This window comes from Leisingera sp. ANG59 (assembly GCF_013317235.1).
Lineage (GTDB): Bacteria > Pseudomonadota > Alphaproteobacteria > Rhodobacterales > Rhodobacteraceae > Leisingera.
In genome coordinates, this window is sequence record NZ_WLCM01000027.1 from 1 (window position 1) to 55771 (window position 55771).

Annotated in this window: 54 protein-coding genes and 1 pseudogene (1 of these 55 cut by a window edge); 22 read left to right on the forward strand and 33 right to left on the reverse strand. The window is 62.1% G+C overall.

Features of this window, described 5'->3' with window-relative positions; genetic code table 11:
* A partial coding sequence (locus tag GKC28_RS18770) for an ATP-binding protein (protein WP_217433978.1) occupies nucleotides 1-121 on the forward strand: 121 nt, incomplete at its 5' end.
* 33 nt (nucleotides 122-154) lie between these two features.
* On the opposite strand, the gene GKC28_RS18775 is transcribed toward GKC28_RS18770, so the two are convergent.
* The 5 genes from GKC28_RS18775 to GKC28_RS18795 form a co-directional block, all read right to left on the reverse strand.
* Nucleotides 155-571 (reverse strand): DUF4011 domain-containing protein, encoded by a 417-nt coding sequence (locus GKC28_RS18775; protein WP_254604308.1) that lies wholly within the window; start codon nucleotides 569-571, stop codon nucleotides 155-157.
* Between the two features lie 551 nt (nucleotides 572-1122).
* Entirely contained in the window at nucleotides 1123-1638 is a 516-nt protein-coding gene (locus GKC28_RS18780; RefSeq protein WP_174148532.1) for a hypothetical protein, read from the reverse strand.
* A gap of 4 nt (nucleotides 1639-1642) precedes the next feature.
* Nucleotides 1643-2110 carry an AAA family ATPase gene (locus tag GKC28_RS18785; RefSeq protein WP_174148533.1) on the reverse strand — a complete coding sequence of 156 codons (468 nt, stop codon included), beginning with the start codon at nucleotides 2108-2110 and terminating at the stop codon, nucleotides 1643-1645.
* A gap of 164 nt (nucleotides 2111-2274) precedes the next feature.
* Nucleotides 2275-4692, reverse strand: coding sequence for a DNA topoisomerase (ATP-hydrolyzing) subunit B (gyrB, locus tag GKC28_RS18790; protein ID WP_174148534.1), 2418 nt, complete (start codon nucleotides 4690-4692; stop codon nucleotides 2275-2277).
* A gap of 84 nt (nucleotides 4693-4776) precedes the next feature.
* Nucleotides 4777-5370: an NAD(P)H-dependent oxidoreductase gene (locus GKC28_RS18795; RefSeq protein WP_174148535.1), complete on the reverse strand. Its 594-nt coding sequence runs from the start codon at nucleotides 5368-5370 to the stop codon at nucleotides 4777-4779.
* Between the two features lie 108 nt (nucleotides 5371-5478).
* On the opposite strand from GKC28_RS18795, the gene GKC28_RS18800 reads away from it, so the two are divergent.
* Nucleotides 5479-6072 carry a TetR/AcrR family transcriptional regulator gene (locus GKC28_RS18800; protein WP_174148536.1) on the forward strand — a complete coding sequence of 198 codons (594 nt, stop codon included), beginning with the start codon at nucleotides 5479-5481 and terminating at the stop codon, nucleotides 6070-6072.
* On the opposite strand, the gene GKC28_RS18805 is transcribed toward GKC28_RS18800, so the two are convergent.
* The 12 genes from GKC28_RS18805 to GKC28_RS18860 form a co-directional block, all read right to left on the reverse strand.
* On the reverse strand, nucleotides 6069-6689 hold the full coding sequence (locus GKC28_RS18805; protein ID WP_174148537.1) for a LysE family translocator: 621 nt from the start codon (nucleotides 6687-6689) through the stop codon (nucleotides 6069-6071). The two genes, GKC28_RS18800 and GKC28_RS18805, sit on opposite strands and share 4 nt — an antisense overlap.
* Complete coding sequence (gene recF / locus GKC28_RS18810) at nucleotides 6686-7783, reverse strand: DNA replication/repair protein RecF (RefSeq protein WP_174148538.1); 1098 nt, start codon at nucleotides 7781-7783, stop codon at nucleotides 6686-6688. The genes GKC28_RS18805 and recF overlap by 4 nt, the downstream gene beginning before the upstream one ends.
* A 63-nt stretch (nucleotides 7784-7846) precedes the next feature.
* Complete coding sequence (dnaN, locus tag GKC28_RS18815) at nucleotides 7847-8968, reverse strand: DNA polymerase III subunit beta (RefSeq protein ID WP_174148539.1); 1122 nt, start codon at nucleotides 8966-8968, stop codon at nucleotides 7847-7849.
* 260 nt (nucleotides 8969-9228) lie between these two features.
* On the reverse strand, nucleotides 9229-11679 hold the full coding sequence (locus GKC28_RS18820; protein WP_174148540.1) for an FAD-dependent oxidoreductase: 2451 nt from the start codon (nucleotides 11677-11679) through the stop codon (nucleotides 9229-9231).
* An 83-nt stretch (nucleotides 11680-11762) separates the two neighbouring features.
* Nucleotides 11763-12776, reverse strand: a complete 1014-nt coding sequence (locus GKC28_RS18825; RefSeq protein ID WP_174148541.1) for a GlxA family transcriptional regulator — start codon at nucleotides 12774-12776, stop codon at nucleotides 11763-11765.
* 18 nt (nucleotides 12777-12794) lie between these two features.
* Nucleotides 12795-13691 carry a homocysteine S-methyltransferase family protein gene (locus GKC28_RS18830; RefSeq protein WP_174148542.1) on the reverse strand — a complete coding sequence of 299 codons (897 nt, stop codon included), beginning with the start codon at nucleotides 13689-13691 and terminating at the stop codon, nucleotides 12795-12797.
* Nucleotides 13688-14758, reverse strand: a complete 1071-nt coding sequence (locus GKC28_RS18835; protein ID WP_174148543.1) for an alcohol dehydrogenase family protein — start codon at nucleotides 14756-14758, stop codon at nucleotides 13688-13690. The genes GKC28_RS18830 and GKC28_RS18835 overlap by 4 nt, the downstream gene beginning before the upstream one ends.
* 45 nt (nucleotides 14759-14803) lie before the next feature.
* Nucleotides 14804-17251, reverse strand: a complete 2448-nt coding sequence (locus GKC28_RS18840; RefSeq protein ID WP_174148544.1) for an FAD-dependent oxidoreductase — start codon at nucleotides 17249-17251, stop codon at nucleotides 14804-14806.
* Between the two features lie 15 nt (nucleotides 17252-17266).
* A complete protein-coding gene (locus GKC28_RS18845; protein ID WP_174148545.1) occupies nucleotides 17267-17638 on the reverse strand; it encodes a GFA family protein in 372 nt (123 codons plus the stop codon).
* A gap of 10 nt (nucleotides 17639-17648) precedes the next feature.
* Nucleotides 17649-18218: an XRE family transcriptional regulator gene (locus GKC28_RS18850; protein WP_174148546.1), complete on the reverse strand. Its 570-nt coding sequence runs from the start codon at nucleotides 18216-18218 to the stop codon at nucleotides 17649-17651.
* Between the two features lie 202 nt (nucleotides 18219-18420).
* On the reverse strand, nucleotides 18421-18876 hold the full coding sequence (locus GKC28_RS18855) for a GAF domain-containing protein (RefSeq protein WP_174148547.1): 456 nt from the start codon (nucleotides 18874-18876) through the stop codon (nucleotides 18421-18423).
* Between the two features lie 93 nt (nucleotides 18877-18969).
* A complete protein-coding gene (locus GKC28_RS18860) occupies nucleotides 18970-20142 on the reverse strand; it encodes an acetyl-CoA C-acyltransferase (protein WP_174148548.1) in 1173 nt (390 codons plus the stop codon).
* 95 nt (nucleotides 20143-20237) lie between these two features.
* Between GKC28_RS18860 and GKC28_RS18865 the strand changes: the two genes are divergently transcribed.
* The 3 genes from GKC28_RS18865 to GKC28_RS18875 all read left to right on the forward strand — a co-directional run bounded on the left by GKC28_RS18865 (nucleotide 20238) and on the right by GKC28_RS18875 (nucleotide 22942).
* Nucleotides 20238-20582: an STAS domain-containing protein gene (locus GKC28_RS18865; protein WP_174148549.1), complete on the forward strand. Its 345-nt coding sequence runs from the start codon at nucleotides 20238-20240 to the stop codon at nucleotides 20580-20582.
* 35 nt (nucleotides 20583-20617) lie between these two features.
* Nucleotides 20618-21067 (forward strand): ATP-binding protein, encoded by a 450-nt coding sequence (locus GKC28_RS18870; protein ID WP_174148582.1) that lies wholly within the window; start codon nucleotides 20618-20620, stop codon nucleotides 21065-21067.
* A 300-nt stretch (nucleotides 21068-21367) separates the two neighbouring features.
* Complete coding sequence (locus GKC28_RS18875; protein WP_174148583.1) at nucleotides 21368-22942, forward strand: gamma-glutamyltransferase family protein; 1575 nt, start codon at nucleotides 21368-21370, stop codon at nucleotides 22940-22942.
* Between the two features lie 37 nt (nucleotides 22943-22979).
* Here GKC28_RS18875 and hspQ read toward each other — a convergent pair whose 3' ends face one another.
* Nucleotides 22980-23306 (reverse strand): heat shock protein HspQ, encoded by a 327-nt coding sequence (gene hspQ / locus GKC28_RS18880; RefSeq protein WP_039147423.1) that lies wholly within the window; start codon nucleotides 23304-23306, stop codon nucleotides 22980-22982.
* A gap of 333 nt (nucleotides 23307-23639) precedes the next feature.
* Here hspQ and GKC28_RS18885 point away from each other — a divergent pair, with 333 nt between their 5' ends.
* Nucleotides 23640-24227, forward strand: coding sequence for a lytic transglycosylase (locus tag GKC28_RS18885; RefSeq protein ID WP_174148550.1), 588 nt, complete (start codon nucleotides 23640-23642; stop codon nucleotides 24225-24227).
* A 62-nt stretch (nucleotides 24228-24289) separates the two neighbouring features.
* On the forward strand, nucleotides 24290-25681 hold the full coding sequence (locus tag GKC28_RS18890) for an alpha/beta fold hydrolase (RefSeq protein ID WP_174148551.1): 1392 nt from the start codon (nucleotides 24290-24292) through the stop codon (nucleotides 25679-25681).
* A 15-nt stretch (nucleotides 25682-25696) separates the two neighbouring features.
* Here GKC28_RS18890 and GKC28_RS18895 read toward each other — a convergent pair whose 3' ends face one another.
* The 4 genes from GKC28_RS18895 to GKC28_RS18910 form a co-directional block, all read right to left on the reverse strand.
* Nucleotides 25697-26281 (reverse strand): outer membrane lipoprotein carrier protein LolA, encoded by a 585-nt coding sequence (locus GKC28_RS18895; protein ID WP_174148552.1) that lies wholly within the window; start codon nucleotides 26279-26281, stop codon nucleotides 25697-25699.
* 79 nt (nucleotides 26282-26360) lie between these two features.
* The gene (locus GKC28_RS18900) at nucleotides 26361-29405 is read right to left on the reverse strand and encodes a DNA translocase FtsK (RefSeq protein ID WP_174148553.1); all 3045 of its coding nucleotides are present in this window, start codon (nucleotides 29403-29405) and stop codon (nucleotides 26361-26363) included.
* A 115-nt stretch (nucleotides 29406-29520) separates the two neighbouring features.
* The gene (locus GKC28_RS18905; RefSeq protein ID WP_174148554.1) at nucleotides 29521-30699 is read right to left on the reverse strand and encodes an aminotransferase class I/II-fold pyridoxal phosphate-dependent enzyme; all 1179 of its coding nucleotides are present in this window, start codon (nucleotides 30697-30699) and stop codon (nucleotides 29521-29523) included.
* 109 nt (nucleotides 30700-30808) lie between these two features.
* Complete coding sequence (locus tag GKC28_RS18910) at nucleotides 30809-32140, reverse strand: amidase (RefSeq protein ID WP_174148555.1); 1332 nt, start codon at nucleotides 32138-32140, stop codon at nucleotides 30809-30811.
* Nucleotides 32141-32250: 110 nt separating this feature from the next.
* Here GKC28_RS18910 and GKC28_RS18915 point away from each other — a divergent pair, with 110 nt between their 5' ends.
* On the forward strand, nucleotides 32251-33477 hold the full coding sequence (locus tag GKC28_RS18915) for an FAD-dependent monooxygenase (RefSeq protein ID WP_174148556.1): 1227 nt from the start codon (nucleotides 32251-32253) through the stop codon (nucleotides 33475-33477).
* A 22-nt stretch (nucleotides 33478-33499) separates the two neighbouring features.
* Here the strand turns inward: GKC28_RS18915 and GKC28_RS18920 are convergent, their stop codons facing one another.
* The 3 genes from GKC28_RS18920 to GKC28_RS18930 are packed head-to-tail and all read right to left on the reverse strand — an operon-like array spanning nucleotide 33500 to nucleotide 35283.
* Nucleotides 33500-33688 (reverse strand): Trm112 family protein, encoded by a 189-nt coding sequence (locus GKC28_RS18920; protein WP_174148557.1) that lies wholly within the window; start codon nucleotides 33686-33688, stop codon nucleotides 33500-33502.
* Nucleotides 33685-34329, reverse strand: coding sequence for an LON peptidase substrate-binding domain-containing protein (locus GKC28_RS18925; protein WP_174148558.1), 645 nt, complete (start codon nucleotides 34327-34329; stop codon nucleotides 33685-33687). Before GKC28_RS18925 ends, GKC28_RS18920 begins: the two co-directional genes overlap by 4 nt.
* Before the next feature lie 27 nt (nucleotides 34330-34356).
* Nucleotides 34357-35283, reverse strand: coding sequence for a tetratricopeptide repeat protein (locus tag GKC28_RS18930; protein ID WP_174148559.1), 927 nt, complete (start codon nucleotides 35281-35283; stop codon nucleotides 34357-34359).
* A gap of 124 nt (nucleotides 35284-35407) precedes the next feature.
* Here GKC28_RS18930 and GKC28_RS18935 point away from each other — a divergent pair.
* A pseudogene (locus tag GKC28_RS18935) lies at nucleotides 35408-35878 on the forward strand (DUF6653 family protein).
* A 100-nt stretch (nucleotides 35879-35978) separates the two neighbouring features.
* On the opposite strand, the gene GKC28_RS18940 reads toward GKC28_RS18935, so the two are convergent.
* Nucleotides 35979-36767, reverse strand: a complete 789-nt coding sequence (locus GKC28_RS18940) for an exodeoxyribonuclease III (protein WP_174148560.1) — start codon at nucleotides 36765-36767, stop codon at nucleotides 35979-35981.
* A 234-nt stretch (nucleotides 36768-37001) separates the two neighbouring features.
* Nucleotides 37002-37688, reverse strand: coding sequence for a response regulator transcription factor (locus GKC28_RS18945; RefSeq protein WP_019297625.1), 687 nt, complete (start codon nucleotides 37686-37688; stop codon nucleotides 37002-37004).
* Nucleotides 37689-37860: 172 nt separating this feature from the next.
* On the opposite strand from GKC28_RS18945, the gene ribA reads away from it, so the two are divergent.
* A complete protein-coding gene (gene ribA, locus GKC28_RS18950) occupies nucleotides 37861-38949 on the forward strand; it encodes a GTP cyclohydrolase II (protein WP_174148561.1) in 1089 nt (362 codons plus the stop codon).
* Entirely contained in the window at nucleotides 38949-39458 is a 510-nt protein-coding gene (locus tag GKC28_RS18955; protein WP_174148562.1) for a L,D-transpeptidase, read from the forward strand. Before ribA ends, GKC28_RS18955 begins: the two co-directional genes overlap by 1 nt.
* A 56-nt stretch (nucleotides 39459-39514) precedes the next feature.
* Here the strand turns inward: GKC28_RS18955 and GKC28_RS18960 are convergent, their stop codons facing one another.
* Together GKC28_RS18960 and GKC28_RS18965 are read right to left on the reverse strand one after the other, a co-directional pair.
* Nucleotides 39515-40165, reverse strand: coding sequence for a YggS family pyridoxal phosphate-dependent enzyme (locus GKC28_RS18960; RefSeq protein ID WP_174148563.1), 651 nt, complete (start codon nucleotides 40163-40165; stop codon nucleotides 39515-39517).
* A gap of 123 nt (nucleotides 40166-40288) precedes the next feature.
* Nucleotides 40289-41296 (reverse strand): porin, encoded by a 1008-nt coding sequence (locus GKC28_RS18965; protein ID WP_174148564.1) that lies wholly within the window; start codon nucleotides 41294-41296, stop codon nucleotides 40289-40291.
* Nucleotides 41297-41606: 310 nt separating this feature from the next.
* On the opposite strand from GKC28_RS18965, the gene GKC28_RS18970 reads away from it, so the two are divergent.
* The 5 genes from GKC28_RS18970 (at nucleotide 41607) to GKC28_RS18990 (ending at nucleotide 46936) form a co-directional block, all read left to right on the forward strand.
* A complete protein-coding gene (locus GKC28_RS18970) occupies nucleotides 41607-42089 on the forward strand; it encodes a DUF3576 domain-containing protein (protein WP_174148565.1) in 483 nt (160 codons plus the stop codon).
* 88 nt (nucleotides 42090-42177) lie between these two features.
* Nucleotides 42178-44742 (forward strand): leucine--tRNA ligase, encoded by a 2565-nt coding sequence (gene leuS / locus GKC28_RS18975; RefSeq protein ID WP_174148566.1) that lies wholly within the window; start codon nucleotides 42178-42180, stop codon nucleotides 44740-44742.
* Nucleotides 44729-45244, forward strand: coding sequence for an LPS assembly lipoprotein LptE (gene lptE, locus GKC28_RS18980; RefSeq protein ID WP_174148567.1), 516 nt, complete (start codon nucleotides 44729-44731; stop codon nucleotides 45242-45244). The genes leuS and lptE overlap by 14 nt, the downstream gene beginning before the upstream one ends.
* The gene (holA, locus tag GKC28_RS18985) at nucleotides 45241-46269 is read left to right on the forward strand and encodes a DNA polymerase III subunit delta (protein WP_174148568.1); all 1029 of its coding nucleotides are present in this window, start codon (nucleotides 45241-45243) and stop codon (nucleotides 46267-46269) included. Before lptE ends, holA begins: the two co-directional genes overlap by 4 nt.
* Before the next feature lie 76 nt (nucleotides 46270-46345).
* Complete coding sequence (locus GKC28_RS18990) at nucleotides 46346-46936, forward strand: glutathione S-transferase family protein (RefSeq protein ID WP_174148569.1); 591 nt, start codon at nucleotides 46346-46348, stop codon at nucleotides 46934-46936.
* Here the strand turns inward: GKC28_RS18990 and GKC28_RS18995 are convergent.
* Entirely contained in the window at nucleotides 46909-48108 is a 1200-nt protein-coding gene (locus tag GKC28_RS18995; RefSeq protein ID WP_174148570.1) for a TIGR03862 family flavoprotein, read from the reverse strand. The two genes, GKC28_RS18990 and GKC28_RS18995, sit on opposite strands and share 28 nt — an antisense overlap.
* A gap of 68 nt (nucleotides 48109-48176) precedes the next feature.
* On the opposite strand from GKC28_RS18995, the gene GKC28_RS19000 reads away from it, so the two are divergent.
* Nucleotides 48177-48470, forward strand: coding sequence for an HNH endonuclease (locus tag GKC28_RS19000; RefSeq protein WP_174148571.1), 294 nt, complete (start codon nucleotides 48177-48179; stop codon nucleotides 48468-48470).
* Here GKC28_RS19000 and GKC28_RS19005 read toward each other — a convergent pair.
* From GKC28_RS19005 to GKC28_RS19015, 3 genes are read right to left on the reverse strand one after another with little or no spacing between them, the layout of a single operon-like run.
* A complete protein-coding gene (locus GKC28_RS19005; protein WP_368041148.1) occupies nucleotides 48467-49153 on the reverse strand; it encodes a VOC family protein in 687 nt (228 codons plus the stop codon). The two genes, GKC28_RS19000 and GKC28_RS19005, sit on opposite strands and share 4 nt — an antisense overlap.
* Nucleotides 49150-49761, reverse strand: coding sequence for an enoyl-CoA hydratase/isomerase family protein (locus GKC28_RS19010; protein ID WP_174148573.1), 612 nt, complete (start codon nucleotides 49759-49761; stop codon nucleotides 49150-49152). The genes GKC28_RS19005 and GKC28_RS19010 overlap by 4 nt, the downstream gene beginning before the upstream one ends.
* Entirely contained in the window at nucleotides 49758-50507 is a 750-nt protein-coding gene (locus GKC28_RS19015) for an SDR family oxidoreductase (RefSeq protein ID WP_174148574.1), read from the reverse strand. The genes GKC28_RS19010 and GKC28_RS19015 overlap by 4 nt, the downstream gene beginning before the upstream one ends.
* 135 nt (nucleotides 50508-50642) lie before the next feature.
* Between GKC28_RS19015 and GKC28_RS19020 the strand changes: the two genes are divergently transcribed.
* From GKC28_RS19020 to lpxK, 5 genes are all read left to right on the forward strand, one after another.
* On the forward strand, nucleotides 50643-52166 hold the full coding sequence (locus GKC28_RS19020) for a DUF2125 domain-containing protein (protein ID WP_174148575.1): 1524 nt from the start codon (nucleotides 50643-50645) through the stop codon (nucleotides 52164-52166).
* Nucleotides 52167-52288: 122 nt separating this feature from the next.
* Nucleotides 52289-53635 carry a TldD/PmbA family protein gene (locus GKC28_RS19025; RefSeq protein ID WP_174148576.1) on the forward strand — a complete coding sequence of 449 codons (1347 nt, stop codon included), beginning with the start codon at nucleotides 52289-52291 and terminating at the stop codon, nucleotides 53633-53635.
* On the forward strand, nucleotides 53622-54425 hold the full coding sequence (locus GKC28_RS19030) for a 3'(2'),5'-bisphosphate nucleotidase CysQ (RefSeq protein ID WP_174148577.1): 804 nt from the start codon (nucleotides 53622-53624) through the stop codon (nucleotides 54423-54425). The genes GKC28_RS19025 and GKC28_RS19030 overlap by 14 nt, the downstream gene beginning before the upstream one ends.
* A 112-nt stretch (nucleotides 54426-54537) precedes the next feature.
* The gene (locus tag GKC28_RS19035; protein ID WP_174148584.1) at nucleotides 54538-55731 is read left to right on the forward strand and encodes a 3-deoxy-D-manno-octulosonic acid transferase; all 1194 of its coding nucleotides are present in this window, start codon (nucleotides 54538-54540) and stop codon (nucleotides 55729-55731) included.
* Nucleotides 55718-55771 carry the 5' end (the start) of a tetraacyldisaccharide 4'-kinase gene (gene lpxK, locus GKC28_RS19040; protein ID WP_174148578.1) on the forward strand. 948 nt of this gene lie beyond the right edge of the window, so only the first 54 of its 1002 coding nucleotides appear in the window; it begins with the start codon at nucleotides 55718-55720; the stop codon falls past the right edge of the window. Before GKC28_RS19035 ends, lpxK begins: the two co-directional genes overlap by 14 nt.

Here is a 55771-nt window from a genome sequence, read left to right on the forward strand (position 1 = left end):
CTTCGGTGACGCCAAGATGACAACCGCGCTTCTGGATCGCGTAACTCATCACTGCGCAATCATCGAGACAGGCAACACGTCATACCGGTTCGCACAGAGCAAGCGACGCAGAAAAACATAAACGTCGCGCAAGCAAAGGCCCCAGACGGACTCGCTATAGGAGGGCGGCCCGCCTGGGGCCTTTGCGCCACAAGGGGTGGGTCAAATTCAAACGCTGAAACCGGGTCAGTTTTGAACGCTCATTGACAAACCCGGCCACGTCGCGCACTTTGCGTCGCATGATTTCGAAGATCAGCGGCAGGTCGTAGCCGCTGTCATCACGCGGCAACTCACCCTCAAGTTCTGGGATGTGCAGGTCGAAGTCGCGCTTAAGGAATTCGAGCAAGGTCGCGTTCAGGCGGACATCATCCTCGTGATGCTCGATAATGAAATCGGATTGGGCCGAGCGGCGCGAAATCTTGACGGGAATCAACAGCAAAGGTGCGCGGTAGCTGCGCGTATCGGTTTCGGTCTTTTTCCAGCGCAGAAAACCTGCCGCAAGGAACAACGTATTGGTGCCGCCTTCCTGCATGTCGCTCTTGGCCTTGCGAAACAATGCCAGGAGGCGGTTGTTCGTATCCTTTCGCCAGGGCCAAGCCGATCCAGCGTCCAGGTCTTCAGTTTGATGACAGATGGGCTGCTCGCGATGGAGATAGCGAGGTTTTCCAGAGGCGCATCTGTCCCATTGATCAAGGTAATCTTGCGCAGGATCGAAACGCCGTTCTGGGCAGAGGAGAAATTGACCTTATCCGCTGTAGAGAACGCTACTCTAAGGTTCTGACCTTCCTCAACTGTAGCTCCCTGATCAATGACTTCTGACATAACGCAACCTTTGGTGAATGTTGCTCGATGCTGCACACGCGTCGTTGCGTGTCAATCCGTAGTGAACGAGTGCATCGTGAAGATTGGAATTGGACCACCAAAATTAGTCCACAAACCGGGATAGTTTATCCCGCAATTTGGCGGGCCAACGATATGTGAGTAAAGCTGCCAATCAGGCCGCACGCTTGCCGCCACTCGTCTGTCATCAAATACATGTCCGAACCAAGCGATTAGGTACGTCCTGGTGCTTTCCTCAAAGCCTCAAAGGACCTCGAGCTGCGAGATAAGTCGCTTTAAGTCTTCATGGATGTCCTCCGGAGCCATTTGCGCCCAGAGGTCATCCATCGTTTTGCCAGTTTCGGCCAAGCGTTTCGTAAGCGCCGTTTTGTAATCCCCCTCCAAGACCGGCGTCGCATCAGCGGGGGGCGCCGCCGTCCAGGGCAGGAAAAGATCATTTTCCCACCAAGTCCGGATGTCCTCAATCTCCAGCCCTAAAGTGCGGGCGATGCAGGCAGGAACCAAGGCATAGTTCTCCATCTCCCGGCGCCTGAATGTCCGAGATGCGAAATTTGCCAGCCCATGTCCGTCCGACTTGTCGCGCAGCGTCTCTTCGCAAACGGTGTTCAACGGGGCACCATCGCGGTCGCGCAAGCTTAGGGCGCGTATCCCCGGAATGCCTTTCTCCAGCTTTTGGAAAAACTTCCGCCGCTCCTTGTGGCTCTCTGTAGTCGGGTAGGCCTCGATCTTGGGAAGCGGACGGTTAAGAGTAGCTGCCATAGTTTTAAGCGCGCGTATAGACAATCTCAGGAAGCACATCACAGTCAGTGAGCGTGGTCTCATCTGCCCGGATGAATAGTCGGTCATTGGTCAGCGAGAGGGAAATCTTCAGGTGATGTACACCGTCCTGTGGGTGCTCCCAGTCGACCCTGATTGAGAGAGAGTATCCTTCTTCTCCGGGAATTTGCGTCTTTAGCCCATACCAAAGGTGCTTCAAGTCTGGCAGGTTGATCGGGTTGAAATCATCGTCCGAGATCCCGTATCCCTGCCCAGCAAACCCGGTCATGATCGCCTCGTCCCCTTTGCCCCGGCGCAGAACGAAAACGCAAAAACTCCACACAGCGAGGGCATGCAGCAGAGTAGATTTCCCGCTGTTGTTCGGACCAGCCAAGAGCGTGGTGCCGCTGCCTGCAATTTCAATCTTCCCGGATTCGAAGCGCTTGAAGCGCCGCAGCGCGATAGATGTAATCATGCAGCTTCCCTATGCGGCATTTTCCGAGAACAGCGGAGAACACGACCACACTGAACGGCAAATTCCTTAAGTGACTGGTGAATTTACATAAATTTATTTCACTCCATTCTCGCGGCGCAAAAAATATGCGCGCCGCGAAAAAATATACGCTCACCTACAGTTTTTTAGAAATCCAGGTTTTCGACGCTGAGAGCGTTTTTCTGGATAAACTCCCGGCGGGGCTCCACCACGTCCCCCATCAGCTTGGTGAAAAGGTCATCAGCCTCAACCATATCGTCGATACGCACCTGCAGCAGGGTTCGGGCGTCCGGGTCCAAAGTGGTCTCCCACAGCTGGTCGGGATTCATTTCGCCCAGACCTTTGTAGCGCTGGAGGGTCAGGCCCTTTTCACCCTCTTCCAGGATCGCCTTCAGCAACCCCAGCGGCCCATGAATGATCTGGCTGCGGTCCCGGCGGACAAGCTGGGCCGTGGTGCCGTATACTTCCTGCAGGCTCTGGGTGAAGCTGCCGGTCTTACGGGCCTCACCAGACCGAAGCATCGGGCCATCGAGTGTGCGGACTTCCTCAACCCCGCGCAGGATGCGGGCCAGACGGATGCCATGATCCTGGGTAATCCGGCCCTGCCAGCCGCGCTCATACTCCAGCGCGATGGCGTCCAGGCGGGCAGCAACCTTGTCGGCAACACCCTGCAGGTCGGAGTCCACGGCGCCGGGCACGAAAGCACCGGCCACTGCTGCCTGCTCCAGGATGTGGCGCGGATAATGGGTCGGGAAGGCATCCAGAACACGCTTGAGCTGGCGCGCTTCTTCCACCACGCGGGTGAGATCGGCACCGGCCATTTCAGACCCGTCGCCCAGCTTAAGCACCGCGCCGTCGACGCCCTGGTTGATCAGGTAGTCGTCCAGCGCGGCCTGGTCCTTGAGGTAGACCTCGGACTTGCCACGCGCGACCTTATAGAGCGGCGGCTGCGCGATATAGAGATAGCCGCCCTCGATCAGCTCCGGCATCTGCCGGTAGAAGAAGGTGAGCAGCAGCGTCCGGATGTGGGCGCCATCGACGTCCGCGTCGGTCATGATGACGATCTTGTGGTAGCGCAGCTTGGTGATATCGAACTCGTCGCGGCCGATGCCAGTGCCTAGCGCCATCACGAGGTTGCCGATCTCCTGCGAAGACAGCATCCGGTCAAACCGTGCGCGCTCCACGTTGAGGATCTTGCCGCGCAGGGGCAGGATCGCCTGGGTCATCCGGTCCCGCCCCGTCTGGGCGGAGCCGCCAGCCGAGTCACCCTCGACCAGGAAGACTTCGGTCTTGGACGGGTCTTTCTCGGAGCAGTCCTTGAGCTTGCCCGCGAGGTAGTTCACGTCCATCGCGGTCTTGCGGCGAGTCAGTTCGCGCGCCTTGCGGGCAGCCTCGCGCGCCAGTGCCGCCTCGACAATCTTGCCGACGATCTGCTTGGCCTCGTTCGGATTTTCCTCGAACCATTCAGCCAGCTTCTCGCCCATCAGGCTCTCCACCACCGGGCGCACCTCGGAGGAGACCAGCTTGTCCTTGGTCTGGCTGGAGAACTTCGGGTCCGGCACCTTGACTGACAGAACACAGGTCAGCCCTTCGCGGGCATCGTCACCGGTGAAAGAGACCTTCTCTTTCTTGGCGATGCCCGACGTCTGCGCGTAGTTGTTGATGGTCCGGGTCAGCGCGCCGCGGAAGCCCGCCACGTGGGTGCCGCCATCGCGCTGCGGAATGTTGTTGGTGAAGGGCAGAACCGTCTCGTGGTAGCTGTCGTTCCACCACATCGCGATCTCGACGCCGATGTCGTCCTTTTCCCCGACGATGTAGACCGGAGCCTCCATCACCGGGGTCTTGTGCCGGTCAAGGTATTTGACAAACTCCTTGACGCCGCCTTCGTAGAAAAGCTCAGCCGTCAGTTTCTCCGCCGGACGCTCATCCTCCAGAATGATCCGCACGCCGGAGTTCAGGAAGGCCAGCTCGCGCAGGCGTTTTTCCAGCGTCTCGAATGAGTATTCCAGGTTCGAGAACGTATCGGTCGAGGCCATGAACCTGACCTCGGTGCCGGTCTGGTCGCCACAATCGCCGACCACTTCCAGATGCTTGACGGTATCGCCACGCTCAAACCGTGCGACGTGTTCCTTACCGTTGCGCCAGATGCGCAATTCCAGCCAGTCGGACAGCGCGTTTACCACAGACACGCCCACGCCGTGCAGGCCGCCCGACACCTTGTAGGAGTTCGAGTCGAATTTACCGCCGGCATGCAGCTGGGTCATGATGACCTCGGCTGCGGATACACCTTCCTCAGCGTGGATATCCACCGGAATGCCGCGGCCATTATCGCTGACCGAGACGCTGGAATCGGCGTGGATTTTTACGGTCACGTGGTCGGCGTGGCCCGCCAGTGCCTCGTCGATGCCGTTGTCCACGACCTCATACACCATGTGGTGCAGGCCCGAGCCATCATCGGTGTCCCCGATATACATGCCAGGGCGTTTTCGGACCGCCTCCAACCCTTTGAGAACCTTGATGGAATCCGCGCCATATTCTGCGGGGGCCTGCTCGTTTCCGGACATTCACATCTTCCTGTCTTAGCTTCGGGATTTTATACGAAACCTGACCAGGATTGTCACGCGCAAGCCCCCTTTTTCTTGGCAGGATCAGGCAGCCTTGGCCCCCAATCCGCCAGCTGCCGCCAGCCAGGTTTTGACTTTGGCCTCCGGCGCGTCCGTAGCAGGTGCGAAAGTGCTGAAGCGCGTGGGCTTTATGCCGACAAACCCAAGGATCTGGCGACTGATGAACTTCTTGACAGCATTGCCGTAGAACAGCCGCAACAGCAGCGCAGGCGTGTCAGAGGTCAGCAGCACTCGGGCAGTCTTGCCGGTCAGCATCGGGGCCGGGAGCCCCACGGAGTTGACGTTACGGGTATCAAAGGCCCGCCCCGGCAGCAAAGCCCTGTCAAATACCGCCTTCAGCTTGGCAGGGATGGCGCCCCACCACAGCGGCGCGGCCATCACCACGTGCTCCGCCCATTCCAGATCCTCCAGAAAGGCGGCCAGATCCGGCTCCAACGGCTTCGGGTCCTTATACCCGCTCTGGCCATAATCCATGTCGAACTGCATCTGCGAAATGTCGTGGCAGCGCACTTGGTGGCCGTTTTCCTCAGCCGCAACCTGGTATGCGGCGCAGAGGGATTTCGACAGGGAGGTTTGGCCGGGATGGCCGTTCAGGATCAGGATTTTCCGGGCAGACATTTCAGGCTCCGCAAGTTAAGTTGACCGTGGTCACTTTATTGAATCAAAAATGACCGCGGTCAATTATAAAAGTGACCGCGGTCAATAACGAGATCGTGAGGCTGAGACATGACACGTGCACCCCAGAAGCGGCGGCTGGAAACGCGGGCAAAGCTGCTGGAGGTGGCGGCGGCCATCGTGCAGGAGCAAGGCTACAGCGGACTGCGGGTCGAAGACGTGGTTGCCCGGGCCGGAGTGGCCAAGGGCACCCTGTTTTCCCATTTCAAGGACAAGGACGGGCTTCTGGCAGTCCTGATCGGGGATGAGGTCATGCGCCTTCTGGACGGTATGGAGGCAGGTGGCGCCCCCCAGGATGCGGCAGAACTGACCGCCCGGCTGGCGCCGCATCTGGACTACGTCGGCCAGGACCGGGTGATTTTCGATTTGCTGCTGCGCTACTCCGGCACCACAGCGGCAGAACCGGACGAAGCCATTACCGCAGGCTTCATCCGCCAGGTTGACCTGCTGACCCGCTGGCTGCTGAGCCTGCAAGCCTCAGGCGAAATCCGCCGCGATCAGCCGCCGGAACTGCTGGCCGAAGGCATCCAGGCCTTTCTGAACCATGTCCTGGGCGTGTGGTTCTGCATTGAGCATGATGACGAAACGCCGCCCACCAGAGCACTTGAGCCATACTTGCGTGCCTGGCTGCAGCCCGCCCCTTAGGTGTAGGGGATCACCAGCCCGACGCAGATCAGCAGCCCGCCGGAGATCAGATTGATCCGCCGCCGGATCCGGGTGGAGGTCACCGCACGGCGCACGCGGTGCACCATCCCTGCCAGCGCCAGGTTGCCCAACAGCGGCACCAGGAAGGACAGGGTGACAATCGCGGCGATGTCGCTCGCGGAGATGCCCGACAGGTCAAAGAACCCGGGCAGCACCCCCATGTAGAACAGGATCGCCTTGGGGTTTCCGAGGATCACGGCGATACCGGCCATGAAACCGGCCCAGATGCCGGGACGGGTCAGGGCACGGTTTTCCTCCACCGCGTCGCCGGCGTGGCGGATCAGCAGAAATCCCATTCCCAGGAACATAGCGCAGGCAACCCAGCGCAGCATGGTCATGATGCCTTCTATTTCCGAGACCAACCAGGACATGCCAGCCACTGCGATCAGCGGCCAGAAGACGTCGCCGCAGGCGACGCCAAGAGCCAGCGGCCAGGCCGCCGGGAATCCGCCGGAGACTGAACGCGCCATCAGCGCCAGCCACACCGGGCCGGGGGTCAGGAACAGGATCAGCAAGGCGCCGGCGTAGAGCGCCAGATCCCAAGGCGTCACGGTCATGTCTGGGAAACCTCCGATACGCCTTCGGCTTCCGACACTTCCAGCACCTGCGCCCGGCCGCCAAGCTCCGTAAACAGCTCGAGGCCGGTACCCGTCATCCAGGCCTGGGTTCCCAAGGCGCAGATCTCGTCATAAAGCGCGGCGCGGCGGGCGGCATCCAGATGCGCGGCGACCTCATCCAGCAGCAGGATCGGTGGCGCGCCCTCACGCTCAGCCAATGCCCGCGCATTGGCCAGGATCAGCGACACCAGCAGCGCTTTCTGCTCTCCCGTGGAGCAATCCCTGGCCGGGGTACCTTTGGCGCGGTAGGTGCCAATCAGATCCGTGCGGTGCGGCCCCACAAGAGTACGGCCTGTGGCCAGATCGCGGAACCGGCTTTCCTCCAGCGCCTCTTTGAAATCAGCCTCCGAGGACGGCATGCTGCCCTCAGACTGCATCAATTCCAGTTCGGCGGCAGGAAAAGCAGTTTCAGCCTCCGCTTGCGCCTGCTGCAGCAGCTCCACCGCCTGCACCCGCGCGGCGTGGATCCGGTGCCCGGCGGCTGCCATTCTGTCTTCCAGCACTTTGTACCAGGCAGCGTCGCGGATCTGCTCCTTCAGCAGCCGGTTGCGCTCGCGCATCGCCTTTTCATACGCCAGCGAAGCTTCGGCATGAGCTGGCTCGAAACTCAGCGCAATCCGGTCCAGAAACCGCCGCCGCCCTTCAGCGGCCTCGATCCACAGCCGGTCCATTGCGGGGATCAGCCAAACAACACGGGCCACTTGGCCCAAGGCAATCTGGCTCGCGGCTTTATTGTCGATCTTCACCTGCCGGGCATTGCCGCCCTCGGACCAGGTTTCCACTTCATAAACCTGAGAGGGCGCCTGCAGCTCCCCCTTTAGTTTCCAGCCCAGCGCCTCCGGCTGGCGGGCCATATCGGCAGCGCTGGCCCGGCGCAAACCGCGGCCGGGGGAAAACAGCGACACAGCTTCCAGGATGTTGGTCTTGCCCGCGCCGTTGTTGCCGTAGATGGCCACCGGGCGCCCGTCCAAACGCAATTCCGCCCGCAAATGCGAGCGGAAATGCGAAAGCGTCAAGGCAGTCAGAGCCAGCATGAAGCGCGCGCCCTATTTCTTCTTTGCAAAAATACTCGCGCCGCAGGCATCGCCGTCAGGCGATCAAACCCGCATAGGCATCACGACGTACACCGCGCTTTCATCGCTGCCTTCGCGCATCAGAGTCGGATCGCCGGAAGAGTTGAACATGAACACGGCGTTCTCGCGGTCCACCTGGTTGGCAATTTCCAAGAGGTACTTGGCGTTGAAACCGATCTCCAGCCGCTCATCATTGTAGGCCACCGCCAGTTCTTCCTCAGCAGCGCCGCTGTCGGGCGCATTCACCGACAGGATCAGGCGGTCCTCTTCCAGCTGCAGCTTCACCGCGCGGGAGCGTTCGGAGGAAACGGTGGCAACCCGGTCAACGGCCTGCGCGAACTCGGCCGCGTCCACCTCCAGCCGGCGGGTGTTGCCGGCCGGGATCACCCGTGTGTAGTCGGGGAAGGTGCCGTCGATCACCTTGGAGGTGAGAGTGATGTTCGGGGTGGCAAAGCGCACCTTGGTTTCCGAGACCGAGACCGCAATATCCATGTCGTCATCGTCGAGCAGCTTGCGCAGCTCTCCCACGGTCTTGCGCGGCACGATCACGCCGGGCATGTCCTCGGCGCCCAGCGGCAGCTCGGCGTCGATGCGGGCCAAGCGGTGGCCGTCAGTGGCCACGGCGCGCAGCGCCTTGCCGCCCTCGGCACCGGCGGAGACGTGCAGGTAGACACCGTTCAGGTAATAACGGGTCTCCTCTGTGGAGATCGCGAATTTCGACTTGTCGAACAGGCGGCGCAGCACAGCTGCCTTGGCCGCAAAGTTGGAGTGATACTCCGACGACGCCATCACCGGGAAATCCTCGCGCGGCAGGGTCGCCAGCGAGAAGTTGGAGCGCCCGGCCTCGACCGCCAGGCGGCCGGTTGCGGCATCGGCGGTCAGAGTGACCAACGCACCGTCGGGCAGCTTGCGGACAATCTCGTGCAGGGTGGTGGCGGCCACGGTGGTGGCGCCGGCGCGCTCCACCTGGGCGGGGGCCTTGTCGACCACCTCGATATCCAGGTCGGTGGCACGGAACTGGACGCTGTCGCCTTCGGCTTCGATCAGCACATTCGCCAGGATCGGAATGGTGTTGCGGCGCTCGACCACAGACTGCGCCTGGGCCACGGCCTTGAGAAGCGTGCCGCGTTCGATGCTGATCTTCATGTCCCAAATCCTCTTCGTCAGGCGCCCGTGTCACATGCCGGGACAAGCAACCTACCTGTTTACCCCTGCCGCACAAGGCTTTTTATGGATTTCTCCAAGGGATTTCAGGCGGGGTCAAGAGGGGCTGCGCGGCTGGGCCGCGAAACCGGGGTAAACGTTGCAGCAGAACCCGGTTCTGTCCGGGCGGGGACAAGCACAAAAAACGCCCCGGTGCTTTGACCGGGGCGTGATATGGGCAGGTGATTGCACTGGAGAGGTGCTTAGGCTTTCACCCGCTCCGATTTCGGATCGTACATCGGCTTCAGCGAGGCCTCGGCCTGCACCTTCACGCCGCAGACGTCGATCTCGTAGGTCGAACCTAGCACATCCGCCGCGCTTTCGCCCTCGCAAGGCACGTAGCCCATGCCGATGGCGGCACCCAGAGTGTGGCCGTAGTTGCCGGAGCTGAGATAGCCCACATATTTGCCGTCGCGGATGATCGGCTCGTTGTGGAACAGCAGCGGCTCGGGATCGGTCAGCTTGAACTGAACCATGCGGTTCTTGGGGCCGCTCTCCTTGCGCTCCAGTACCGCGGCCTTGCCGATGAAGTCATCCTTGCCGGCGGCGACCGCAAAGCCGAGCCCTGCGTCGATCACGTTGTCCTCGCAGGTGATGTCGTGGCCGAAGTGGCGGAAGCCCTTCTCGATCCGGCAGCTGTCCATCATGTGCATGCCGCAGAGCTTGAGCCCCATATCCTGGCCCGCCTCCCAGAGGGTTTCGAAGGCGTGGCCGGACATCTCTGCCGGGATATAGATTTCCCAGCCAAGCTCACCCACATAGGTAACCCGGTGCACACGGGCGAGGCCCATGCCCAGTTCGATCTCTTGCGCGGTTCCGAAGGGGTTCACCTCGTTGGAGAAATCATTGGGCGACACTTTCTGCAGCAGCTCACGGGAGTTCGGACCCATCACTGCCAGCACACCCTCGCCTGCGGTCACATCGGTGAGCACGACGTTGAAACCGCCCTTGTTGCGCATCATCCAGGTCTGGTCGGCGAGGCGGGTCACCGCCGGGGTCACCACCAGATAGACGGTCTCGCTCAGGCGGGTGACGGTCACATCCGCCTCGATCCCGCCGCGTGGGTTCAGGAACTGGGTGTATACGATCTTGCCCGCGGGTACCGAGACATTGGCGCCGCAGATGTAGTTCAGGAACTTTTCCGCATCCGGGCCTTCGACGCGGATCTTGCCGAAGGAAGACATGTCGTACATGCCGACATTTTCGCGCACGGCCTTGTGTTCTGCCGCGGAATTCTCGAACCAGTTCTGGCGCTTCCAGCTGTACTGGTACTCACGCTCCTGGCCTTCATTGGCAAACCAGTTGGCGCGCTCCCAGCCGCCGATTTCGCCAAACACAGCGCCCTGTTCCTTGAGATGGTGGTGGAACGGGGTGCGGCGCACGCCGCGGGCCGTGGCCTTCTGGCGGTAGGGGAAATGGTCGGCATACAGCAGGCCCAGGGTCTCTTTAGAGCGCTCGAACAGATAGTGCTTGTTGCCCTGGAACGGGTGCATGCGGGAGATGTCCACATCACCAAGGTCAAACGGTTTCTGGCCGTCCTCCATCCACTGCGCCAGCGCCATACCGGCGCCGCCTGCGGACTGGATGCCGATCGAGTTGAAGCCGGCGGCGACCCAGAAGTTGTCCATCTCCGGCGCCAGGCCGAGGTGGTAGGCGTCGTCCGGGGTAAAGGACTCGGGGCCATTAAAGAAGGTGTGGATACCCGCCTCCGCCAGCATCGGCATACGGTTGCAGGCGGCCTCCAGGATCGGCTCGAAGTGATCGAAGTCCTCAGGCAGCTGGTCGAATTCGAAGCTGTCGGGGATGCCTTTCATCGCCCAGGGCTTGGCGTTGGGTTCAAAGGCACCCAAAAGGATCTTGCCAGCGTCTTCCTTGTAGTAGGCGCATTCGTCCGGCACCCGCAGCACCGGCATCTGGGCCAGGCCTTCGATGCCTTCGGTCACGATGTAGAAGTGCTCGCAGGCGTGCAGAGGAACGTTGACGCCTGCCATGCGGCCGACCTCGTGCCCCCACATGCCGGCACAGTTCACCACCATGTCCGCCTCGATGTGGCCTTGGGACTGGCCATCATCGCTGGCCCAGTCAACGCCTGTGACGCGGCGGCCGTTTTTGGAGATGCCGGTAACCTTGATGCGCTCTTTGACCAACGCACCGCGCTGGCGGGCGCCCTTGGCCAGGGCCAGTGCGATGTTGGCCGGATCCGCCTGCCCGTCGGTCGGCAGCCAGACACCGCCGGTCACGCCGTCCAGATTGATGTGCTCGTAGCGCTCCTTGACCTCCTTGGGCGACAGTTCCTCCACCGGCACGCCAAAGGCGCGGGCCATTGCGGCGTTGCGATAGAGTTCTTCAAGCCGCTCATTTGTCAGCGCTGCGGACACTGAGCCGACCTGGCGCAAGCCGGTGGCGACACCGGTTTCTTCCTCAAGCCCCAGGTAAAGCTCTGCTGAATAACGCGCGAGCTTAGTCATGTTGGAGGACGCGCGCAGCTGGCCGATCAGGCCCGCGGCGTGCCAGGTGGTGCCGGAGGTCAGCTGCTTGCGCTCCAGCAGAACCACATCCTTCCAGCCGAGCTTGGTCAGGTGATAGGCCACCGAACAGCCGATCACGCCGCCGCCGATAATCACCACGCGGGCCTTGTTGGGAAGATCGCTCATATCATCGCTCCTGAATGAGGGTTTGCGCCTGATTATCACGAATAGGCGGCGCAAAATGCATCAAAAACGCCAGACTCCCGGGGCTATTCTCCGGCCTTGAGGATTTTTTCCGGGCTGTCCTCGCCCAGTCGGCGGCGTTTGCGCAGCGCAAAGGGCGTGATACCGAAGAAGCTCTTGTAAAGGCTGGAGAACCCATTGGGAAACCCGCAGGCGAGGCCGATCTCGCGGACGCTTATGGTGGTATTGAGCAGAAGATTGTTGGCCTTGGAGAGCCGCATTTCCCGGTAAAACCCATTGGGTGTGGTTCCCAGGAAGGTCCGGAACTTACGCTCCAGAGAGCGGGTGGAAATGCCCAGTTCTTCGACGATGTCGCTGATCGGCACTGGTTCCTCGATGTTGTCCTGCATGATGCGGATGCAGTGGTCCAGGTCGCTGTCGCCGGTGATGGTCGGCTTGGCGCCGGAAAAAGGCTGCAGCGAGGAGAAATCGCGCACCTGTTCGTGCAGCATGATGTTGCCCACGGTCATCTGCGCTGCAGCAGAGGTGAGCCGCCCGACAAGCGCCAGAATGATATCGACGGTGGATCCCATACCTGCACATGTAACCACCGGCCCGTCCTCGCTGGCCAGTGCGTGGCTGGAGTCGTTCAGCCCCATCCGCTCGCGCAGCAGGGCGGAGTTTTCCCAATGGGTCGTCAGCCGCCCGGCGGCGCCGCCCTGGTCGCGGATATAGCGCGCCGCGGCCTCGGCCAGCAGGTAAACCTTGATATCGCGGCAGGTGTAGCTGGAGATCACCCGTCCCAGGCTGAGGCCTGGATGGTCCGGGTCCGAGTTGCCAAGGAAGAATGCGAAATCCGCGTCCGGCTTGGCCGCGAAGGGTTCAGTATCCACGCTGAGGCCCGCCCGGCAGCCCACCCGGCCGCCCTGCAGCGAGCGGACGGTCCATTTGAACGGCGGCTGGGCCAGCACGCGGTTGGCAATCCGCAGCACCTCCAGAATCGCCGACATCTCGATCAGCACGAAGCCTTCGGTGACGATGATGTCGATGTGCCAGACCCGGGCCGGATCTGCCGCTTTGAGTTTTTCCGGAGCTGCCATGCTGATCCCCTCCCCTGGTCAGACGATCCGATGCCCGGCCGCGCGTATGCAGCGGGCCAGTTCGGCAATATGGTCCGGGCCGACTTCGCAGCAGCCGCCGACGATGGTGGCGCCTTGGGCAACCCAGCCCATGGCAAATTCCGCGTAGGCCTTGGGCCCCAGATCCTGGCGCTGCTCCAGCGCGTCCACGGTCGGCGCATCCTGCAGGAAGCCTTCGGATATCCGGGTGAAGCCGTTGGCATAGGCGCCGCAGGGCTTACCGAAGCTCTTCACGATTTCCAGGCCTGCGCCGACGACCTCGGGGCGCGAACAGTTGAGCAGAACCGCCTCCGGCTGGAATTCCTCAACCAGCGGAGCGAGGTTTGCAAGCGGCTCGACGGAGCGCAGCAGCGTTCCGTCCTCATCAGAAACTGAGGCCGCCAGCCACACCGGTTTGGCCGTGCCGGCGCAGCCGAGCAAGGCGCCCCTGGCCTGCTCAACCGAGGAGACGGTTTCGATCAGGAACAAATCCGCCTGCGGCTCCAGCAGCTGAACAAGCTCCGCGTAGACAGGTGCGGCCTCCTGGTGTGGCGGGCAGATGTCCGGGCGGTAAGAGGCAATCAGCGGCCCAAGCGCAGCGGCAACGCGGCCCGAGCCGTGGGCGTCCCGTGCAGCGGTTGCCTGTGCAGCGGCCTTGGCCAGCAATTCTTCGAAATGCCCCTCGATCCCGGCGCGGGTCAAACGGTCGCGCAGCACGGCATAGGTGTTCATGGTGGCAATTGTGGCCCCGGCAGCAAAGTAGTCCGCGTGAATGCCGCCGACCACATCCGGCTTTTTGATCATCACGGAGGTTGACCACAGCGGCGTCGCCCGGTCGCCGGACCGTTTGACGACCTCCTGCCCGATCGAGCCGTCAAGGAGGATGATTTCTGTCATGGGGCCTCCTGCGGGGGAATCAGGACCAGTTTGCCCGGAAACGCCTTACTCATGAAATCGGCTTGCGCCCGGGCGATGTCCTGCAGGGGATAGGTTGCCGAGACCAAGGGGCGGATTGCGCCGGAATTGATCAGCTCCACCAGTTCGGCAAAGACCGCACGCGGGGAGAAGGTGCAGCCGTGGATGGTGATGTCGCGCAGGTAAATCTCGCGCAGGTCCGCTGTGACGATCGGGCCGGCAATGGCGCCGGAGACCGCGTAGTGCCCGCCGGGCCGCAGCACCTGTATCAGCGCGGGCCAGGCCGGGCCGCCGACCACGTCGATGACGGCATCGAATCTGCCCGGTTCAGGGGATTCCCCGCGGCCGATGATGCTGCCCGCCCCCATCGCGGTCACCGCCTCCGCCTTGGCGGGCGATGTCTGGCCGGTCACTTGCGCACCAAGATGGGCCGCCAGCTGCACCGCAGCCAGCCCGACCCCGCCGGAAGCGCCGGTCACCAGCACCCGCTGGCCACCAGTGACACCGGCACGGTGCAGCAGGTTCCAGGCGGTTCCATGGGCACAGGGCATGGCCGCAATCTCGGTATCCGACAGGGGAGAAGCGCTGACATCGAACAGCTCTGCCGCGTCAGCCAGGCAGTATTGCGCGAAAGCACCGTCAAGCTCTGACCCTAGGGCGACAAAGGCCACCGGATTGTCCGGCTGCGGCCGGGGAATATTGATCTGGCTGGTGACCCGCTGCCCCACGCGGATGCCACCGGCACCAGGGCCGGTCTGAACCACCACGCCGCACAGGTCGCCGCCTTGGATGCGGGGGAAGCTCAGGGCGCCGCCCCAGCCGCCGGCCTCGACCTCTGCGTCATCGCCGACCGTATCGGTGGCCCCCGTCACATCTGACGAATACCAGCCGATCCGGGTGTTGATGTCGGTGTTGTTGACGCCGGCCGCCAGAACCTTGACCAGCACCTGCCCCGGCCCAGGGACCGGAACAGGAATATCTTCACGCCATTCGAGCGCATCCGGCCCGCCATGCCGGGTCAAACAGACGCCTTTCATCATCTGGGCCATCGCTGAAGCCTCCTGAATTAAGCGTGACGGGCCGACCGTAGCACATCAGGCGCGCAGGCGCTCGTTGGCCGGATCCCACAGCGGTTCGTCTTTCTGAACCACCGCGCGGCACTTCTCGCCGTAGATCTCGACCTCCAGCTCGGTGCCCGGCACCGCCAGATCGCTGCGCACCATGCCCAGCGCAATGGAAGCGTTCACACGGTAGCCCCAGTCGCCCGAAGTGGTTTCACCCACGATCGCGCCATCCTTCCAGATGCAGGACATGTAAGGCGCGTCTGCCTCGCCAGCCTCAACGATCAGGGTCACAAAGGACTTCTTCACGCCCTGCTGCTTTTCGTTCTGGATTGCAGCCTTGCCCGGGAAATCCTGCGGCTTGTCCAGCTTGACGAAACGCTCCAGCCCGCCTTCCAGCAGCGAGTAGTCGGTGCTGAGGTCGCCCTTCCAGGTGCGGTAGCCTTTCTCGATCCGCAGGGAGTTCAGCGCATACATGCCGAACGGCTTGGCGCCGCCTGCCAGCAGGGCGTCGTAGATTGCCGGCTGATGCTCGTTGGCGCAGTGCACCTCCCAGCCCAGTTCGCCGGCAAAGGACACCCGCGCCAGGAAGGCGGGTTTGCCCGCGACCGTGGCTTCCTGGTGGGTCAGCCAGCCAAGCGACAGGTCGGCGTCGGAGATACCTGCAAACAGCTCACGCGATTTCGGGCCGGTGACGATCATGGTTGCGAATTCGGTGGTGTGGTCGGTCAGGGTCAGGCCGGCAGGCAGCGCCTTCTTCAGGATTTCGAAGTCGTGCCACTGGGCCGAGCCTGCGGTGATCATGGTAAAGTGGTCTTCGCCGTGACGGACACAGGACATCTCGGTCAGGATACGGCCGCGGTCGTCCGAGAAGTAAACGAGGTTCATTCGGCCCACCTTGGGCAGGCCGCCAGTGACCAGGCCGCGCAGGAATTCGGCAGCGCCTTCGCCTTCCAGGTTGAAGCGGGAGAAGCCCGGCAGATCCAGCACGCCTACGCCGTCGCGGACCGCTTCGCATTCTTCTTTGATGCGCTGCTGCCACGGGCCAGAGCGGCCCCAGGTGTGGGTGGCATCCTCGGAGGTGTCGTCACCGTCCTTGGCGAACCAGTTTGCACGCTCCCAGCCGTTGTAGGCGCCCATCACACCGCCCAGCTCCTTGATGCGGCCGTGAACCTGGCTGACCTTCTTGTCGCGTGCGGCAGGCCATTCGTGGTGCGGGAAGTGCATGGCGTATTCGTTGCCGTAGACTTCCATGCCTTTCTTGTCGCAGTAATCCTGGTCGGTGTAGTCGGTGTAGCGGCGCGGATCGACCGCCCACATGTCCCATTCGGTGTGGCCGTCGACGATCCATTCCGCCAGCACCTTGCCGGCGCCGCCGCCTTGGGCAATGCCGAAGGTAAAGACGCAGGCCTCGAACGCGTTGTCCACGCCCGGCATCGGGCCGATCATCGGCAGGCCGTCGGGGGCGTAGGGGATCGGGCCATTGATCACGCTGGACACGCCGGAGGAGGCCATCAGCGGCACCCGCTCCATCGCGTCGGTCACGATGTCCTCGATCCGGTCCAGATCGTCCGACCACAGCTGGAACGAGAAGTCGTCCGGCATCTGGTCGTCTTCGGTCATCCAGTGGCCTTTACAATTCGGCTCATAGGGGCCGAGGTTGTAGCCGTTCTTCTCCTGGCGCAGGTAATAGGAGACATCCACGTCGCGGATCAGCGGCAGTTTTTTTCCGTGCTCCTTGCTCCAGGCTTCCACTTCAGGGATTTGCTCAGTCAGCAGGTACTGGTGGCTCATCACCATCATCGGCACAGTGCGGCCGCCGTAATCCTTGAACCACTCACCCACACGCTGGGCATAGTAGCCGGCAGCGTTCACTACATAGTCGCATTCGATGTCGCCCTTCTCGGTGTGCACGATCCAGGTCTTGTCTTCCTTTTGGGTCACGCCGGTGGCCGGGCAGAAGCGAATGATCTTCTGGCCCATGTCGCGGGCGCCCTTGGCCAGCGCCTGCGTCACCTGCGCCGGGTCGATGTCGCCGTCGGAAGGATCCCACAGCACCCCTTTCAGGTCGTGGATCTCCAGAAACGGGTAGCGTTCCTTGGCCTGTTCCGGGGTCCAGATCTCCATGCCGATGCCCTGGTAGCGGCCCATGGAACAGGCGCGCTCGAACTCCTGCATCCGCTCCTCGCTATGCGCCAGCCGGATCGAGCCGGTCTGGTGATAGTTCATCGGATAATCCACCTCCTCGCCGAGGCGCGCATATAGCTCGGTCGAGTAACGCTGCATGTTCATGATCGACCAGGAGGTGGAGAAGGTCGGCACATTGCCCGCCGCGTGCCAGGTCGAGCCTGCCGTCAGCTCGTTCTTTTCCAGAAGCACGCAATCGGTCCAGCCTTTCTTGGCCAGATGATAAAGCGAAGAGCAGCCGATGACGCCGCCGCCGATGATGACCACGCGGGCCTTGGTTGGAAAATCAGACATGTTCGCTCCCTAGTCTCAGTCTTCTTGCGGCACGCCGTCCGCAATCCGGTAGTAGTCGCCCTTGGAGGCGGTAAAGATGTGCTTTTCGACGCTGAGACCGGTGTTCCCGTCGACAGCGCCCAAAGCGAAACTGGTGGTGTCTTCCCCCGTTCCCTTCCAGAACAGGAAGGAGCCGCAGCGCGGGCAGCTGCCGCGCTTGGCCTGCGGCGTTGCCTCGAACCAGCTCACTGGACCGGTGATGGCAAGCTCCTCGTCGCGCACCTGCGCAGAGGCCCAGATGCCGCCCGACTGCTTGCGGCACTGGCCGCAATGGCACATCGAGGCATTCTGCGGTTTGGCCGCGGTTTCAAAACGGATGTCGCCGCAGAGACAGGATCCCTTGATCATCGTCTTCCTCCTAGTAGACCGGCGGCGCGATCACCCAGACGGCCACCGCGGGCTCATCGTACGGGTTCGACCATTGATACGGCTCATGCTTGATCCGGAAGCTGTCGCCAGGACCGACAGTAAAGCTGCGGCCACCGATCAGCAGGTCCAGCCTGCCCGAGATCATGTAGCCGACCTCCTGTGTCGGCCGGTTGGCCGGCGTCTGCATCCGCGAATTGGGCTGAAAGGTGGAATGCACCATCTCGAAATCGTCGGTCAGGTCGGGGGAGAGCAGTTCTTCGATCAGCCCTTCCTCGCCGGAGCCCATCGGCCGACGGGAGCCGGCACGCACAATATACCCATGTTCATCTGCCGGGGCGCCGGAGTGGGCAAACAGCATCGACATCGGCACGCCCAGCGCTTCGGCAATCTGCCGCAGGTCGGAGATCGAGGGCTCGGACATGTCGCGCTCTACTTGGCTCAGCCAGCCGACCGAGCGGTTCAGCATCGCGGCAATATCCGACAGGGTCAGCCCGCGCGCCTTGCGCAAGGCCCGGATATCCGCCCCCAGTGTCGCCGTTGCCACCGTCTGATCGTTCACCGGCCCTCTCCCCGCTCCGTGAAAAAATCCTCTCGTTTTTCACGATGGACCGAGTTCGTGAAATTTCCAAGCATTTTTTCACGAGCCGGAAGGATGCCATGAAAAAACCCAGCGCCTTCAGGCGCCGGGCGGCATTTTTTTCTGGTCTACAGCCCCTTGGGATGAGGCCGCGAGGCCGGGGGCAAAGCCTCAGACATGCGAATCAGCCGCGGCTGAACACCTGCCGCAGGATTGCTTCCAGCTGGTCAGCGTCTTCCTGGGTGAAGGCATCGGGCTGGTCGCTGTCGATGTCAAACACCCCGATCAGATCCCCGGTGCCGTTCCAGACCGGCAGCACCAGTTCCGAGCGGGTGGAGGAAGCACAGGCGATATGACCCGGGAAAGCATCGACATCCGGCACCAGCTGCGCCTGGCCGGTACGCGCGGCGGCGCCGCAAACGCCGCGGGAGAACGGGATCTGCAGGCAGCCATGGCCGCCCTGATAGGGCCCGATCTTCAGCAGTTCTGGCGTAACCGTGCGGTAAAAGCCGGTCCAGTTGAAGCGGCCGTCCGCGTGGTGCACCTCGCAGGCCACGGTGGCCATCAGCGCCACCTCGTCTGTTTCGCCTTCGGTCAGCGCAGCGATGGTCTTGGCCAGGGTTTCGTAATCGGCCTGCATCAGCAGCCCTCCTTCAACGTGTTGAGGGGGCTGTCTGCCCCCTCTTGACCTCATGGTCAATTCACCCCCGCGAGTATTTTTCAAAGGTGAATATCACACCCGCTCGATCGCAATCGCCGTGCCTTCGCCGCCGCCGATGCAAATCGCGGCCACGCCGCGTTTCAGGCCACGCTTTTCCAGCGCGTTCAGCAGGGTCACCATGATCCGCGCGCCTGATGCGCCAATCGGGTGGCCGAGCGCACAGGCGCCGCCGTTCACGTTCACCTTGTCACGCGAGATGCCCATTTCATGCATGAAGGCCATCGGCACCACGGCAAAGGCCTCGTTAACCTCCCACAGGTCGACATCCTCGACCCCCCAGCCGATTGACTTAAGCAACTTCTGTGCCGCCGGAACCGGCGCTGTGGTGAACCAGCCCGGCGCCTGGGCGTGGCTGGCGTGGCCCAAAATGCGGGCGCGGATCTTCAGGCCTTTCGCCTCAGCGGCTTCAGCAGAGGCCAGCACCAAAGCCGCGGCACCATCGGAGATCGACGATGCATTGGCTGCGGTTACAGTGCCATCTTTGCGGAACGCCGGTTTCAGCGTCGGGATCTTTTCCGGGCGCGCCGATTTCGGCTGTTCATCAGCATCCGTGACCACATCGCCTTTGCGGGTTTTCACGGTCACAGACGCGATTTCGCCATCAAAGGCGCCGCTTTCCTGCGCTTCCAGAGCATTGGACAGCGATTTCAGCGCATATTCGTCCTGCGCCTCGCGGGTGAACTGGTACTTTTCGGCGCAGTCCTCGGCAAAGGTACCCATCAGGCGGCCCTTGTCATAAGCATCTTCAAGCCCATCCAGGAACATGTGGTCGATGACCTGGCCGTGGCCGATACGGGCGCCGGCGCGCATTTTCGGCAGCATGTAGGGGGCATTGGTCATGCTCTCCATGCCGCCGGCGATCATGGTGTCGGCATGGCCCAGCGCGATCTGGTCGAAGGCAATCATCGCCGCCTTCATGCCGGAACCGCACATCTTGTTGAGCGTGGTGGCAGGCACATCTTCGCCCAGGCCCGCGGCAAAGCCAGCCTGGCGCGCGGGCGCCTGGCCCTGGCCTGCGGGCAGCACACATCCCATCAGCACCTCGTCCACGGTGCCGGTGCCGGCCCCTTCGAGCGCGGCGCGAATCGCAGCCCCGCCAAGTTCCGAAGCCGTCACGCCGTCATACATGCCCTGGAACCCGCCCATCGGCGTCCGGGCGGCGCCGGCAATAACAACATCTTTCATGCAATTTTCCTCCAATCGTCGGAATTATACCTACAGAAAAGTAAGCTTTGCGGTCTAGAGTGCAGCCTAATGACGTTACATCCCGGGGGATCACAATGAGCCTGACGACCACCATGACGGACGGTGCACAGATCGTCAAAGTCAATGCCGAGCGCATTGATGCCGCCATGGCTATCCAGTTCAAGGAAGACATGCGCACGGAAACCGAAGCTGGACCGGAGCGCGTCATTCTGGACCTGTCCGAAGTGCAGTTTATTGATTCCAGCGGGCTTGGAGCAATTGTCGCGGCCATGAAACAGCTGGGCGGCAACCGCAGGCTGGATCTGGCCGGATTGACCCCGATGGTGGAAAAAGTTTTCCGGCTGACCCGCATGGACACGATCTTTAACCTTTACAATTCGCTGAGTGAAGCAACCGCCCCGGCCAGCGCAAACTCTTGAAGACGACTGCGCTGGCGGCGCAAAGCGAGAAATTGATGGTAAAAACCTTTGCCTGCTCGTTCACGGCCACTAATCTGGATGCCCGTTCCGGCGTCTCATCCGTTGTGGACCGGCTGCGGACCCTGGGAATCCCGGCGGCCCGAGCGGACGAAGTGCAAATTGCACTGACTGAAGCTGTCAATAACGTGGTCGAGCATGCCTATGCGGAAAATGATCCTGGGGACGTCCGTATCAAGGCGGAACTGTCGCCGGAAAGATTGTGGGTTAGCATTCAGGACGCTGGCGCCCCCTACCCAGACGGCAAACTGCCCGAAGGTAAGCCAGCTGACGTCAATGTTTCTGCGAAAAATCTGCCTGAGGGCGGTTTTGGCTGGTTCCTGATCCGGGAACTCGCGAGCCAGGTTCAATACGAGCGTTCCGAAGGCAGCAACAACCTGTCTCTCTGTTTTGAGATCCAAGTTACCAGCCCTCCGGCCGAGGCCTGAAACAGATCTGAACAAAATCGCAGCTTAGTAAGCGCAACTTTAACGCTTTGCCACAATCGCGCCGCATTCCCGGCCAACCGCGGCCCAATAGATATGCGAAACCTTACCTGTAGCTGAAACGAGCTTCCCCTGGTGCCGTGTGTTCTTGCCCCCACCAGAGCACGGCACCGGGGACATCTCTCTACAGCCTTAGCTTCCATTTCATAATTGTGACGCACCGTCTGCTCCCGGTAAGGGCAATTTGATTTGCCTTCAGGCACCCCATCCCTAGGCTTGGCGTGTAAAAACGGAAGGAGAGCCATGCGAGACTTTCATTTGCCCGGGCGTTCGGCTGTTTTTGCAGCTTCCGGCATGTGCGCTACCTCACACCCGCTGGCCGCCCGCGTGGCACTCGACTTGCTGCAGCGCGGGGGCAATGCCATGGACGCGGCTTTGGCCGGAGCTGTGCTGCTCGGCATCTGCGAGCCGCAAATGACCGGTATCGGGGGAGACTGCTTTGTATTGTATTCGCGGCCAGGGCAAGGCATCCAAGCTCTGAACGGGTCGGGTTGTGCACCTGCCGAGGCCTGCGCTGCAGATCTGAGAGCCCGCGGTCAGGCGGCGGTGCCGCTGACCAGCGCGGATGCGGTTACCATCCCATGCGCCATAGATGCATTTTGCCGTCTTGCAGAAACCGAAGGACACCTAGGGCTGGACACCTTGCTGCAGCCTGCCATCCATTACGCTGAATATGGCGTTCCTGTTGCTCCCCGCACCGCTTTTGACTGGAAAAACAGTGCAGAAACCCTGCAAGGCGCAGCGCGAGTGCACTACCTGAAAGGCGGCCAGCCCTTGCGCAGCGGGGAGATGTTCCGCGCGCCGGGCCAAGCCGAAGTGCTGCGCCGGATCGCGAGCCACGGGCGCGATGCGTTTTACTCGGGGGAAGTGGCGGAGGACATGGTCGCTGCGCTGTCAGCATTGGGCGGTACGCACACTTTGCAGGATTTTGAAACCATGTGCAGCCTTTCTGCACAGCCGGTTGAAGGCTACTACAAGGATAGCTGTCTGGCCGAACACCCGCCCAATGGGCAAGGTGCGACGGCGATCCTGCTCCTCAACATCCTCAAGCACTTCGATCTTGGCAGCTTGGATCCTTTCGGGGCTGAGCGCGCGCATCTCGAAGCTGAGGCTGCCAAACTGGCCTATGACGCACGTAACCGGTTCCTAGCCGACCCGGATCACACCGCACGGCTCGGCCACATGCTTTCGCCTGAAACCGCTGCACGCATGGCAGCCCTGATTAACCCAAAACGCGCGATGACCGCCGCTGCACCGCTGACCGAAGCCGTGCATAAGGACACGGTGTATATCACCGTGGTGGACAAAGACCGGATGGCCGTGTCGCTGATCTATTCGATCTTCCACGGGTTCGGCTCTGGCATCGCTTCGGAGAAGTTTGGCATCCTGCTGCACAACCGCGGCGCAGGCTTTACGCTTGAAGAAGGCCACCCGAACGAGTTCGGACCTGGCAAGCGGCCGATGCACACTATCATTCCGGCGATGCTCAAGCAGGGTAATGAAGTGATCATGCCGTTTGGCGTGATGGGCGGCGGATACCAGCCGGCCGGCCATGCCAGGCTGATGTCAAACCTTTTAGACTTCGGCATAGATCTGCAGACCGCAATCGATGCGCCGCGATGCTTCGCAGACGGGAGTGTCTTGAAAGTTGAGCGCGGCTACACTGACGCAGTCCGCCGGCAGCTGACCGAATTGGGGCACAAGGTTGAAGTTCCGGACACTCCGCTGGGCGGTGCACAGGCGATCCGCATCCATGATTCTGGAGTGCTGGAAGGCGCCAGCGATCCGCGCAAGGACGGCTGTGCCTTGGGATACTGACGCTTCCGCTTAGGTCCAACAGAGCCGGATACGGATATCAGTTCAGCTGATAGTGAAGCGCATAGGCGCCGCCGTCAAAGTTGCCAAACATCTCAGGCACATCCGGGTGTCCAACTGGCTCTCCTGAGTAATCCGCAACAAGGTTTTGTTCGGAAACGTAAGCGACGTAATAGCTTTGGTCGTTCTCAGCCAGAAGATGGTAAAACGGCTGATCCTTGACTGGCCGGCTGTCCTCCGGGATCGCTTCATACCACTCCTCGGTATTCGAGAACTCCGGATCAACATCAAAGACAACCCCGCGGAAGGGATGCTTCCGGTGGCGGACGACCTGCCCAAGATTGTATTTTGCGCGTGTTCTCATCATGGTCTTATAGCCCCCGTTCTAACTAAATAGCCCGTGCGCCGGGGAAAAGTCCAACTCTTGAGGCAAATTTTCAGGGAAACAGACTGTGGAAACCGCCTTGACAGTACGCTAGGAGATCACTCCGCTGTGTTCAACGGGGAGCCCTGTCAGCGGTAACTGATTGTTCCTGACCTTTTCAAGCAACGCGACTTGCTTGCAGTCGCAGCTACCGAGTGGTTCGCGATTTTCCCGCAACTGAAGACGCAATCGTTTCTGGAAATATGATTTCCTCGCCTGCGGCATTCCGCTAAACTTGCCCCATAACAAACCCAAAACAAAAAATGGGCAGAGGCAATGAGCAGACTCATCAGCGCCCTCGTTCTCCTCATGGCGGTTGCGTCTTGCGGAGGCGGGCACAAAGCGCCGCCGCGCAATTTGGATAATGCCTGCAGCATCATCCAGCAGCGCCCCGAATACCTGAAAGCCTTCCGCGCGACCCAGCGCCGCTGGGGTGTTCCGGTGCATGTGCAAATGGCAACCATCTATCATGAAAGCCGGTTCCGTGGTGATGCCCGCACACCGCATCAGTATCTTCTGGGGGTGATCCCGGTCGGGCGGCAATCCAGCGCCTATGGCTACAGCCAGGCACTGGACGGCACCTGGGATGATTACCGCCGGGACACCGGACGACGCCGGGCTAAGCGCGACAAGATAAGCGATGCCGCGGACTTCATGGGCTGGTACATGCGCCAGAGCCTCGAGAAGAACGGCATCCCGCTCTATGATGCGCGCAACCAGTACCTAGCCTATCACGAAGGACACTCCGGCTATGCCCGCGGCAGCTACAGGTCCAAGTCATGGCTGATGCGGGTTGCCGGCCAGGTCGAATCCCGGGCGCTGACTTATCAGGCCCAGCTCGCCACCTGCCGCAAGTTCCGCTGACCGCGGCTTAAGCTGGATTTCCGCAACCTCTCCCCTAACATTCAGGGGGGAGGATGGAGTTGATGGAACGCAGGCTCGCCGCGGTTCTGGTCGCCGACATGGCCGGTTACGCCCGGCTGATGGAAGCGGATGAAGAAGGCGTTTTGCAGCGCCAGAAGAAGCACCGCCGGGACCTGATCGACCCGCACATCTCTGCCAACCGCGGCCACACCGTGAAAACCACCGGCGACGGCATGCTGGTGGAATTTGCGTCTGCCCACGACGCAGTCCGCTGCGCGCTGGCAATCCAGAAGGCAATGCCAGGCCGCGAAGCGGACCCCCCGGAGCAGAGCCGCATCCGTTACCGCGTCGGGATCAATATCGGTGACGTAGTGTTTGACGGCGCGGATATCTTTGGCGACGGCGTTAACGTAGCCGCCCGCCTGGAGGGGCTGGCGGAACCGGGCGGCATCTGCATTTCCGGCATCGTTCACGAAACCGTCAGGGACCGGCTTGGCGAAAGCTTCCGGGACATGGGATCGCAGCGGGTCAAGAACATCTCCCGCCCGGTCCGGGTCTGGCAATGGGTGCCTGATGCCCGCCCGGAACGTGATCCGCCTGAAGCAGCGCTGCAGCAAAGGGTGAAATACTGTTCGTCCCCAGACGGAACGCATCTGGCCTATACCACGATCGGGAGCGGGCCGCCGGTGCTGAAGGCGCCGAACTGGATCAACCATATAGAATACGAGTGGCAAAGCCCTGTGTGGGGCCAGTTTCTGACCGAATTTGCAGGCAACTGCAGCCTGACCCGGTTTGATCAACGCGGCAACGGGCTGTCGGACTGGGAGGTGGAGGAGATATCAGACGACCGGATGATCGACGACATGCTCGCCGTTGCTGACTCCGCGGGCCTGGACCGCTTTGCCCTGTTCGGCATCAGCCAAGGCGCCGCCTTTTCCATGCGCTTTGCGGCACAGCACCCGGAGCGGGTCAAATGCGTGATTCTGCTTGGCGGCTACGTGCGCGGTCGCTTGCGGCGCGGGGACCCGGAAGCGGACCGGTTCTACCAGATCGGTTACAACATGATCCGGGACGGCTGGGGATCGCCGAATTCCATCTACCGGCACTTCTTCACTAGCACCTACATTCCCGACGCCACGGCAGAGGAAGGGGAGTCCTTTGACGAATTGCAGCGGCTGTCCACCAACACGGAAAACGCGCTGCGCATCATGGAAATGAACGCCGTAATAGATGCAACGCCCCATGCAGAAAACGTCAGGGTTCCGACGCTGGTTCTGCATTGCAACGGCGACCGGGCGGTTCCTGTAGAGGAAGGGCGGCTTGCGGCCCGGTTGATTTCCGGCGCAAGCTTTGTAGAGCTGCCCGGCAACAACCATTGCATGATCGGCGGGCACCCGGGTTTTCAGGAGTTCTTTGACGAGGTGATGCCGTTCATCCGCCGCCACACTGAGTGAGCGGCGGCGGTCGGCTCAGCGGGAGCGCCCGCTTGTCGTAAACAGGCTGGATGACAATTTCTGTCCGGTTTCCATCGCCCCCAGGACAACGGTCGTCTGACCGCCGGCGCTGTCATGGATCACCCATTTGCGCAGTTCGACCGGGCTACCGGTAAACATCATCTCGATGCTGCCGTAGTCCGGATTTTCCGGGTCCTGCGCCCGCACGATGGTCGAGGTGCCGTCAAAACTGTGCCCCACCACCATGTTGGCCCGGCCCAGATCCACCCTGCGGTCCAAGATGAGCGACAGCGGGGTCCGCTTCAGCGGGTAAGTCTCCGGCGGCTGGTTCGACTTCGGGTCGTGAATCACTACCGCACCGCCGCCGGCCACCACAGTGCCGCCGCCATTGCCGTCATATTCAAACCGCATCCGCCCTGGCCGGTGCATATACAGCTTACCCGTGGACAGACTGCCGTCGTCATTGATCTGGGTGAAAGGGGATGTCGCCGTCGTGATCCCGTTCAGGTAACGGGAGATTTCATTCAGGCTCAGCTTCTCTGCCGCCCAGGAAGCCGGGGCAGCAAAGGTCAGCGCAAGGGCAAGTAGAATCCGTTTCATGGGCTCAACATAGGTGCGCTGCTGCAGATGTGAAGATGCCGGACCCGCAGGGATCCGGCATCGGCGGTTTTTTKTCAGCTCACTGTTCGGGAACCAGAATTTCCCGTTTGCCGACGTGGTTGGCGGCTGAGACAACACCTTCGTCTTCCATCTGCTCCACCAAACGCGCGGCCTTGTTGTAGCCAATCGCCAGCTTGCGCTGGATGTAGGAAGTCGAGCACTTGCGGTCCTTGATCACAATGGCAACCGCCGTGTCATAGAGCGCGTCCTCGGTGTCGGTATTGCCGCCGGTGTTCAGCCCCAGCACCGCGTCGATATTGTCGGCTTTGTCCTCATCCGGGCCGTCCAGTACACTGCCCACATAATCCGGCGGGCCGAATTGCTTGAGGTGGTTGACCACCTCCTCGACCTCTTCATCAGAACAGAACGGACCGTGGCAGCGGGTGATCTTGGCGCCGCCCGCCATATAAAGCATGTCGCCCATGCCCAAGAGCTGCTCGGCACCCATCTCGCCGAGAATGGTACGGCTGTCGACCTTGGAGGTCACCTGGAAGGAAATCCGGGTCGGGAAGTTGGCCTTGATGGTGCCGGTGATCACATCGACCGAGGGGCGCTGGGTTGCCATGATCAGGTGAATGCCGGAGGCCCGGGCCATCTGCGCCAGGCGCTGGATGCAGGCCTCGATCTCCTTGCCCGCAACCATCATCAGGTCGGCCATCTCGTCGACGATGACGACGATATAGGGCAGCGCCTTGGGTTCGAACTCTTCGGTCTCGAACACCGGCTCACCTGTTTCATCGTCAAACCCGGTCTGCACCGTGCGCGAAAACATCTCGCCTTTGGCCAGGGCCTCTTTCACACGGCCGTTGTAGCCCGCGATATTGCGCACACCCATCTTGGACATCTTGCGGTAGCGGTCCTCCATCTCGCCCACGACCCATTTCAGAGCGACAACCGCCTTCTTCGGGTCAGTCACAACCGGCGACAACAGATGCGGGATGCCGTCATAGACGGACAGTTCCAGCATCTTGGGGTCGATCATAATCAGACGGCATTCATCCGGCGTCAGCTTGTAAAGCAGAGACAAGATCATTGTGTTGATCGCCACCGACTTACCGGAGCCGGTGGTGCCCGCGATCAGCAGGTGAGGCATCTTGGCCAGGTTCGCCACCATGGCGTCACCGCCGATATCCTTGCCCAGAGCCAGCGGCAGCGCATGGTTGCCATCGCCGAAGTCGCGGGACGACAGGATCTCGCGCAGAACCACCTTTTCGCGCTTCTCGTTCGGCAGTTCGATACCGATCACGGTGCGGCCCGGAACGGTCGACACCCGCGCCGACAGCGCTGACATGGAACGCGCGATGTCATCCGCCAATCCGATCACGCGGGAAGCCTTGAGGCCCGGGGCCGGCTCCAGCTCGTACATGGTCACAACAGGGCCGGGACGGACCGAGACAATCTCGCCCTTCACACCGTAATCATCGAGCACCGTCTCCAGCATCCGGGCGTTTTCTTCCAGCGCCTCATCGCTGAGGTGATGCCGCTCGATGCTTGTCGGGTTGGTCAGCAGGTTGAGCGGCGGCAGCTCGAAGTCACTGCCGCTGTCATCGAAGGCCAGATTGGGCTGGGCCTCTGCCTTGGCACGGGCCGAAGGTTGCAAGGCCTTGCGCACCGGCTTCTCGACAACAGCCTTGCGCGGCTCCGCCACCGGCAGGTCAACCGTCAGGCGCGGCCCTGCAATCTTGGGCTTTTCCGGAGCAGGTGCGGGCGGCGCAACCGGAGCGGCCTGATCCGGAAGTGCTTCGAAGGGCACATGGTCCGGTGTCAGCATCTCATAGCCGGGCGCGAAATCTGCAGTGTCAGCATCCTCGTGCAGGTCTGCAACCGGTGCTTCGGGGGTCTGAGCCTCGTCTTCCGGCGCCTGCCAAACAACCGGCGGCTCTTCCGGCAGCGGCGGCACGGGAGCCAGCGCTGCGGTCAGCGGCGGTTCGGGCGGCAGCCTGCCCTGGGACGCTGCGGGGTTGAAGATCAGCGGCGCGGGGCGCTGGCCGCGGCCCTTGGTCAGCGGCAGGTTCGGGTCCTGCTCCGGCGGCACATCGGCAGCGCGGCGGATCCGGACGGCATTCGCGATTTTCTGGGAAATCCGGTCCTCGCCAGCCTCTCCATCCGCCAAAGATTCTATTCCATCCGCATCCTGCATCTCGGACGCATAGGCGTTTTCGGCCTCAGGCACAGGCGCGGCGCGGCGGATCAGCCCCGGAACGCGGGACAGCAGACCCGCCTTGGCAGGAGCCGCTGGCTCTTCCGTCGCGGTTTCTGCCATGTATGCGTTATAGGTATCTTCGGGGTAGTCCTCGAACATCTCGGGGTCTTGCTCGGCGATGGCATAGGCAGCGGCATCCTCATCGGCGGCATGCGCGCGCTCTGTGCGTTCCTTGCGGTAGGTCATCGCGGCCTGCAGCCCGCTGGAGGCACCGCGACCCAACAGGGCAGCAACCGCGCCATAGCCCAGGATCAGCCCGACCATCACCTTGTTCAGGCCTTTCTTCACCTCGGGCCAGGTAAAGCCCAGCACCACGCAGCCAAGCGCCAGCATGCCTGCGGCACTCAGCAGGGACATGATCTTGACCATGAAGTGCAGGCCCACTGGCAACAACGCCAGCAGCGCGCCCAGGAAGGTATAGCCCACCATGCCGCCAAGGCCGAAATCATAGTTCTGCTGCCAGCTGGTGCTGGCGTTCAGGGTTTCCATATGCAGGGCCACCACCAGCAGCCACGGCACTGACAACAGCAGCGGCCAGACCACGCGGTCCTCGCCCCGGTGCAGCACGAACCGCAGGCCCCAAGCAGACAGGAACAGCGGCATCGCCCAGCTGGCCTTGCCAAACAGAGTGATCAGGATAAAGGAGACAGAGGCGCCCGGGCGGCCCAGCCAATTCTGCACCGGCGCATCAGTGGACACCGTCCAGTTCGGGTCTTCGGGCGTGTACGAGCTGAGCATGGCCGCAACCATCAGCCCCACCAGGATCAGGGCGATCCCGATCAGTTCCTTGCCGCGCTTTTCAATGGCCGCCTGCATGTTGCTGTCGAGCAGCGGATCGCGGCTGCGGGTTTGAAATGCCATGCCTACCTCAGTTCCGTTTCATTTGCCCCTGCCCCGCTTTTCACCGCGGGGTCACAGGCCTGTCCGTTCTTGGTTTTGGCTGCGCGGCCCCCAGCCAAGGGCCGCTCAGCAGAATTCAATAAAGGCAGCCGCGCAGCGTGCTCAGCGCCTTGCGGGTGTCTTCCGCAGGGGCAACCAGCGCCACCCGGATGTAAGTCTCGCCCGGGTTTTGGCCGGCTGCGCCCTGCGCCAGATACGCGCCGGGCAGCACCCGGACCCCGGTTTCGGTCCACAGCTTCAGCGCGGCCTGCTCGCCGTTTTCCACCGGAAGCCAAAGGAAGAAGCCAGCTTCGGGCGCCATGTAGCCTTTGAGGCCGTCAAAGACCTCATCCGCAATTTTGTATTTTTCCTGATAGAGCGTACGGTTTTCTGCCACATGCGCCTCATCCGCCCAAACTTTGGCGGCAGCAGCCTGCAAAGGTCCTGGCAGCGGAGAACCAGAATAGGCCCGCAACTGCTTGACCCGCTTGATGGTTTCCGGCCCGCCGGCAATCAGCCCGGATCGCAAACCCGGCAGGTTCGAACGTTTCGAGAGCGAGTTGAACAGCACCACACGTTCAGGATCGGCGCCCAGTTCATGGGCAACAGTCAGCGCGCCCACCGGTGCCTCATCGCGGTAGATCTCGGAATAGCATTCGTCCGCGAAGATGCGGAAATCGTATTTTTCTGCCAGCTGGATCAGCCGGGTCCAGTAAGCGCGCGAGGCCACGGCGCCCTGCGGGTTTGCCGGCGAACAGATGTAGGCGACCGCCGTGCGGTTCAGAATATCCTCCGGCAGGTTTTCATAGTCCGGCAGATGGCCGGTCGCTGCTGTCGCGGGGACAAACACAGGCTCTGCCCCGACAGAAATCGTCGCCACCATGTAGACTTGGTAGAAGGGGTTCGGGATCAGCACCACGGGCTTTTGCCCGTTCTTCTGCTCCGGGCACAGCGCCATGGCGGCATTGTAGAGCCCCTCGCGGGTGCCGTTCAGCGCCATTATTTGAGTCTCGGGGTCCGCGGTCACACCGTAGCGGCGGTGGATCCAGTCCGAAATCGCACCGCGCAGCTCCGGCGTGCCGTCGTTGTTCGGATACTGGTTAAACCCGGCGGCGTTTTCGGCGATGACATCGGTGACCCAGGCAGGAAACGCATGTTTCGGTTCGCCAATGGTCATATGCACCACATCCCCGCCGGGGGTGTGATGGTCCAACAGCGCCCTCAAGCGCGGAAACGCATAGGCTGGCAGGTTCGAAAACCGCTCAGGAAAATCCATGTCTTATGCCTCAGTCACGGGATCATTGGCGCCCCGTTTGCGCCTCAGGTTACAGATGGCGGGCGGATGCGTCCACCCGGTGAGTGGCCCGCTGGGCCGAATGTGGCTTTCAGGCCAAGGACGCCTCGATCGCGGCACCAGTGCGCAGCAAGGCTTCCTCGCAGTCCGGCTGCCCCAGCACCTGCAGCCCGCAGCTAGGCGTGCCGGTGGGCAGTGACAGCGCGCAAAGGCCCATCAGATTGCCGACCCGCGTGTTGCGCAGTGCCAGCAGATTGGACTGCACGTAGAAGTCATGATCGCTCTGCAGCCGGTCCAGGTTGGGCGGCAGGATAGGCGAGACAGGGGTGAGCACCGCATCAAAGCCTGCCACGGCCTGATCCCAGGCCATCCGGCACTTTTCCAGCTTGGCCCAAGCCGCGACGTAATCCGGGCCGCTGAACTGCGCGCCTGTGCGGAACCGTTCCAGGATTTCAGCATACATCAGCTGCGGCGAGGCCTCGATCACGTCTTTCCACAACCCGTAGGCTTCGGTGGTGTAAAGAATCGGGCTAAGGCCCATCGCCTCGTCCAGCGCAGGCACCTCCAGCGGCACGATTTCTGCCCCGGCGCCTTTCAGCCTTTCCAGCGTTTGGCGATGGGCAGCGGCAACTTTAGGATCGAGATCATCGTGCACGACATTTTGCAGTTCCGCAAACCGGCAGCCTTTCAGGGAGCCAGGATTGCGCAGGTCAGGACCCGCGGTCCCTTCCAGCACTCCCAGCAGCAGCCCGGCATCTTCGACTGACCGGGCCAGCGGGCCGACGGTGTCAAACTTCAGGCACAGGGGCACGACGCCCTCCAGCGTGATCCGGCCAGAGGTTGTCTTGAGCCCCACAAGATCATTCCAGGCCGAGGGAATTCGTACAGAACCGCCCGTGTCAGAGCCGATTCCGCCCGCCGCCAACCCGAAAGCCACAGAGGCTGCCGCGCCTGAGGACGACCCTCCCGGAGCGGCCTCCTGATCATTCACGCAGGGTGGTGTTTCCTTGACCGGGTTGAAGCCAAGGCCGGAGAACGCCAGCTCGCTCATGTGGGTTTTGCCGAGGCAAACCGTGCCCATGAGGGTTGCATTGGACAGCACGGTGGCATCCTGGTCCGGCACCCGCCCCTTGAGCAAATCCGAGCCGGACTCGGTTGCGGTGCCTGCGCTGTCGAACAGGTCCTTCCAGCTGATCGGCACGCCATCCAGGAGCGAGCGGCGCAAGCCTAGACCGGCGCGCTGCTCAGCCGCTTCGGCTTCCGCCAGCGCGCGGTCATGGGTAACCTGCGTGTAAATCCGCTCTTTCAAAGGGTGCGCGTCGATAGCGTCCAAATAGCAGCGCGTCAGTGCCACCGGGCCGATTTCACCGGCCGCAATCCCGCGTCCCAGATCGGCGGCAGTCATCGTCAGCCAGTCTTGCATCAGCATCTCTCCCATTGGCAGCTGCCGGTGACGGTAGCGGCAGCAGGACGCAGGCACAATCCCGCGCTTCCTGCATGGACAATCCCGTCAGCAGGCGCATATTGCGGAGCATGAAAAATGCGTCCGATATCCTGATCGTAGGCGGCGGGCTGAATGGTCCGGCCTTGGCTCTGGCCTTGGCTCAGACCGGCCACAGCGTTACCGTCGTCGACTCGCTGACCCCAGACAAATTGGCCGACGAGGGTTTTGACGGCCGCGGCTATGCGCTGGCGCTTGCCTCGCAGCGGCTGCTGCAGCAGACTGGCATCTGGCAGCATGTCGGGGACAACGCGCAACCCATGCTGGAAATCAAGGTGACGGACGGCCACGCGGGCCACGGGCCGTCGCCGTTTTTCATCCACTTCGACCACGCGGAGCTAGAAGAAGGCCCGATGGGATATATGGTCGAGGACCGCTTCCTGCGCCGCGCCTTCCTGCAGGCGATGGAGGATGCGCCTGGGATTACCCTGGTGTCCGGACGCACCGTGGTCGCGCAGGCTCCGGATCAGACAGGTGTCACTGTCACGCTGGATGACGGCGGAGAACTGCGCGGCCAGGTGCTTGTCGGCTCCGACGGGCGCCGCAGCGGTACCGCGCAGCGGGCCGGTATCAAAAGGACTGGCTGGGACTATGGCCAGACCGCGCTGGTCTGCGCCATCGACCATGAAAAGCCGCACCACGGCATTGCCCATCAGTTCTTCATGCCGCCCGGGCCGCTGGCCATCCTGCCGCTGCCGGGCAACCGGTCATCGATTGTGTGGAGCGAGCGGACCGAGACCGCCAAGGCGATCCACGCGTTGGATGACGCGGAATACATCCAGGCGCTGCGGCCCCGGTTCGGCGATTTCCTGGGGGAGATTTCCCTGGCCGGCAAGCGCTTCACCTACCCTCTGAACCTGACTATCGCCAACAGTTTCATCGGCGACCGGATGGCGCTGATCGGCGATGCTGCGCATGGGATGCACCCGATTGCGGGCCAGGGCCTGAACGCCGGCCTCCGCGATGTTGGCGCATTGGCGGAAGTGATTACCGAGGCCACCCGGCGGGGCGAGGACATCGGTTCCTCTCTGGTGCTGAAGCGATACCAGCAATGGCGCCGTTTCGACACGGCCTCTCTGGCGGCAGCGACTGACGTGTTCAACCGGCTGTTTTCCAATGACAACCCGCTCCTGCGGCTGGGCCGGGACATCGGCATGGGGCTTGCGGGCGCCGTACCGGGCCTGCGCCGCGGCTTCGTGCGCGAGGCGGCCGGGTTGACAGGCGATCTTCCGCGGCTGCTGAAAGGGCAAGAGATTTAAGGGGGGAGCGCCACCCGCCGAATTATTCCAGCTCGCGCGCCTCATCCACCAGCATCACCGGGATGCCGTTGCGGATCGGGAAGGCCAGGTTGGCTGCGCGCGAAACCAGTTCCTGCGCCTGGGCGTCGTATTCCAGCACTGTCTGGGTCAACGGGCAGACCAGCGCTTCCAGCATCCGCCGGTCAAAGGCTGGCGCCTGTGTCTCGGTCATTGCAGGGTTTCCTCCTGAGAGCCGCCGCGCAGGGCAAACTCAATCAAAGTGACAAGCGTTTCCCGCCTTGTGGCAAGGCAGGGCGCCTCGAGCAAGGCCTGTTTGTCCTCGGGATCGAATTCCAGCAGCATCGCCAGCGAATTAATCAGCAATTCGTCGTCCGCTTCCTTGAGCGCTTCCCAGTCGGTCGACAGGTTCCGGGCGGAAAAGAAACGGTCAAGAAGATCCAGAAAGGAAGGGCGGTCGAGGGCCTCATCCGCCTCGCAGCGGCCCAGGTCCCTGTCAAACCCTGCCCAGCTGACATCACAGCGCCGGTAAGGCGTGAATCCGTTGGTCTCGCGGGTGATCCTGAACCGGGAAACCCCCGACAGCGTCACGAGGTAGCGTCCGTCCTCAGTTTCAGAGAATTGAGTGACCCGACCAGCGCAGCCGATGCTGTGGAGCTCCTCTCCGTTGCCATGCGGGGGCGGGCAGGGCTGCACCATGCCGATCAGCCGTTGCCGTGTTTTCAGAGTGTCTTCAAGCATTTGCAGATATCGCGGCTCAAATATGTGCAACGGCAAGCGCGACCGGGGCAGCAGAAGCGCCCCGGGCAATGGAAACACGGCAATCGTGTCCGGCAGATCGGCAGGCTGGATCATGGGACAAAGAGTAGTGCAGCCCCGGATTTAGGCAAATATCATCGAGCTGAGCTTCCGGCGCCCGTTCAGCACCACCGGGTCATTCGGCTTCAGCGCGTCAAAAATGGTGAACAGCTGCGCTTTGGCTGCGCCATCGTTCCATTCGCGGTCGCGGCGGAACAACTCCAGCAGCTCCGCAACCGCGGCCTCGGCATCTCCCGCCGCGTGCAGCGCCTGCGCCAAGTCGAAACGCGCCTGCAGGTTGTCCGGGCTGGCCTCTACCGCAGCCCGCAGTTCTGTCACCGGGCCTGCATTTTCCGCCTGCCGCGCCAATGCAATCTGTGCGTGGACGGCTTCGATCTCCGGCGCGGTGGAAATCTCTGCGGGGGCACCATTCAGAACCGCCTCGGCCTGCTCCAGGTCACCCAGCGCAATGTGGGCACGAGCCAGACCACCGTATGCAGCAGCATTCTTGTCATCCTCGCCCAGAATGGCGGCAAATGTCTGTGCCGCATCTGCAACCGCGCCTTCTGCGAGCATCTGTTCCGCCGCCTCCAGTGCTTCGCCAAGGCCGCCATCGGCAGTGCCGCCCGCCGCTTCGATCACCTTCTTCACGAAGGCATCTATTTCCGATGCAGGCAGGGCGCCCTGGAACATGTCGACCGGACGTCCCTGCACGAAGGCCACAACGGTCGGGATCGACTGAAGCGGCAGGCCCTGCTGGGCCAGCGCCTGCGCCAAGCGCTGGTTTTCGTCCACGTTGATCTTGGCCATGGTGGCAGCACCCTTGGCCCGGGTAACGGCTGCTTCCAGCATCGGGCCCAGGGTTTTGCACGGGCCGCACCAGGGCGCCCAGAAATCCACAATCACCGGAGCCTGCATCGACGCGTCGACAACGTCCTGCATGAAGGTTGCTTCGGTCACATCCTTGATCAGATCGCCCGCCGGTGCGGTGCTGCCAATAATATCGCTCATCAGTTTGTTCTCCGCTTGGAACTTCCCCCCTATATGGAATCCTGTGCGCCGGAAACCAAGAGAGGAGTTTGGCATGACCCGAACACGGTTTGACCTCTTTGCCGCATCGGAACGGCTGATGCGCATGGACGAAACCGCCTGGGCGCGGCATGCAAACCCATTGAGCGTTTACAGCCGGATGTCGGTGCTGCCGCTGACGACCCTGGCCGTCTGGTCGCGGGTGTGGCTGGGCTGGGGTGCGCTGATCCCAGTGGCGCTGGTGCTGGCCTGGACCTGGTGGAACCCGCGCGCGCTCGGCCGCCCGGCCGGCACCGGCAGTTGGGCCTCCCGCGGCACCTTTGGTGAGCGGGTGTTTCTGAACCGGGCGCAGGTCCCTATACCGGCCCATCACGAGACATGGGCAAAGAGGCTAGCCTGGGGTTCCGGGCTGGGAGTTCCTTCCTGAGCTTACGGCCTCTGGGCCTTGGACCTCGGCATCACCTTGTTCGGTCTCGCGCTGCTGATTGGCGGCAAGCTCTGGTTTCTGGACCGGATGGTGTGGCTCTATCAGGACATGAAGGACGCGCACCCAGAGTATTCGGCCTGGCTGCGCTGAACCGGCGCGCGCCCGCACTGCGCGGCAGCGCAGTGCCATGCCCAACTGAGGAGGGTCATCCCGCGGATGGCCCGGATCAGGCGGGGCATCCCGCCCGCGGTCACAGGTCGAAGGTTGCAAAAACCGGCGCATGATCGCTGGGCTTCTCCCAGCCGCGGGCATCGCGGATGATACGGCTGGAATGGGCCGCATTCCTGATGTCGGGGGTTGACCAGACGTGATCCAGGCGGCGCCCCTTGTCGGCCGCATCCCAATCCTTGGCCCGATAGCTCCACCAGCTGTAGAGGCGGCCGTCAGGGATATCGTTGCGGGTTACGTCTGACCAGTTGCCCGCCTCCATCACATCGGCAAAATGCTCCACCTCAACCGGCGTATGGCTGACGACTTTCAGCAGCTTCTTGTGGTCCCATACGTCGTCTTCGCGCGGTGCAATATTGAGATCGCCGACCAAAATCGACTTCTCCGGCTTCTCCGCGTTGAACCAGTCGCGCATGTCCGTGAGATAGTCCAGTTTCTGGCCGAATTTCTCGTTCTGATCCCGGTCCGGCACGTCACCGCCTGCCGGCACATAAAAGTTGTGAATCACAACCCCGTTCTCCAGCCGCCCCGCGACATGACGGGCATGGCCGAGACCGGCAAAATCCTTGTCGCCAATGTCCTCAATCGGCAGCCGCGACAGGATCGCCACACCGTTATACCCCTTTTGACCGCGGGCAATCATGTGCGAATAACCCAGTGCCGCAAAACCCTCCATCGGGATCTTCTCCACCGGGCTCTTGCACTCCTGCAGGCACAGCACATCCGGCCCTTCCTCCTGCAAGAGCTTCTGCACGATCGGCTCGCGCAGGCGAACAGAGTTGATGTTCCAGGTTGCAAGGGTAAATGGCATCGCGCGCCTCGTCATATAATCCGGGTTCGGCGGCGATACTGCCTGCGCGGGCCGGGAAGTGCCAGAGACGTTTTCGCGTTTCGGGTAAACAACCAGGCCTGAAAAAAGGCCGAGCACGCAGCTCGGCCAAGTCCAACAGGGAGGTGCATATCGTAACCCGGATATGCGCGGGTGTAGTGTCACTCTAAAGATGAGCCGCAGGTCCCTCTTTGATCTGGCTCAACGCCACCTCAATCAGGCGACCAGCCGGTATCCGCCTGATTCTGTAACCAGCAGGCGCGCGTTGGACGGATCGGGCTCGATTTTCTGCCGCAAACGGTAGATGTGAGTTTCCAGTGTATGGGTGGTCACACCCGCGTTGTAGCCCCAGACCTCGTGCAGCAGCACATCACGCGGCACCACACCATCGCTGGAGCGGTACAAGAACTTGAGAATGTTGGTTTCTTTCTCTGTAAGCCGGATCTTGCGCTCATCCTCTGTGATCAGCAGCTTCATCGAAGGTTTGAAGGTATAGGGGCCAAGCGCGAAGACGGCATCCTCTGATTGCTCGTGTTGCCGGAGCTGGGCACGGATTCTGGCCAAAAGCACCGGAAACTTGAAGGGCTTGGAAACATAGTCATTGGCACCGGCATCCAAGCCAAGGATCGTGTCCGCATCAGTGTCGTGCCCGGTCAGCATCAGAATCGGCGCCTTCACCCCTTGCTTGCGCATGAGGCGGCACAATTCACGCCCGTCGGTATCGGGCAGACCGACGTCGAGGATGATCAGGTCGTACAAAGCTTCCTTGGCGCGCTCCATCGCGCTTTGACCATTCTCAGCCTCGAACACATCAAAGTCCTCGGTCATCACCAGTTGCTCGCTCAAGGCCTCGCGCAAGTCCTCGTCGTCATCAACCAGCAGAATTTTCTTCAGTTGCGCCATCGGCTAACCCTCCTGTTCTCCTGACCACACATGCGTATCCCTTGCGCCCGGGGCAAGATTTGCTGCAAAACTCTCACGCCGACGTGTCCATGGCATGGAAATTGTTTCACATCCGTTGCATTTGGGCGTAAAGACAGCAAGCTTTGTTACAAAATAACATCGGATGCACTGCATGAGCCTGATGCCAACCATGATCGAACTTCTGGCCCGCGCCCGGGTCGATCTGCGCATGGGGCTGCCGGTTGTATTGTCCGACGGGAATGAAGCCGCGCTGGCAATTGCGGTGGAAGCGCTTTCTGAAACAAGGCTTTCGGACATGCGGGCGCTCGGGCCGCTGTCTCTGGCGCTCACCGCTCGCCGCGCGGATACACTGAAGGCACGGGTATATGACGAAGATACTGCCCGAGTACCAGTGCCGGTGTCTGAGGGCCTGAACTGGATTCAGGCCCTGGCGGATCCGGCCGATGACCTGAACACACCGATGAAGGGGCCGCTGTCCAGCCTGCGCGGCGGCAATGCGGACCTGCACAGGCTTGCCATCGCACTTGTAAAATCCGCCCGGATGCTGCCCTCTGCAGCGCTTGTGCCTCTCGCCGACCCATCCGCATTTGCAGCCTCCCATGGCCTGACTCTCATTTCACGCAGCGCGGCAGAACCGCTGCTGAGTGAAAGCTCACCGTTGCATCCGGTTGCAGCGGCCCGGCTGCCGATGACAGCCGCCGAAGCCGGGCGGCTGCACATCTACCGCCCGGAAGATGGTGCAGAAGAGCACTATGCAGTGGAAATCGGGCGCCCTGACCGCAGCAAACCGGTGCTCGCCCGGTTGCATTCCGCCTGTTTCACCGGCGACGTGCTGGGCTCGCTCAAATGCGACTGCGGGCCGCAGTTGCAGGGCGCTCTGGCGCAGATGGGAGCAGAGGGTGCAGGCGTTCTTCTGTACCTCAACCAGGAGGGCCGCGGTATCGGCCTTGCCAACAAGATGCGGGCCTATTCGCTGCAGGATCAGGGCTTTGACACCGTGGAAGCCAACCACCGGCTGGGGTTTGAGGACGACGAGCGGGACTTCCGCCTGGGCGCGGCGATTCTGCAGAAAATGGGTTTTTCGCAGGTGCGGCTGCTGACCAATAACCCCAACAAGATCGCGATGATGGAGAAGACCGGCATCCAAGTGGCTGAAAGGGTCCCGCTCAAAGTCGGTGAAAACACCCACAACCAGCATTATCTGGCTACAAAGGCCCGAAAGTCGGGGCACATGCTGTGATGACACCCTCGGATCTGGTCCTGACCCCGGCCGGCGTCCGGTTTATGGGCCGCCTGCTGCCCTGCACCATCGGAACAGGCGGGCTGTCCGGCGATAAGCGTGAAGGTGATGGAGCCACCCCGGTTGGCATTCACCGTATTGCAGGGATGCTCTACCGGCCGGACCGGCTGCGCCGCCCGGCGCCCTGGGCTGAGCCAATCGGGCCCCAGGACCTCTGGTCGGATGATGCAAGCCACAGCAGCTACAACCATCACATTCGGGCACCTTATGGTTTCAGCCATGAAAAGCTGCGCCGCGCAGATCCGCTTTATGACCTTGTGCTGATCACCGACTGGAATTGGCCCGACGCCATCCCCGGCAAGGGGTCCGCTATTTTCATCCACCAATGGCGGCGCCCCGGTTATCCCACCGAAGGCTGCCTTGCTTTTTCCAGATCAGACCTGCACTGGCTTGCCGGCAGAGTGCAGATTGGCACGCGGGTCATTGTTCCCGGACTGGCTGCAGCCTGACGCTGCCAAGGTCTTTTTGAAAAGACCTGGCAAAAACTATCAGAGGACTTTGCGCCTCAGTACGTGCGGTCGCCGAAAATTGCCGATCCGACCCGTACGTGGGTCGCGCCAAGGGCAATCGCCTTTTCGAAATCCCCACTCATTCCCATCGACAACCCTTGCAGGCCGTTGCGCTCGGCGATCTTGGCCAGCAGCGCGAAGTGCAGGCTGGGCTCTTCATCCACCGGCGGGATGCACATCACCCCCCTCACGGGCAGGTCCAGATTGCAGCACTGGGCAATGAAGGCATCCGCATCGGCCGGCATCACGCCTGCCTTCTGCTCCTCCTCACCGGTGTTCACTTGAACAAACAAGTCCGGGCATTTCCCCAGCTCCTGCGCCAGCCGGGCGATCGTATTGGCCAGCTTGGGGCGGTCTACCGAATGGATGCTGTCAAACAGCTCCATCGCCTGGCGCGCCTTGTTGGTTTGCAGGGGGCCGATCAGGTGCAGGTCAATCCCGTCAAACTGCTCAGCGAAATCCGGCCATTTTCCTGCCGCTTCCTGCACCTTGTTTTCGCCAAAGCAGCGGTGCCCTTCCTCCAGCACTGCCTCGACACGTTCATTCGGCTGCACCTTGGATACCGCAATCAGCTGCACGCTGCCCGGTGCGCGGCCAGCCTTGCTCTCGGCCTTGGCAATCCTGGATTTGATCTCTGCAAGCGGCATGGGTCCGGCCTCATCTCTGTTTCGCCGCAAAAAACACTGTTTGCCGGGAAATGTTAAGGGGCAAAAGAAAAGGGCGGGTCCCAAAGGAACCCGCCCCGAAAGTCACGCTAGGCGTGCTTCAGCTTAGAAGCTGAAGTGCAGACCTGCCTGCAGGGAGTTGTCGTTGGTGTCGGCTGCGGTGTTCACGTAGCCAGCAACGAAGGTCACGCCGCCGCCCAGATCATACTCGTAGTTGATGCCGAAGGAGGTGCCGTCGGTGCGGTCCATGCCAGTAACAACGTCGGTTTCGATGTCGGTGGAGTTCACCCATGCAACGATGTTCGAGGCTGCGCCGATTTCGGCTTCACCTGCCAGGGTCACAGAGTCAGCAGTTTCGGTGGTGCCGTAGGACAGGGTTGCACCGAACTGACCGAAGTCGCCGCCGATTGCAAAGAAGCCCATGCCGTCGCCGGAGCTCTCGGTGCTGCCGTCGGTCTTGGTTACAACTGCACCGTTGTCTTCGGACTGGTACGCGCCGGTCACGAAGTAGTCACCGAAGGAGTAGCTCACCATCACAGCAGTACGCTGCAGGCCGTCTGCGGAACCCAGAGTGGTGCCACCGTTCGACTGCGAGTAGGAGATGTGGCCGGAGAAGCCGCCTGCGGAGTAGAGTGCTTCAACACCGTTACGGCCAGCGCCTGCGGAGGTGAAGGTGTCCCAGTTGAAGTTGTTGCCGATGGCCAGGGAGTTGAAGCCCATGCCGTCGATGCCGGTGCCAACCGAGGTGGTGTTCAGGTACAGGCCCGGTGCGGAGTCGATCGCGCCCCAGATGTTGCCAACGTTCACACGCAGGCCGCCGTATGCGACGTGGAACTGCGGTGCGGACCATGCGGCCACGTTCGGAGTGCCGTCACGGCTTTCAGCCTGGGCACGGATACGGCCGCCAACGGTCACGCCGCCATCGGTTTCAGTCGACGCGTCGAACTGCAGACGCAGACGGCTGGTGATGTTGGTGTCGGAGGTGCCAGCAACTGCGTCGTTTGCTTCGTTCCAGTCCAGACCAAAGCGGCCGTAGCCGGACACTTTGACTTCTGCCGCGGCCATGCCTGCGGTGGCGATCAGCGCGGTGGTCGCGAAGAGAACCTTTTTCATGTTTTTCCCTCGGTTTTCTAATCCTATGCCCAAACCGGGGAATCCGGCGTGGGTATGCCAAGGGGTTTCGCTCTTTCACCCCCGTTTTGGCAAGGCTTGGGAAAGCCGGGCGAAACGATGCGGTTTCGGATGGTGCAGCTTTGCCACAGTCCGCCCCGCCCAAGCGCCGGAAACACCTCCGATCCGCAGGCCTTGAAGCGTCGGTGCCTTTAAATCCTCCGCAAGAGCAGAGTCATAGAGACCAAAGCCCTTGCTCCGCCAGCGCCGCTTGCGTTAGGTGTTCGCGCAGAAAATGGCTCCGGGAGCGGTTATGAAATACGGAAAGACCCTGCGGGTAACAGTGATTGGCGCAATCTGCCTCAGCCTTGCGGCCTGCGGCGGCCGGGGCGGCAAAGCACCTGCAAGCACTGCGCGCACAACCAGCCATAAGGAAGAAATCCAGGGCGAAGCGACCAAATCCTCCGTCTTTGACTTCCTGAATGCCAAGCCGGACCAGACCGTTCAGGTGAACCGCTATCTGTGGACCGCCAGCCTGGATGTGCTGAGCTTTCTTCCCGTTCAGTCTGTCGATCCCTTCACCGGGGTCATCGTGACCGGCTACGGCACCCCGCCCGGCGGCGGACGGTCGTACCGCGCCACCATTCACATCAAGGATCCGGCGCTTGATGCGCGTTCCCTGAATGTTGCGCTGCAGTCCAAGGGCGGCCCGGTCAGTGCAAGCACCACCCGCGCGGTCGAGGATGCGATTCTGTCCCGCGCGCGCCAGCTGCGCATTGCGGACGGCAAACTCTGACCCTGCGCCCTCTGGAATCGCCAGCCAAACCCCATTATCAGAAGCGCCGGGCCACCAGCCCGGCGTTTTCATGCAAAGGACCGCTCTGATGTCGCGTTACTCCGCCACGGAAATCGAAGCTAAATGGCAGGAAGCCTGGGACAAGGCCGGGATTTTCCAGGCCAAGCGCACCGGCGACAAGCCCAAATACTATGTGCTGGAGATGTTCCCCTATCCGTCGGGCAAGCTGCACATGGGCCATGTCCGGAACTACACCATGGGCGATGTGATCGCGCGCTACAAACTGTCGACCGGCCATAATGTGCTGCACCCGATGGGTTTTGACGCCTTCGGCATGCCGGCCGAAAATGCCGCTATGGCCTCGGGCGGACACCCCAAGGACTGGACCTATTCGAACATCGACACCATGGTCGAGCAGATGAAGCCGCTGGGCCTGTCGCTGGACTGGAGCCGGATGTTCGCCACCTGCGACCCGGAATATTACGGCCAGCAGCAGGCGCTGTTCCTGGACTTCCTGGAAAAGGGCTTGGTCTACCGCAAAAACGCAGTGGTGAACTGGGACCCCATCGACATGACCGTGCTGGCCAACGAACAGGTCGAGAACGGCCGCGGCTGGCGTTCGGGCGCGCTGGTGGAGCGGCGCGAGCTGACCCAGTGGTTCTTCAAAATCTCCGATTTTTCCGAGGAATTGCTGTCGGCGCTGGCCGGCTTGGAAAACTGGCCCGCCAAGGTCCGCCTGATGCAGGAGAACTGGATCGGCAAGTCCCGCGGCCTGCAGTTCGCCTTTGAACGCGCCGATGGCGGTGAGCCGATCGAGGTTTATACAACCCGTCCCGACACGCTGCTGGGCGCGTCCTTTGTCGGCATCTCTCCCGACCACCCGATTGCCAAGAAGCTGGAAGCCGAATCGGAAGAGGTTGCGGCATTTGTCGCTGAATGCCGCAAGGGCGGCACCACCGAGGAAGCCATCGAGACGGCTGAAAAGCTGGGCTATGACACCGGCATCCGCGTGAAGCACCCGCTGAACCCCGACTGGGAGCTGCCGGTCTGGATCGCCAATTTCATCCTGATGGACTACGGCACCGGCGCGATCTTTGCCTGCCCGGCGCATGACCAGCGCGATCTGGACTTCTGCCGCAAGTATGACCTGCCTGTCATCGACACTTTCTTTGCGCTGGACAATAATACACCTGTTGAAAATGAAGCCTTCGTTCCGCCGAAAACCGAAAAGGTCCGCTGGGTCAATCATTTTGCTGGCCTGAACGAGGCCACCGGCGAGGAAGCCATCGACGCCACCGTGGACTTTGCGGAAAAGGCTGGCTGGGGCCGGGGCGTCACCAAATACCGCCTGCGCGACTGGGGGCTCAGCCGCCAGCGCTACTGGGGCTGCCCGATTCCCGTGGTTCACTGCCAAGACTGCGGCGTGGTGCCGGAAAAGAAAGAAAACCTGCCGATCGAGCTGCCTTATGACGAAGGCGGCAAGCCGATCGACTTCTCTGTGCCGGGCAACCCGCTGGACCGCCACCCGACCTGGCGCAACTGCGCCTGCCCGTCCTGCGGCAAACCGGCCCTGCGCGAAACCGACACCATGGACACTTTCGTCGATTCGTCCTGGTACTTCGCTCGTTTCACCGCCCCGCGCACCGAAACCCCGACCGACATGGCCGAGGCGGAGTACTGGATGAACGTCGACCAGTATATCGGCGGCATCGAGCACGCGATTCTGCACCTGCTCTATTCGCGCTTCTTTGCCCGCGCGATGCAGATCTGCGGCCATCTGCCAGAGAAATCGATTGAGCCGTTTGATGCACTGTTCACCCAGGGCATGGTGACACACGCGATATACAAGACCACCGGCGACAACCACCGCCCGGTCTACCACTATCCCGAGGAAGTGGATCTGCGCGACGGTAAGGGCTTCCTTAAGGACGGCACCGAGGTGGAAATCATCCCCTCCGCCAAAATGTCCAAGTCCAAGAACAACGTGGTAGACCCGCTGCACATTATTTCGTCCTTCGGCGCCGACACTGCCCGCTGGTTCGTGCTGTCCGATTCGCCGCCAGAGCGTGACGTGGAATGGACCGCTGCCGGCGCGGAGGCGGCCTACAAACACCTGAACCGGGTCTGGAACCTGTGTGACCGCATTGGAGAGATGGACCCGGACGCGGCTGGTGAAGGTGATGAGGACCTTCTGCGCGAGATGCACAAGTGCATCCGCGACGTGACCCTGGGTGTAGATTCCTTCGGCTTCAACGCTGCAATTGCCAAGCTCTATGCCTTCACCAATACGCTCGCCAAGTCCAAGGCCAGCGCAAAGGTGCAGAAACAGGCGATCATGACCTTGGCGCAACTGATGTCCCCGATGACCCCGCATTTAGCGGAGGATATCTGGAACCATCAGGGCGGCGAAGGCCTGTGCGCGACTGCGCCCTGGCCAGTCGCGGACGAAACGATGCTGGTTGAGAACACCGTCACTCTGCCGATCCAGATCAACGGCAAGCGCCGCGGCGAAATCGAAGTCGCCAAGGATCTGGACAAAGCAGAGGTTGAAAAACTCGCTCTGGCGCACGAAGCTGTCCAGAAGGCGCTGAATGGCGGCGCCCCGAAAAAGGTAATCGTGGTTCCGGGCCGGATTGTGAATGTCGTTGCTTGATCACAGAACCCTGCTGCTGGCCTTGCCTCTGATGGCTGCGGCCTGCGGCTTCACACCGGTTTACGCTCCTGGTGGAACCGGGTCTGAGCTGCACGGCAGGATCGAAGTTCAAGACCCTGAAGAGATCAAGGGCGCCAGCGGGGCTGACGCCTATTTCCTGGTGCAGAACCTGGAGCAGCGCCTGGGCCGCGGCAGCAGCGCTGCCTATAAGCTGGACCTGACGCTCAGCACCCGGGAAGAAGGCCAAGCAATTACTGCGGACAACGAAATCACCCGCTATTCGGTAATCGGGACCGCAAATTTTTCGCTGACCCGGCTGTCTGACGGTAAGATTACATCCAGCGGCACTGTTCGGAACTTCTCCGGCTACTCTGCAACCGGCTCCACTGTAGAGACGCTGGCGGGTGAACGGGATGCGCATGAACGGCTGATGGTCGTTCTGGCGGACCAGATCACCGCACAGATTCTGGCAACCGCGGATCTCTCCGCTGCGGCTGAATGAAGCTCTCTCCGCGCGAAGCTGACGGCTATTTCGCCAAACCCGATCCGGGCAAGACCGGCATCCTGATCTACGGTGGCGACGCCATGCGCGTTTCTTTGAAACGCCAGCAGGTTTTGGCGGCTTTGCTCGGTCCCGGCGCCGAAGAAGAAATGAGGCTGACGCGCCTGCCCGGCGGTGACCTGCGCAAGGATCCGGCTCAGCTCTTGGATGCGGTCAAAGCGGTCGGGTTCTTTCCCGGTGTGAGGGCAGTTTTCGTCGAGGGTGCCAACGACACCGCAACGCCAGCCATCACCGTGGCGCTGGAGGAATGGCAGCCCGGTGACGCGCAGATTGTGGTCACCGCCGGACAGCTGAAAGCGTCCTCAAAACTGCGCAAGGCTTTTGAAGGCCACAGCAACGCCTATGCTGCGGGTATCTATGACGACCCGCCCTCGCGCGCCGAGATTGAACGCATACTGGGCGAGGCCGGCATCCGTGACGTTCCCGGCGACAGCATGTCGGCGCTGACCGATATCGCCAATGACATCGGCCCCGGCGACTTTTCCCGCATGATCGAAAAGCTGGCGCTTTACAAGCATGGTGACAACAGCCTGCTGTCTCTTGACGACATCGGCGCCGTTGCGCCGCAATCAACCGAGGCCGCTCTGGATGATGTGCTGAACGTTGTGGCTGAGGGCCGCAGCTCGGAAGTTGGCCCGCTCATCCGCCGCCTGCAGGCACAAGGCACCAACGCTGTGACGCTCTGCATTGGTGCGACCCGGCATTTTCGTACGCTTTACACCATCGCCTCTGCCTCCGGCGGCCCTGCCCAGGGCATCGGCCAGCTGCGCCCGCCGCTCTACGGCAAACGCCGCGACCGGATGCTGCGGCAGGCGCAGAATTGGGGCGCAAACCGGCTGGAAACTGCGCTGACGATCATCACCGACACCGATCTGGCGTTGCGCTCTGCCGGGCAGACAGCCCCGGCGCTGGCGCTGATGGAACGCGCGCTGATCCGTCTCGCCATGCTCAGCCGCGCCCGCTGAGCGGGCGACGTCCCGTCCAGCTTGATCCGCCCGCTCCTGGCGCCCATCATGGTGGCATATGAACAGGAGTATGAAGATGTATACGGTAACTGGCACCCCGCTGACCCGCACCTTCCGGGTGCTGTGGGCGCTTGAAGAGCTTGGGCAACCCTACGAGCTGAAACCGCATGGCCCCCGCAGCCCGGAAGTGCGGGCACTGAATGTCTCAGGCAAGGTGCCGGTACTACAGGCGGAAGGTGAAGCCATCACCGATTCGACCGCCATACTCACCTATCTTGCAGACAAGCACGGCGCGCTGACGGCCCCTGCGGGAACCATTGCCCGCGCCAAGCAGGACGCGATGACACATCTTCTGCTGGACGAGGTCGACGCTGTCCTTTGGGCCGCAGCCCGGCACAGCTTCATCCTGCCGGAGGAGCAGCGGGTGCCAGAGGTGAAAGGCAGCCTGAAATGGGAATTTTCCCACAACCTTGAGCGTCTTGAAGGCAGGATGGACGGTCCCTTCCTGCTGGGGGACAGCTTCACAATCGCCGATATCATCTGCACCCATTGCCTGAACTGGGCCCGCAGCGCCAAGTTCCCGGTCGATAGCGAGAAAATTCAGGACTACGGCAAGAGGATGCGGGAACGCCCGGCGTTTCAGCGGGTTGCAGAACTCGCCAAGTAATCCGCCGCCGCCCGCCCGGCCCAGCGCCCGGTGGCGAGGCAGGCGGTCAGCAGGTAGCCGCCCGTCGGCGCTTCCCAATCCAACATTTCCCCGGCGCAAAATGTTCCGGGTAGCTGTTTCAGCATCAAGTCTGCATTCAGCGCATCACGGCAGACACCGCCTGCAGTGGAGATCGCCTCATCCATCGGGCGCAGCCCTGCGTGGCTGACTGGCAGCGCCTTGATCAGCTGTGCAAGGGCCTGCGCATCCTGCGGCAGCGGGTGTCCGAACTCCTGCAGCAGCGCCATGGCTGCAGGAGCCAGTTTCAAGGTCTTACGCAAGTGGTTGGAGAAACTCGCCTTGCGGCGGGGGCGAGACATGCGCCGGGCAACCTCCCCCTCCTCCAGATCCGGCAGCAAATCCATATGCAGCGCAGCACCGTCCCGCACCGCAGAACAGATGGAGTAGATACCGCCGCCTTCCAGCCCGCGCCGGGAAATCACCGCTTCGCCGCGCGAAACCTGACTGCCCGCCCGCAGCGCAACTCCTTTGACCGGCTGGCCGAATAGCGGTGCCATATGGTTGGACCACTCCACCAGCAACCCGGCGTTGGCAGGTTTAAAGGGGGCAACATTCACCGCTCTTTCCTGCAACAGCGGTTTCCACACCCCATCCGACCCCAGCCGCGACCAGCTGGCACCGCCAAGCGCCAATACGGTGGTGTTCCGCTCAACCCGAACCAGCCCATCCGGTGTTTCAAAAACAAGAGCCGCGCCATCCCAGCCCGCCCAGCGCCAGCGGGTGCGCACATGCACGCCACACCCGTCCAAACGCCCCAGCCAGGCCCGCAAAAGCGGCGATGCCTTCATCACATTTGGAAACACCCGGCCGGTTGAACCGGTGAACAGCTCGCTGCCCAGCCCCTGCGCCCAGGCCTGAACCGCCTGCGCATCAAAGGCCCGGATCATCGGCGCCAGCCAGTCCGCGGCATCGCCGTAGCGGATGATGAGCTTCTCGAAGGGTTCGTCCTTGGTCAGGTTCAGGCCGGACTTGCCTGCCATCAGAAACTTGCGTGCCGCAGACGGCTTAGCTTCGGCCACCAAAACCCGGTGCCCGGCGCGGCCCAGTTCCTCGGCAGCCATCAGCCCGGCTGGCCCGGCTCCGATCACCACTGCGTCCCACGCCTCTGTCATACCATCCCCTTGCCAGCCCGCGGTGCGGGCGTGTCTAGTATCCGCACCAATCCAAATGAGGCCAGTGCATGTCTGATCCGGTCTGCCCGCTGTGCGGCCGCCCTATCCCAAAGGGCGCGCCGCCAAGCCTGCACCATCTGATCCCAAAACTGAAAGGAGGCAAGGGCGGACCAACCGTTCTGCTGCATGACATCTGCCATCGCGAGATTCACGCCACGCTGACAGAGGCGGAACTGGCCCGCGAATTCAGCACACCCGAAGCCCTGCAAGCCCACCCTCGCCTGGCGAAATTCATCGCCTGGGTACAGAAGCGCCCACCCGAGTTCCGCTCCCGCGTTCCCGGCAAGCGGCGCAAGCGCTAGCTGATCTCAAGCCCTATGTAGGCCGGACTGTCGCGCAGCTGCGCCCCGGGAATGTGTTGGAACTCCAGCGTTGTATAGGGCCGCCGCCACAGCCATTCGCGGTTCGCAACGGACTGCAGATCCGGGTCAGGAGGCGCTTCTTCGGTAAAGGCCAGGAAATGCAGGTCGAACCCGAACTCCGCCACGCCCTGAACCGACAGCAGTTTCATGTCGGCGCGCAGGGCAAGTTCAGCCGCGATGTCCCCGGTTCGCAAGGTGATCTGCCCGACATGCGCACCACCGCCCAGCGGTAGTGCCGGATCACCCGCGCCGTCTGGCCGGTTTCCAAGAAAATCATGCTGCAGCAGCTCGATCGAAAACCACTCAGGGTCATGCAGATGCGCCATATAGCCGATGTCGCGGAACTGGTGCGGCGCTGAAACCTCCACCCCTCTTTGACGCAGCTGCTCGCAGGCTAGGTCCAGATCGGGTAGGCAGATGCCAATTTTCCAATAACGCTGATCGCGGGTATGCGGTGCCCTTGTGCCACCGGGCAGCAGGATCAGATCCGCGTCCTCACCTCCATAGCCGGCACGCCAGGCGTCACCTTCCGCCCGTGTTTCCATGCCGAGCATTTCCGCATAGAAACCGGCCAGCCGCTCCGGATCCTCGACCTGGAGCTGAAGCCCGGATAGCCGCTTCACCGGCACATCCTCAGGATTCCTGCGGCGATCTCTCTCTTGGCCTCCAGCGAATGTCCAAGAAGATCACGGGCTGTGTCCATCAGCGCGTCCGTCTCCACAATCCGGTCCACGAGGCCATAATCATATGCTTCCTGCGCGGTGATCTTCTGCCCGGCCGCCAGGATCATCTTGGTGCGGGCCGGCCCGATCAGCGCGGCCATCCGGCCGGCGTCAGAAGGCTGCGGCAGATAACCGAGCTTCATGACCGGGTAGAAAAACTTGGCCGAAGGCACCGCAATGCGGATATCGCATGCCAGCACCATGCCATTGGCACCCCCTGCCAGTGTTCCGTTCAGCGCCGCCACCTTGAGGCAGGGAGCAGCGGCCATTGCCGCCGACAGCCGCTCCCACACCGGCGAGGTTGCTAGGCCCGCCCGCGCCTCATCCAGGTCCGCTCCGGCGCTGAACACCTTGCCGGTTCCGGTCAGGATCAGCCCGCGGGCCTCCTGCGCGCGTTCAGCGATTTCCGCCAGTTCCGTCAGCATCGCCTCTGTCAGCGAATTCGCCTTTTTGGGCCGGTTGATGGTGATGGTCCACAGGCCGTTTTCCGCGATGTCCAGTCCGATCATATCAGACCCACCCGCTGGCGGATGCTGTCCTCGCGCAAAGAGACTTCCTGACCTATGCAGTCATCCGCATCCGGCGTGCACATCCACAAAAGGGTCCGGGCCGGCCATTCGGCCGGAATATGGTCCTCCCATTCCAGCTCACTCACCGGGTTGATGCCGCTGGCCTTGATCTCGCGCTGCATCTGGGTCGCTACGGTTCCTGGCGACAGGCCCATGGCACGGATGCCGTTGCCACGTTCTTCCAAGTCGAGCGCAGATGTCAGCATCGCTGCGCCTGCCTTAGATGAGCAATAAGCGCTCCACCCTTCCAGCGGCCGGTGCGCGGCGCCGGAGCTGACGGTGATGATGGTCCCGCCGCCCGCCGGCTTCATCAGCGGCAGAGCGGCCCGCATCCCGTTGAATACGCCTTTTAGGTTGATGTCGATCAGCTTGCCCCATCCGTCAGGCGCCGCGTCCTCCAGCCGGGAAATCGGCTCGATCACACCCGCGTTGTTGATCAGGACGTCCAAGCTGCCGAATTCCTGATGCGCCTTGCCCAATGCGGCCTCCACGGAAGCGTAATCAGACACGTCGCAAGCAAATGTCAGCACATTCTTGCCGATCTCGCCCGCAAGGTCCTGCAGTGCAGCCGCACTTCTTGCCAGCAAGACCAAATTGGCGCCGGCGGCGGCAAATACACGGGCGGCATCCGCCCCGATCCCGCGGCTGGCTCCTGTAATTGCAACTGTTTTTCCGTTGAATTCCATGCCCGCAACCTCCAAGTGACTGATAACCCAAGTGGTAAAGCGGTTAGGGGGAACGGTCCAGCCCAAGGCCCCCTTGACGGCACCGCCCGCCGGGCCGACGATGTTTTCAATTATCTCTCAGAGAAAGGCTCTCTAATGTCCGTTATTCTTGCGCGCGGCGGTGCCGCGGCGGCAATTTTAGTTGTTTCCGCTCAAGGCGCCCTCGCCGATCTGAGCGCCCAGGACGTCTGGGCCGACTGGAAGGCGTATCTGACCAGCACCGGCTACACCGTCTCCGGAACTGAAGCTGTTTCAGGCAACACCCTGACCGTTTCCGATGTGTCCATGGCCATGCCGATCCCCGAAGAAGACGGCTCTGGCACCATCAGCTTTCCCGAAGTCCAGTTCGTTGAGAACGGCGACGGCACCGTCAACGTGCTGCTGCCTGCCGAATTCCCTATGGGCTTTGAATTCTCCGGCGACGGTGAGACCTTTGCGGGCAAGCTGATCTATTCCCACGACGGCTCCCCAATGAAGGTGGCAGGCGACGCTGAGGACATGAGCTATGACTACAGCTCCTCGAAAGTGACCTTGACGCTTGATGAGCTGTCCGCGGACGGCGAACCTGTGCCCGCGGAGGTGGCAAAAGTTCAGGTCGAGATGGACGACGTTGTCACCAAAAGCACCATGAAGGTCACGGAGGGGCGCAGCTACGACCAAACTATGACCGCCTCCAGCCTCAGCTATGACATGGGGTTCAATGATCCCGAAGGCGACGGCACCGGCGCATTCAAAGGCGCGCTGCAGGGCCTGAACTTCACCGGCACCGGCATCGTTCCCGAAGGGCTGGAGAGCCCTGACATGGCCGCGATGCTGGAAGCCGGCTTTGCTTTCGACGGCACCTTCACCTTCACCGGCGGCAACGGCTCGATATCCGGTGTCGACGGCAGCGAAAGCTTTGCCATGGAAAGCAGCTCCCAAGGCGGCTCATTCACTGTTTCGATGGACAAGCAGCACCTGACCTACGACGTGTCGCAGGTTGCAACCAATGTGAACATCTCCGGCTCCGAGATCCCGTTCCCGCTGGCGCTCAGCATGGCAGAAACCGGCTTCAAACTGATGATGCCGCTGGCAAAATCCGAGGAAGAGCAGGATTTCGCACTGGGCATCACCCTGCGGGATTTTGCGGTTCCGGAAATGCTGTGGGGGATGGTCGACCCGACCGGCCAGCTGCCGCATGACCCTGCCACCGTCATCCTGGACCTGGCCGGCAAGGGCAAGGTGCTGTTCGACCTGTTCGACCCGGAAGCCATGGAAGCCGTGGAAAAGGGTGAGGAACAACCGGGTGAGCTGAACGCGCTGACCGTGAAGCAGCTGCAGGTCTCTGCCGCAGGCGCCGAGCTGACCGGCACCGGCGACTTCACTTTCAACAATGATGACCTGACCAGCTTTGACGGCATGCCGGCACCGGCAGGCGAAGCCAACCTCAAACTGGTCGGCGCCAACACCCTGATCGACAAGCTGATCGGCATGGGCCTGATGTCCGATAGCGACGCCATGGGTGCGCGGATGATGATGGGCATGCTGGCGGTTCCGGGCGAAGGCGAGGACACCCTGACCTCCAAGATTGAAGTCACCGAAGACGGCCAGGTGCTCGCCAACGGCCAGCGCATCAAGTAACCGTCAGATCCTGGACGGGATCTGTAAAGGGGCTGCCGCGCGCAGCCCCTTTTTTACGGCCCGCACTTGCGGCACGCGGCTTCACTGGATAGCTCTTTTATAGAGCAGAACAGAAGGTGCCCATGACCCAGTCCCCCGAAGCGCTTTGCCACGCCCTGATCGACGCCGCCCGCAAGGCCGGGGCGGATGCAGCTGACGCCATGGCGGCCGAGGGGAGCTCTCTCAGCATCGAAGTCCGCGAAGGCAAACTGGAGCACGCGGAGCGCTCGGAAGGCACCGATCTGGGTCTGAGGGTGTTTGTCGGCAAGCGCCAGGCGCTGGTCTCCTCCTCCGACATGCGGCCCGAAACCATCTCAGCTATGGCCGAACGCGCCGTTGCCATGGCCAAAGAAGCGCCGGAAGACCCCTACGCGGGCCTCGCTGATCTGTCGCAGCTGGCGAAGGATTGGAACTTGGCCGCGCTGGAGCTTGAAGACCCAAGCGGCGAGCCCGAGCCAGCATCCCTGCAAGAGGACGCTCTGGCCGCCGAGGCTGCCTGCCACGCGGTGGACGGTATCACCCAAGTGCAATCCGCGGCCGCCGGATATGGCCGCCATGCGGTGCATCTGGCAGCCACCAACGGTTTTTCAGGAGGCTATCAACGCACTGGCCGGTCTCTGTCCTGCACCGGGATCGCGGGTACAGGCACCGGAATGGAGAGGGATCACGACGGCGATTCCCGCACATTCCAGGCCGACCTGCGCAGTGCTGAGGAAATTGGCCGCACCGCTGGTGAAAGGGCCGTGGCCCGGCTGGGCGCCCGCAAGCCCAAGACCGGCAGTTTCCCGGTCCTGTTCGACGAGCGGATTTCGTCTTCGCTGATCGGCCATCTGATGTCGGCAGCCAACGGCGCCGCGATCGCCCGTGGGTCTTCCTGGCTGAAGGATTCACTAGGACAGCAGGTGCTGCCCGAGGCGCTCTCAGTCATAGAGGACCCGCACCGGCCGCGGATTTCCGGCTCCCGTCCGTTCGACGGCGAGGGGCTGCCAACCCGGAAGCGCACTGTTGTCGGCAACGGCGTGCTGACCGGCTGGACGCTGGACCTTGCCTCTGCCCGCAAGCTGGGGCTGGAAAGCACCGGTAACGCCGCCCGCGGGATCGGCGGGGTGCCCTCGCCCTCGACCTGGAACATCGCGCTGACCCAAGGCGATGCCAGCCGCGAGGACCTGATCGCACAGATGGGAACTGGCCTGCTGGTCACCTCGATGATCGGCTCCACCATCAATCCGAACACCGGCGACTACTCTCGCGGTGCCTCCGGTTTCTGGGTCGAAAATGGCGAGATTGCCTATCCGGTCAACGAATGCACCATTGCAGGAAACCTGCACGGTATGCTGCGCCGCATTGTTCCGGCCAATGACGCCCGCACGCATCTGTCCACCGTAGTGCCCTCACTGCTGGTCGAAGGAATGACCCTTGCCGGCAACTGACCTTTCCCTGCTTGTAAAAGCGGCGGAACAGGCCGGAGACATCGCATGCCGCTACACTGGACCCGACGCAAGGCGCTGGGACAAGCCCGGCGGTGCGGGGCCGGTGACTGAAGCTGATCTGGCCGTCAACGCCATGCTTGAGGACATGCTGCAGCAGGCGCGGCCCGGCTATGGCTGGCTGTCGGAGGAGACCGAGGACAGCAGCGCTCGTTTGACGCGCGAACGGGTTTTCATCATCGACCCGATCGACGGCACCCGCAGCTTTGCCGAAGGCTCCCGCACCTGGGCGCATTCCATCGCCATTGCGGAAGCGGGCGAGGTCACGGCTGCGGTGATCTACCTGCCGCAGCGGGAACTGATGTATACAGCCGCCAAGGGACAGGGGGCGGCCTGCAATGGCAGCCCGATCAGGATTTCGGCCGCGACAGAGCTTGCCGCCACCGAAGTCCTGGCTGCCAAGCCCAATCTGCAGCCGCACCACTGGCACGGCGGCACACCGCCAGCCTTCATCCGCAGCTACCGGCCCTCGCTGGCTTACCGGCTGGCAAAAGTTGCCGACGGCCGGTTCGGCGCCATGCTGACGCTGCGCCCGAGCTGGGAGTGGGACATCGCCGCCGGCGATCTTCTGGTGCGCGAGGCGGGCGGTATTATCACGGACAGGTCAGGCAGCCTGCTACGCTTTAACAACCCGCACCCCCGCCTGAACGGAGTGGTTGCCGGAAACACCTGTCTGCACACGGCGCTGATAGCGGCGCTGGATCCGGACGGGCCTGGCATCGCTGGACATTGAACCCGCTGCATCTTATGCGGTCTGCGCTGCCTGCAAAGGCAAGGCACAAGTTTTTCACAGACAACACCGCATGTTGCAGCTACCTTTGGCCGGAAAAATCAAATTGAAACAGATGCAACGGCGAACCACAAATTCCAGCCGCCCCGCGGTGCTGCAACCCCGCCCTCCGGGGGAACTGCTCTGGGTGCACGCGTCCACACCGGAACGCTACCTTGCGCTTTGCGACATCGGACGCCGGCTCAAGGCCCTGCGCCCGGATCTATCCGTGCTGGCCAGCTGGGAGCCGGATTTGCATCTGACCGGCACTGTCGGCTGCGACATTCCGGTCGGCCCTCTGGCGGAGGACACCTTGGCAGAGGCCCGTGAATTCGTCGCACATTGGCAGCCCAATGCCTGCATCTGGACCGGCACGCCGGCCCGGCGGGTCATGCTGCGGCATCTCCGCGACCAGGGAACGGGTGTGCTTCTGGCCGACCTTCTGGACAACGAACTGCCGCACCGCACCAGCCGCTGGCTGCCGGATCAGCGACGCAGGATGCTGGACGGGCTGACTGGCATCCTGACGCCATCAAAAACGGTTCGCGATCGGCTGATCCGGCTGGGCTTCCCGGCTGAACGCCTCGAGGTGGCCGGAAAGCTGCGGGTATCGGCCATTCCGCCCGGCTGCAACGACGAGGAACTGGCAGCCGTGCAGCAATCCCTCGGCAGCCGCCCGGTCTGGCTGGCGGCCCATGTCAAACTTGATGAACTGCCCCGCATTCTGGATGCTCACCGGACCGCCCTGCGGCTGCTGCACCGGCTGCTACTGGTGGTCGCCCTGGACAATTTCGCGGATCTGCAGGCTGCCCGCAGCCTGCTGCAGAGCAGCGGGCTGTCTTTTGCCGATTGGGAAACCGGCGGCGAGCCGGAGGATTTCAACCAGGTTCTGCTCACCGGTGGCGAGGACCTTGGCCTCTGGTACCGCTTGTCACCAGTTGCCCTGATCGCCAGCAGCCTGGAGCAGGCAGCCCAGGGCCAGTCCCCGCTTGATGCCGCTGCCCTAGGATCTGCGCTGCTGCATGGTCCGGGCATCCACGCCCACCGGGAGCTATATGACAGGCTGAACAAGGCAGGCGCTGCGGTTCAGGTGCAGACACAAACCGAGATGTCAGACACCGTTGTTGCACTTTCGGCACCGGACAAGGCCGCCGAAATGGCCCTGGCCGGCTGGCAGTGCGTAACCGAAAGCGCCGCCACAACAGACACGCTTCTGGAAAAGGTCCAAACCCTACTGGACCAGCGCGAGGACAGCGATGCGGGCACCTGATTTCTGGCACAAGCCGCCCGGGGATTTCGATCTGCGGTCA

Coding starts and splice junctions, on each gene's coding strand:
- GKC28_RS18775 (WP_254604308.1), bottom strand. CDS start 571: ATGCAGGAAGGCGGCACCAATACGTTGTTCCTTGCGGCAGGTTTTCTG.
- GKC28_RS18780 (WP_174148532.1), bottom strand. CDS start 1,638: ATGGCAGCTACTCTTAACCGTCCGCTTCCCAAGATCGAGGCCTACCCG.
- GKC28_RS18785 (WP_174148533.1), bottom strand. CDS start 2,110: ATGATTACATCTATCGCGCTGCGGCGCTTCAAGCGCTTCGAATCCGGG.
- gyrB (WP_174148534.1), bottom strand. CDS start 4,692: ATGTCCGGAAACGAGCAGGCCCCCGCAGAATATGGCGCGGATTCCATC.
- GKC28_RS18795 (WP_174148535.1), bottom strand. CDS start 5,370: ATGTCTGCCCGGAAAATCCTGATCCTGAACGGCCATCCCGGCCAAACC.
- GKC28_RS18800 (WP_174148536.1), top strand. CDS start 5,479: ATGACACGTGCACCCCAGAAGCGGCGGCTGGAAACGCGGGCAAAGCTG.
- GKC28_RS18805 (WP_174148537.1), bottom strand. CDS start 6,689: ATGACCGTGACGCCTTGGGATCTGGCGCTCTACGCCGGCGCCTTGCTG.
- recF (WP_174148538.1), bottom strand. CDS start 7,783: ATGCTGGCTCTGACTGCCTTGACGCTTTCGCATTTCCGCTCGCATTTG.
- dnaN (WP_174148539.1), bottom strand. CDS start 8,968: ATGAAGATCAGCATCGAACGCGGCACGCTTCTCAAGGCCGTGGCCCAG.
- GKC28_RS18820 (WP_174148540.1), bottom strand. CDS start 11,679: ATGAGCGATCTTCCCAACAAGGCCCGCGTGGTGATTATCGGCGGCGGC.
- GKC28_RS18825 (WP_174148541.1), bottom strand. CDS start 12,776: ATGGCAGCTCCGGAAAAACTCAAAGCGGCAGATCCGGCCCGGGTCTGG.
- GKC28_RS18830 (WP_174148542.1), bottom strand. CDS start 13,691: ATGACAGAAATCATCCTCCTTGACGGCTCGATCGGGCAGGAGGTCGTC.
- GKC28_RS18835 (WP_174148543.1), bottom strand. CDS start 14,758: ATGGCCCAGATGATGAAAGGCGTCTGTTTGACCCGGCATGGCGGGCCG.
- GKC28_RS18840 (WP_174148544.1), bottom strand. CDS start 17,251: ATGTCTGATTTTCCAACCAAGGCCCGCGTGGTCATCATCGGCGGCGGC.
- GKC28_RS18845 (WP_174148545.1), bottom strand. CDS start 17,638: ATGATCAAGGGATCCTGTCTCTGCGGCGACATCCGTTTTGAAACCGCG.
- GKC28_RS18855 (WP_174148547.1), bottom strand. CDS start 18,876: ATGCAGGCCGATTACGAAACCCTGGCCAAGACCATCGCTGCGCTGACC.
- GKC28_RS18860 (WP_174148548.1), bottom strand. CDS start 20,142: ATGAAAGATGTTGTTATTGCCGGCGCCGCCCGGACGCCGATGGGCGGG.
- GKC28_RS18865 (WP_174148549.1), top strand. CDS start 20,238: ATGAGCCTGACGACCACCATGACGGACGGTGCACAGATCGTCAAAGTC.
- GKC28_RS18870 (WP_174148582.1), top strand. CDS start 20,618: ATGGTAAAAACCTTTGCCTGCTCGTTCACGGCCACTAATCTGGATGCC.
- GKC28_RS18875 (WP_174148583.1), top strand. CDS start 21,368: ATGCGAGACTTTCATTTGCCCGGGCGTTCGGCTGTTTTTGCAGCTTCC.
- hspQ (WP_039147423.1), bottom strand. CDS start 23,306: ATGATGAGAACACGCGCAAAATACAATCTTGGGCAGGTCGTCCGCCAC.
- GKC28_RS18885 (WP_174148550.1), top strand. CDS start 23,640: ATGAGCAGACTCATCAGCGCCCTCGTTCTCCTCATGGCGGTTGCGTCT.
- GKC28_RS18890 (WP_174148551.1), top strand. CDS start 24,290: ATGGAACGCAGGCTCGCCGCGGTTCTGGTCGCCGACATGGCCGGTTAC.
- GKC28_RS18895 (WP_174148552.1), bottom strand. CDS start 26,281: ATGAAACGGATTCTACTTGCCCTTGCGCTGACCTTTGCTGCCCCGGCT.
- GKC28_RS18900 (WP_174148553.1), bottom strand. CDS start 29,405: ATGGCATTTCAAACCCGCAGCCGCGATCCGCTGCTCGACAGCAACATG.
- GKC28_RS18905 (WP_174148554.1), bottom strand. CDS start 30,699: ATGGATTTTCCTGAGCGGTTTTCGAACCTGCCAGCCTATGCGTTTCCG.
- GKC28_RS18910 (WP_174148555.1), bottom strand. CDS start 32,140: ATGCAAGACTGGCTGACGATGACTGCCGCCGATCTGGGACGCGGGATT.
- GKC28_RS18915 (WP_174148556.1), top strand. CDS start 32,251: ATGAAAAATGCGTCCGATATCCTGATCGTAGGCGGCGGGCTGAATGGT.
- GKC28_RS18920 (WP_174148557.1), bottom strand. CDS start 33,688: ATGACCGAGACACAGGCGCCAGCCTTTGACCGGCGGATGCTGGAAGCG.
- GKC28_RS18925 (WP_174148558.1), bottom strand. CDS start 34,329: ATGATCCAGCCTGCCGATCTGCCGGACACGATTGCCGTGTTTCCATTG.
- GKC28_RS18930 (WP_174148559.1), bottom strand. CDS start 35,283: ATGAGCGATATTATTGGCAGCACCGCACCGGCGGGCGATCTGATCAAG.
- GKC28_RS18940 (WP_174148560.1), bottom strand. CDS start 36,767: ATGCCATTTACCCTTGCAACCTGGAACATCAACTCTGTTCGCCTGCGC.
- GKC28_RS18945 (WP_019297625.1), bottom strand. CDS start 37,688: ATGGCGCAACTGAAGAAAATTCTGCTGGTTGATGACGACGAGGACTTG.
- ribA (WP_174148561.1), top strand. CDS start 37,861: ATGAGCCTGATGCCAACCATGATCGAACTTCTGGCCCGCGCCCGGGTC.
- GKC28_RS18955 (WP_174148562.1), top strand. CDS start 38,949: ATGACACCCTCGGATCTGGTCCTGACCCCGGCCGGCGTCCGGTTTATG.
- GKC28_RS18960 (WP_174148563.1), bottom strand. CDS start 40,165: ATGCCGCTTGCAGAGATCAAATCCAGGATTGCCAAGGCCGAGAGCAAG.
- GKC28_RS18965 (WP_174148564.1), bottom strand. CDS start 41,296: ATGAAAAAGGTTCTCTTCGCGACCACCGCGCTGATCGCCACCGCAGGC.
- GKC28_RS18970 (WP_174148565.1), top strand. CDS start 41,607: ATGAAATACGGAAAGACCCTGCGGGTAACAGTGATTGGCGCAATCTGC.
- leuS (WP_174148566.1), top strand. CDS start 42,178: ATGTCGCGTTACTCCGCCACGGAAATCGAAGCTAAATGGCAGGAAGCC.
- lptE (WP_174148567.1), top strand. CDS start 44,729: ATGTCGTTGCTTGATCACAGAACCCTGCTGCTGGCCTTGCCTCTGATG.
- holA (WP_174148568.1), top strand. CDS start 45,241: ATGAAGCTCTCTCCGCGCGAAGCTGACGGCTATTTCGCCAAACCCGAT.
- GKC28_RS18990 (WP_174148569.1), top strand. CDS start 46,346: ATGTATACGGTAACTGGCACCCCGCTGACCCGCACCTTCCGGGTGCTG.
- GKC28_RS18995 (WP_174148570.1), bottom strand. CDS start 48,108: ATGACAGAGGCGTGGGACGCAGTGGTGATCGGAGCCGGGCCAGCCGGG.
- GKC28_RS19000 (WP_174148571.1), top strand. CDS start 48,177: ATGTCTGATCCGGTCTGCCCGCTGTGCGGCCGCCCTATCCCAAAGGGC.
- GKC28_RS19010 (WP_174148573.1), bottom strand. CDS start 49,761: ATGATCGGACTGGACATCGCGGAAAACGGCCTGTGGACCATCACCATC.
- GKC28_RS19015 (WP_174148574.1), bottom strand. CDS start 50,507: ATGGAATTCAACGGAAAAACAGTTGCAATTACAGGAGCCAGCCGCGGG.
- GKC28_RS19020 (WP_174148575.1), top strand. CDS start 50,643: ATGTCCGTTATTCTTGCGCGCGGCGGTGCCGCGGCGGCAATTTTAGTT.
- GKC28_RS19025 (WP_174148576.1), top strand. CDS start 52,289: ATGACCCAGTCCCCCGAAGCGCTTTGCCACGCCCTGATCGACGCCGCC.
- GKC28_RS19035 (WP_174148584.1), top strand. CDS start 54,538: ATGCAACGGCGAACCACAAATTCCAGCCGCCCCGCGGTGCTGCAACCC.